The organism is Aquabacter sp. (assembly GCF_965279295.1).
GTDB lineage: Bacteria > Pseudomonadota > Alphaproteobacteria > Rhizobiales > Xanthobacteraceae > Aquabacter.
Genome location: NZ_CBDIHQ010000018.1, coordinates 339,166 through 395,008, shown reverse-complemented (window position 1 = coordinate 395,008; position 55,843 = coordinate 339,166). Strand labels below are relative to the sequence as shown.

Sequence of the window (55,843 nt, the reverse complement as noted above, 5' to 3'; positions counted from 1 at the left end):
ACCCGTGCTCGCCATCGGCCCCGGCGCTTACAATCCCGCTCGCTTGTGGCCGGCGGAGCGGTTCGCCGACATCGCGCGGGATTTCGCGGGCCGAGGCTGGGATGTCTGGGTGTTGGGCGGACCGCGCGAGCGTGATGTGGCGCGGGCGATCGCCGAGGTGACACCGATCCGCGATTTCACCATGACGCCGCTCGACGACGCGCCGTTCCAGCTTGCCAGCGCCACCCTGTTCCTGGGCAACGATTCCGGCATGCTGCATATCGCGGGTGCGTTGGGCACACAGAGCGTCGGCCTGTTCGGCCCCACCGTGCTCGAGGTTACCGGTCCGCGCAATCCCGGCGTGGTCGAGGTGCGGCCGCCGAGCGGGAGCATCGATCTCGGCGACATTCCCGTGGCTTGGGTCGAAAAGGCCCTCTCCATGCGCTTTGCTTGCTTCGAGCGGGATATGGCGCTGACGGCTCGGGCGTCCTGAGCGCACGTTAGAGGGCGCTTACATTCGGGTGCGCCGACATGCCGATTGTCGGCGGCGGGCTTCCGGGGCATGTATCCGGCCCATGCGCGCGTTTCTTCCTTTCGCTTTGCTGGCGACGCTCTGCGTCACCCCGGCCCTGGCGGACCCCGACCTCGCCAAGGGCGCGCAATCCTTCCGCAAATGCATGCCGTGCCACGCTGTCGGCCCGGATGCGAAGCCCAAGGTGGGGCCCCCGCTCAACGGCATCGTGGGGCGTGCCTGGGCTCAGTTTCCCGGCTTCACCTATTCCCAGGATCTGAAGGCCGGGGGCGTTGCGGGCCGGGTGTGGGACGCGGCAACGCTTGATGCCTATCTCGCAAACCCGAAGGCTGTCGCGCCCGGCGGCCGCATGACCTTCTTCGGCATCAAGCCCGAGGCCGAGCGTGCCAACCTGATCGCCTATCTCAAGCAGTTTTCCGCCACGGGAGAAAAGCCATGAGCGATGCGCTGTCGCGTGCCCAAAGGTTGTTCGTGGCACAGGATCTGGGGGAGGGCGCCCAGTTCGCTCTCGCGCAAGATCAGGCCCATTACGTCTCGAACGTCATCCGCCTGCCGGTTGGCGGGGCGCTGCTGCTGTTCAACGGACGTGACGGGGAATGGCTCGCCCACCGCTCCGAAGGCATGAAGCGGGAGGTTCGTGTCACCGTGGAGCGGCGCCTGCGCGATCAGACGGCTCCGGGCCGCATCGACTATGCCTTTGCACCGCTGAAGCACGCCAGGCTCGACTATATGGTGCAGAAGGCGGTGGAGATGGGGGCGGGGCGGCTTTCGCCCGTCATCACGCGTCACACCCAGGTGAACCGGGTCAATCTGGAACGCATGCAGGCGAATGCCGTCGAGGCGGCCGAGCAATGCGGCATCCTCTCGCTTCCGGAGCTTGACGAGCCGTTGGCACTGGATCGCTGGTTCGCGGCGCTTCCAGCGGGTCAATTGCTGATCTTTTGCGACGAAGAGGCGACCCTGGCCGATCCTCTGGCGGCACTGCAACAGGCGCCGGACGGCCCCGCGACCCTGCTGATCGGCCCGGAAGGCGGCTTCTCCGCGGACGAGCGCGCCATGCTGCGAGGGAGGGAGCGGACCGTGGTGCTCTCGCTCGGTCCCCGCATCCTGCGGGCGGACACCGCTGCGGTCGCGGCTTTGGCGCTGGTTCAAGCTGCACGGGGTGATTTGCGCGGCTGAATGCCGGATTCGGGAGTAGGCTTCGCGGCTGGAGGTATGAAATCCCGCATTCCATTAGAATAAGAAAAGTTCCCGTCTCATTTAGAAAATATTTGCGCATTTTATAGGTTTTGTTAGATCGTCTGGAATGCCTTGTTGCTGCTAGTTATACTGCAACGCGAAGGCAGAACCCGTGTCTGTTGCGGTTTTTTGTGCCGCATTTCCGGCCTATTTTTCTTCACTCTCCACGCAACCGGAAACCAAGCAGTAGCGTTTAGGCGTTGCGTTGGCGGTATAGGTGGAGGGACAATCCATGTCGCAGGATTACCGTTTCGGCATCGAGGAAGAATTTTTTGTCGTCGATGCCGAATCGAATGCGGTTCAGCGCCGCATGCCGTCGGGCTTTTTCGATCACTTGAAAGAGACCCTCGGCGATTCCGTGACGGTCGAAATGCTTCAGTCGCAACTGGAAATCGCCACCCACCCGGCGACCCAGACCGGCAGCGCGCTTGAGGAGTTGCGCGATCTTCGTGGCCGCGCCGGGCGCGTGGCAGCGGAGCATGGGCTCGCCTTCATCGCCGCCGGCACCCACCCCACCGCCACCTGGGACGGCGGGCGCCACACCCAGGCAAACCGTTATGACGGCCTGATGCACGATTTGCAGATGCTCGGCGAGCGCAACATGGTGTGCGGCCTGCATGTGCATGTGGAACTGCCGGATCAGGACCTGCGGGTCAATGTGATGCGGCGCATCCTGCCCTATATCCCGCACTTCATCGCGCTGGCGACATCGTCCCCGTTCTGGAGTTCAAAACAGACCGGCCTCATGGGCTACCGGCTTGCCGCCTATGATGAACTGCCGCGCACCGGCCTGCCGGAACTGTTCGAGGACAATGCCGCCTATCAAGCCTATGTGGACGCACTGGTCTCGGCGCGGGCCATCACCGATTCAAGCTATATCTGGTGGGCGATCCGCCCCTCGGCGAAGCATCCGACCCTTGAGCTTCGCGCGCCGGATAGCTGCACGCGGGTGGAAGACACGATAGCCATCGCCGCGCTCTATCGCTCGCTTGTGCGCTTCCTGGTGCGCAATCCGGGCCACAACGCCGGGGTAAATTCGGTGGACCGGGCGATCGCCAATGAAAACAAATGGCGGGCGCAACGCTATGGCATCCACGGCTCGTTCGTGGACCGCGCGGAAGGGCGCGCCGTGCCAGTGCAGGATTCGGTGGAGCAGTTGATCTCCATGGTGGCAGCGGATGCGGAGGCGCTGGGGTCGTTCGACGCCCTGATGCACCTGCGGACCATCGCGTCAGGCGGCACCAGCGCGGACATGCAGATCGAGGTCTTCCAGGAAGCCCAGCACCGCACCGGCAATCGCGGCGAAGCGTTGAATGCGGTCAAGTCCTGGCTGGCTCAGGCGACGCTTCAGTAATCCTAGATCGACAAAACAGGTGGCGCGGCTCAGTTCAGGAGGTCGGGCCGCACCTGCCATCCGCCTTGGCCGTTTTCAGCAAGAGCTTCGTTCACCTTGGGGTGGCGCACCGGCTCGTCAGATGGGTCGAGTTCGAGGTTCTGCTCCGACACATAGGCCACGTACTCATTCTCCGCATTTTCGGCGAGCAGGTGGTAGAACGGCTGGTCCTTGTGGGGGCGGATTTCCTCGGGGATGGCGAGCCACCATTCATCCGTGTTGTCGAACACCGGATCGACGTCGAACACGATGCCGCGGAACGGAAAGTGCTTGTGCCGCACCACTTCGCCAATGCGGAACTTGGCGAGGCGCATGGGCGAACCGTCGGCCAGCGCCTGCTGCGCGGGCTCGGGCCGGGTGTCGAGTGTCCAGCTACCGGCTCCGGCGCGAGGCGACGGGGTGGAGACGTCTCTGGGCTTATAATCGTGCGGCATCGGCCGTCCCCTCTGAACTTTAACGCCCACTCACCCTAAAGGGCCCGCTTGCCCTAAGGGTCCCTTGGTCACAATCCATATACCTTCGCGAGGTCCGCGTCTTTCGCGGCGACAATGCGGGCGAGATCGACGATGACCTTGGCCTGCTTCCAGGTTGCGTCATCCTGCATCTTGCCGTCGATCATGACCGCGCCGGCACCATCCGGCATGGCCTCGAGAATCTTCAGCGCGAACGCAACCTCTCCGGGATCGGGGCTGAACACCCGCTTGGCGATGGCGATCTGGGTGGGGTGTAGCGTCCAGGCGCCGACGCAGCCCTGCAGGAAGGAGTTGCGGAACTGGCTCTCGCAGGCGGCGAGATCGCCGAAATCGCCGAATGGGCCGTAGAACGGCTTGATGGCGTTGGCGGCGCAGGCGTCCACCATCTTGCCGACGGTGTAGTGCCAGAGGTCCTGCTGGTATCCGGCGCGCGGGTTGTCGCCATCCGCATCGGCGAGAACCTTATAGTCGGGATGCCCGCCGCCGACGCGGGTGGTCTTCATGGCGCGCGAGGCGGCGAGATCGGCCGGGCCGAGGCTCATGCCGTGCATACGCGGGGAGGCTGCGGCGATCTCCTCGACATTCTTCACGCCCTCTGCGGTCTCCAGAATGGCGTGGATCAGGATCGGCTTGCCGATGGAATGGCGCGCTTCGAGTTGGGCCAGAAGCTGGTCGAGATAGGCGATGTCCCAGGGGCCATCCACCTTCGGCAGCATGATGACGTCGAGCTTGCCACCGATGGCGCTGACGATCTCGATCACGTCGTCCAGCGCCCAGGGGCTGTTGAGGGCGTTGATGCGGGTCCACAGGCCGGTGGTGCCGAAGTCCACGCTCTTGCCCATCTCGATGAAGCCATCGCGCGCGGCTTCCTTGGCGTCGATGGGAATCGCATCTTCAAGATTGCCGAGCACGACATCGACCTGCTTGGCGAGGTCGGGCACCTTGGCACGCAGCTTTTCCAGATGGGGCGGCACGAAATGAATCATGCGCTCCAGGCGCACCGGAAGTTCGCGATAGGGTGCGGGCGCACCGATGGCCAGCGGTTTGAAGAAATTGCGCGGCAGTTTCATTGGTATCCCCCCTCAACAGACTCAGAATGAGACAGGAGACGGGGGGCGGCAAGCCTCAAGTTGCATTGCAGCATGTTGATCTCTGAGGCGATTGCGCGCGCCGGCAGCAGCGAAAACAATGGGATGAGGCCACGGATCGACAGCGGCGAACGCCCGCGTTTGCCGGCCGGGCGCGGGGGGCTATAAGGCGCCATGCCCACCGACTCGTTCCTTCCCGTCCAGGACGGCCGTGTCCGCGATCCGGCGGACGTCCTGCGGCACGTCTTCGGCTACGAGGCGTTCCGGGGCCGACAGGCGGAGATCGTCGCCCACGTCACCGATGGCGGCGACGCGCTGGTGCTCATGCCAACCGGCGGCGGCAAATCCCTGTGCTATCAGGTCCCGGCCTTGGCGCGTGCCGGCACGGCCATCGTCATTTCTCCGCTGATCGCCCTGATGCACGATCAGGTTCAGGCCCTGCGCCAGCTTGGCGTCAGGGCGGCGGCACTCAATTCCTCGCTCGCGCCCGGCGAGGCGCGGCAGGTCGAGCGGGCGCTCGCCATGGGCGAGCTGGACCTGCTCTATGTCGCGCCAGAGCGGCTGCTGACAGATGGCTTCATGAGCCTTCTCCAGGGCGCAAAAATTGCCTTGTTCGCCATCGACGAGGCGCATTGCGTCTCGCAATGGGGACATGATTTCCGCCCGGAGTATCGCCAGCTCACGGTGCTCCACGAACGCTTTCCCTCGGTGCCGCGCATCGCGCTGACCGCCACGGCCGATGGTCCGACGCGGCGTGAGATCGTCGAGCGGCTGGGGCTGGAGGACGGGCGGGTGTTCCTGTCCTCCTTCGACCGGCCGAACATCCGCTATCGCATTGCCCCGAAGGCCACCCCGCGCCAGCAGTTGCGGGCCTTCCTCGATGCGCACGAGGGCGAGGCGGGCATCATCTATTGCATGAGCCGCGCGAAGGTGGAGGCGACCGCCGAGGCGCTGAACACCGAGGGGCGCACCGCCCTGCCGTACCATGCCGGGCTCGACGCCCAGGTCCGCGCCCGCAACCAGGATCGCTTCCTCAAGGAGGAGGGGGTCGTGATGGTGGCGACCATCGCCTTCGGCATGGGGATCGACAAGCCGGACGTGCGCTTCGTGGTCCATCTCGACCTGCCCAAGAGCATCGAGTCGTTCTATCAGGAGACCGGCCGCGCCGGCCGCGACGGGCTGCCCTCCGAAACCCTCATGCTCTACGGCATGGAGGATGTGGCGAAGCTGATCCAGTTCGTGGAAGCATCCGACGCCCCCGATGCGCGCAAGCGCGTCGAGCGCAGCAAGCTCGATGCGCTGATCGGCCTGTGCGAGACCGCGAGCTGCCGGCGTCTGGTGATGCTGTCTTATTTCGACGAGCAGTTGGACGAGCCCTGCGGGAATTGCGACACCTGCCTGGAGCCGGTGCGCACCTATGACGGCACGCAGGCGGTGCAGAAGCTGCTTTCCTGCGTCTACCGCACCGGCGAGAAGTTCGGCGCCGGGCATTTGGTGGACGTGCTCACCGGCACCACCAACGAGAAGGTGACGAAATTCGGCCACCAGACCCTTTCCACCTTCGGCATCGGCAGCGATGTGTCGAAAGACGAATGGCGCGCCATCGTCCGACAGGTGGTTTCCATGGGCCTGCTGAGCGTCGATGTGGAGGGGCACGGAGGCCTCAGCCTCACGGCGGCGTGCCGGCCCGTGCTGCGGGGCGAGCGGAAAGTCGAACTGAAGGCCGAGACCCGTGTGCGCGCCGCCCGCGTCACCGGCGGCGGCCGCGCGCCAAAGGCGGCGTTGGCGGACCCCGGCGACGAAGGGCTCTATCAAAAACTGCGTGCCTTGCGCCTGGAATTGGCGAAGGCGCAGGGCGTCCCGCCTTATGTGATCTTCCACGACGCCACCTTGATGGAGATGGCGCGCCTGCGTCCGCGCTCGCTCACCGCCTTCGGAGATGTCTCCGGCGTCGGCCAGGCAAAACTGGACCGCTACGGCGCGCAATTCCTTGCGGTGGTGCGGGAAGGGTAGAAACAGGGCGTCGGCGGTTTCCAATGCCGTTGCCTCGCAATTCCCCGGCTTGCTATAGGCGAGGGGCGGGGCGCCGTCGGGTGCCCGGTGAAGGAGTTTTTCATGTCGGTCGATCTGGGGACGGTGCGGCGGGTGGCGCATCTAGCGCGCATCTCCGTGCGCGAGGAGGAGCTTCCCGCGCTTCAAGGCGAGCTGAACGCGATTCTCGCTTTCGTCGAGCAACTGGCCGACATCGACGTGTCCTCGATCGAGCCCATGACCAGTGTGGTCCCGCTGACCCTCCCCATGCGGGATGACGTGGTCAGCGATGGCCATTATCCCGAGAAGGTGCTTGCCAATGCACCGGAGGCCGAGGGCGGCTTCTTCACCGTGCCGAAGGTGGTGGAATGACCGCGCTCAACCAGCTCTCCCTGACCCAGGCGCGTGAGGCGCTGGCGACCGGGGAATTCACCGCCGTTGAACTCGCGACATCCTATCTCCAGGCGATGGAGAAGGCCCGGCCGCTCAATGCCTACACGGTCGAGACCGCCGACCAGGCGCTCGCCATGGCCGCCCGCGCCGATGCGCGCATCGCCTCGGGCGATGCCGGCCCGCTTGAGGGACTGCCGCTCGGCGTGAAGGATATGTTCGCCACCGAGGGCGTTGCGACCACCGCCTGCTCGAAAATTCTCGACGGCTTCATCCCGCCGTACGAATCTACCGTCACGTCCCATCTGTGGCGTGACGGGGCGGTGCTGCTGGGCAAGCTCGCGAACGACGAGTTCGCCATGGGCTCCTCCACCGAGACTTCCGCATTCGGCCCCGTGGTCTCGCCCTGGCGGCGCGATGGCGACACGACGCCGCTGGTTCCCGGCGGTTCCTCGGGCGGGTCGGCGGCGGCAGTCTCGGCGTTCCTGTGCGCCGGCGCCACGGGCACAGATACCGGCGGCTCGATCCGCCAGCCGGCGGCGTTCACCGGCACGGTCGGCATCAAGCCGACCTACGGGCGCTGCTCGCGCTGGGGCATCATCGCCTATGCTTCTTCGCTCGATCAGGCCGGCGCGTTCGCCCGCACGGTGAACGACGCGGCGATCCTGCTGCGCTCCATGGCCGGCCATGACGTCAAGGATTCCACCAGCGTCAACATGCGCGTGCCCGACTATGAGGACGCGGTGGGCATGTCGGTGCGCGGCAAGCGAATCGGCATTCCCCGCGAATACCGGGTCGAGGGCATGTCGCAGGAGATCTGCGAACTGTGGGAGCAGGGCGCCGCCATGCTCCGCGAGGCCGGCGCGGATGTCGTGGACATCACCTTGCCCCACACCAAATACGCGCTGGCGGCCTATTACATCGTCGCCCCGGCGGAAGCCTCATCCAACCTCGCGCGCTATGACGGCGTGCGCTACGGCGAGCGGGTTCCGGGCAAGGACATCATCGACATGTATGAGCGCACCCGCGCCGCCGGCTTCGGGCCGGAGGTGCGTCGGCGCATCATGATCGGCACCTATGTGCTTTCGGCCGGCTATTACGATGCCTACTACCTGAAGGCGCAGAAGGTCCGCACCCTCATCAAACGCGATTTCGACGACGTGTTCGCCCAGGGTGTGGACGCGATCCTCACCCCGACGACGCCGTCGCCCGCTTTCGGCATTGGCGAGAAGACCAGCGCCAACCCGGTGGAGATGTATCTCAACGACGTCTTCACCGTGACGGTGAACCTCGCCGGCCTTCCCGCCATCTCGGTGCCGGCCGGCTATTCCGCCGACGGATTGCCGCTCGGCCTCCAGCTCATCGGCCGCCCGTTCGAGGAAGAGACGCTGTTCTCCCTTGCGCAGGGCATCGAGGATTCGGCCGGGCGCTTCCCGGTTGAGGATTTCTGGTGGGCGAAATGAGCGAGGTCCATCCCGGCCTCGCAGCGGCCCGCGTCGAGATCGACGCCATCGACGACAAGCTCGTTGACCTGCTGGTGGAGCGGGTCGCGGTGGTCGGCAAGGTGGTGGTCATCAAGCAGGAGGCGGGCATCGCCGCCTTGCTGCCGGAGCGGGTGGAAGAAGTCGTGGCGCGGGTCTGCGCCCGCGCTGAGGCCAAGGGAATTCCCCCCGACCTCGCCGAGCGGATCTGGCGCAACCTCATCGACTGGACCGTGCAATACGAGGAACGCCACCTCGGCTGAGGCGTCCCTAGGTTTTGGTCAGTGACTTCCATCGCCGCATGAAGGAGCGGCGGTGCTTGCGCACCGCCGCCGCCAAGATGGCGTGGAACGGCGCGCGAGTGCGCTCCATTTCCTGCCGGAGCGCGTGAATCTCCCCCAGCGAACTGCGGGCGCCCTCGATCAACAGATCCACCCCGTCCAGCACGCGCCGGTAGGGGTAGGTGTTGGCGAGATCGGGATAACGCATCTCGCCGCGAGCGTTCACGAACGGGCGTGACACCAGCGGGCCGCTCGGGAATGCCAGATAGGCATCCAGGAGCGTGGTGGGGTCGTCGATGGTCAGGCGCGGTTCGCCGGCCAGCGCCTTCGCACCGTTGATGAGGTGGGAGGATGCCTGCGCGGTGTAGTCCGGCCGAGCCCGCCAGCGCATGTAGCTGATCATGCACTTCGCCACCAACTGATCGGTGCTGCGGATCGGGAAGTGAGCCAGGTCCACGCTTTTTGTGAGCACGGCGGGCACTTCCACATGCCAGTGGCTGAGCATGTGATTGCCGTCCGAAATCAGCATCTCGGGATGCCCGGCGATGGCGCCGGGGACGATCACCTTGTTCGGCCCGCGCGGCAGATTGCGAACCTGAGTGATGCGCGACAGCGGGTTAGGATCCGCGAGATCATCCTGGGGGCCGGGGATGTAATGGGTCATCGAAAACGAGCCCGCATGCGGTGCGGGCAGGGCGGCAAGCTCGCTTTCGAGCTGCGCGCGGTCGGTGGCGTCGATGAATTCGTCGGCATCGATCGGTAGGATGAAGTCCCATTTCTCCTGCGCCATCGCATGGGCCGCCAACGCGGTGGCACGCTGGCCCTGGCGGTAGCTGGCATGGCTGCCGTCATCCACGACTTCGACCGGCAGGCCCTCAGCTTGAAGCAAGGCGATGATACGCGGGGTCGCGTCCGAGCTGCCGTCGTCCACCACATACATGCGATCGAGAAAGTGCAGGTTGTGGCGGATGAAGGGTTCGATGATGTCCGCTTCATCGCGCGCGAGGGTCACTGAGGCTAATCGCATGCAAGAGTCTCGGGTACGGGCGGGCAGAAGGCAATCGTCCGCAGACGCCTAGCACGATGGCGGCGCCAGTCCATAGCCCGCCGCGGTGCGCGGAGCCGAGCTATTTGTAACGGCGCTTGCGTATGGCTTTGCGCAGCCGGAAGAAAACCGCCTTCCAGTACGCCTTCGCCAGAAGCGTGGTGGAGGATTTCATCCGCTCCAGTTCGCTCTGCAAGGCGTTGCGCTCGGCGACAACGCCGGCGACGCCATCGCCATTGCCGCCTGCGGCCTTCGTCAGGGCATCTCCCAAGGCGGCGCGGGCGATCAACTGGTCGAACAGACCGATCACCTGGGCATAGGGTGGAGACACCGCCAGTTCCGGCCACTTCAGCTCTCCGCGCCGCTCGATGAACGGTCGGTCGACGCCGAGTTCCAGAAAATACCCCGCGCAATAGGCTGGAATTATGGGGGCGGAGGCTGCGAGCGCGAAGCGCGGCTCGCCCTTCAGCGCCTGTGCGCCGGCAATGAGGGTGGGGACAAAGCTTCCCGTGTAGTCTTCCCGACTGCGCCAGCCGACATAATGCTTCAGGCACTTCACGGCGATCTGGTCCACCGACCGGATGGCGAAATGCGCCAGCGGCGTCTTCATCAGCGTGCGGGTGGGGACCTCGATGCCGTGGGTTCGCAGCGTGTGGTTGCCCTCGTCGAACACCAATGTCGGTTCGTCGAGCAGGTGCCGGGGGGCGAAGCTCTTGAACCGGTTGTTGATCGGATCATGGCCGAGGCAGCTGCGCACCCGGACCAGAGGGTCCGCTATGCCCAGGTCGTCATCTGGACCGGCGAAATAGCGCATTTCCGCGAATGCCCCCGCCATCCCAGGCGGAACGCTGGCGATGTCGGCCTCAAACGTCGCGCGATCTGTGGCGCCGATGAATTCGTCCGCATCGAGCGGTGTGATGACGTCCCAATTCTCCTCTTGGAGAATGCGCTGCATCATGGCGGTGGTGCGCTTGGCCTGGTGAAAGGCGCCGGTCCAGCCATCTTCCACCACACGCACCGCATCGCTCTCCTGCGCGAGGCGGCGCAGGATTTCCGGCGTGTTGTCCGAGGACCGATCGTCGATGATGTACATGCGGTCGACGAAATGGAGGTTGTGACGGACAAACCCCTCGAGGATGTCGGCCTCGTCCTTGACGAGCGAGATTGAAGCGATGCGCATGATCGAGGTGGCGGTTTCTACCGTGGAGCGGGACTGCCAAGCGTCAATCCGCGTCTCTGCAAAGTGTGATCGGCGATCAAAATTGAGATCGCTCCCCTAGGGGATGACGTATTGTCATGGCCTTTGCGACGCCGTCAATGTCGGCGGTTGCCTCGCCCAGCGTGCGGGAGTACGGGGGCAGGAGCCTATTCTTTCCAAGGGAACCGAGATGAACGCCCACGCTCGTCCGACTGACGCCAAGAAGCTCCTCAAGGGCGCCACCGGTGATTGGGAAGTCGTGATCGGCATGGAGATTCACGCCCAGGTCGCCTCCAACGCCAAGCTGTTCTCCGGTGCCTCGACTGCCTTTGGCGGCCCGCCCAACGACCATGTGTCGCTGGTGGATGCGGCCATGCCGGGCATGCTGCCGGTCATCAACAAGGAATGCGTCGCCCAGGCCGTGCGCACCGGCCTCGGGCTGAAGGCGGAGATCAACCTGCGCTCGGTGTTCGACCGGAAGAATTATTTCTACCCGGACCTGCCCCAGGGCTACCAGATCAGCCAGTACAAGAGCCCGATCGTCGGCGAGGGCGAGGTGGTGGTGGATCTGGCGGACGGCGAAAGCATCCTGGTGGGCATCGAGCGCCTGCACCTGGAGCAGGACGCCGGCAAGTCGATCCACGACCTGTCCCCCTCCCGCAGCTTCGTCGATCTGAACCGGTCCGGCGTTGCGCTGATGGAGATCGTCTCGCGCCCCGACCTTCGCTCCTCCGAGGAGGCGCGGGCCTATGTGACCAAGCTGCGCTCCATCCTGCGCTATCTCGGCACCTGCGACGGCGACATGGAGAAGGGCAACCTGCGCGCCGACGTGAATGTCTCCGTGCGCAAGCCCGGCGATCCGCTGGGCACCCGCTGCGAGATCAAAAACGTCAATTCCATCCGCTTCATCGGCCAGGCGGTGGAGGCCGAGGCGCGGCGCCAGATCGACATCATCGAGGACGGCGGCACCATCAGCCAGGAAACCCGCCTGTTCGATCCGACCCGGGGCGAGACGCGCTCCATGCGGTCCAAGGAAGAGGCGCACGACTATCGCTATTTCCCCGATCCGGACCTGCTGCCTTTGGTGCTTGAGCCAGGCTTCGTGTCCGACATGGAAGCCGGCCTGCCAGAACTGCCGGACGCGAAGAAGGCCCGCTTCATCGCCGATTACGGCCTGACCCCCTATGACGCCGCCATCCTGGTGGCTGAGAAGGAGACCGCCGACTATTTCGAGGAGGCGGTAAAGACCGGCGGCGTGGCGCGGAACGCGAAGCTCGTGGCCAACTGGGTCATGGGCGATGTGGCGGCCTATGCCAACACCGTCGGCGTCTCGATTTCCCGCACGCCGGTTTCGGCGGCGCAGGTGGCCGGGCTGGTGGACCTGATCTCGGACGGCACCATCTCCGGAAAGATCGCCAAGGATGTTCTGATCGTCATCCTCGAGGAAAAGTGGGCCAGCGACCCCCGCCAACTGGTGGAGGAGCGGGGCCTCAAGCAGGTGACGGACACCGGCGCCATCGAGAAGGTGGTGGATGACATCATCGCCGCCAATCCCGACAAGGTGGCCCAGGTCCAGGCCAAGCCCACCATGCTTGGCTGGTTCGTCGGTCAGGCCATGAAGGCGTCCGGCGGCAAGGCCAACCCGCAGGCCCTCAACGATATCCTGAAGCGCAAGCTGGGGATCTGAAGGCCTCTCCCTGGCGCCATAGTTCCCTCTCCCGCTTGCGGGGGAGGGTTGGGGAGGGGGCCAGCAGCTTAAGAAAAACACTGCGTCCTAGCCACTTCCTCACAAATTCCCCCTCCCTAACCCTCCCCCGCAAGCGGGAGAGGGAACGACGCCGACGGGGGAAGCGCAGCGTCCACCGTCGGGCCGAACACGGCCTCGAAGGCGATGCGCAGCACAGTGTCCACCTCAGGCATGGTCACAACCCGCCCCAATGCGGCCAGGCTGGTGACGCCGTGTTCCCGCACGCCACAGGGAACGATACCCCCGAAGTGCGAGAGATCCGGATCCACGTTCAGCGATATGCCGTGGAACGTCACCCATTGGCGCACGCGGATGCCGATGGCGGCGATCTTCTCCTCGTCGCCATCGTGCGCCACCCAGACGCCGACTCGGTCTTCGCGGCGCTCTCCGGTGATGTTGAAGGCCGAAAGCGTGCCGATCAGCCAGGCTTCCAGCGCGCTCACATAACGCCGCAGATCCTGCTGACGCCGTCGCAGGTCGAGCATCGCATAGGCCACCCGCTGGCCGGGGCCGTGATAGGTGAACTGGCCGCCGCGTCCGGTCTCGAACACCGGAAAGCGCTCATCCACCAGGTCCGCCGGATTGGCGCTGGTCCCCGAAGTGTAGAGCGGCGGGTGTTCCAGCAGCCAGACGGCTTCTGCAGCCTCTCCTATGGCTATGGCAGCGGCACGCGCCTCCATGCGGGCGATGGCCTCGGGGTAGGGGACCAAGGTGTCGCTGATCCACCATTCCACCGGCGGCGCGTCCGGCGCGGTGGGGAAGAAATGGGTGTCGAGGCTGGCACGGGTGAGAACCGGGGTCATGCGGGCACTATCGTTCCGGAAGGGCGCCCCTGCGCCCTTGTCCACAAGCGACATATAGTTGTCGCGAGGCGTCGTGTTGAGGCCTTGTGGCGCCAGAGTCGATCTGTTAGACGATGGCCCCCGGCGATAAGCCGGCTGCCGGGCTTGCCCGGGCCAGATCTGAATGCGGTCGTGGCGGAATTGGTAGACGCGCTAGCTTGAGGTGCTAGTGGGGAGACCCGTGGAGGTTCGAGTCCTCTCGTCCGCACCAGATATTGGCAGAGTTGAGTTCCGGAACGGACAACGGCGGCCCCTGGGCCGCCGTTGTCGTTTCTGGGGTCTGACAGGCTTCGCTCGTCAGCGCGGCTGTTCCGGGTTCATCGTCGAGAGCAGGCGCGGCCAGAACAGGGCGAAGGGATTCTCATCCTTCGGCGGTTCGGCGGGCGCGGCCTGAGCCTGTGCGGGTGGCGGAACGGGCAGCGGGACGGGCTTGGCGACAGCGGCGGCGCGCGGAGCCGTCGGGGCGGTGGCTGGCGCCGCAGCGGTTCCCTGCGCGGGAGCCGGCCTGACGGCGGGTTTGGCGACAGGCGCCACTGTTGGGGCTGCAGCAACCGGCGCCGTTGCCGGTGCAGTCGGGTCGGCCGGCGGATTTTCGCCGGGAACCATGTGAACGATCTTGAAGCCGCGCGCCTTCAACTCTTTGAGGAAGGTCGGCAGCATGACGGCCGTGGAAGGCTGGATGTCGTGCAGCAGCAGGATGCCGGATCCGCGCGCCTCCAGCCGGTCCAGAGCGCGCTTCATCACTTCGTCGGGCTTCAGGTGCATCCAGTCGTCGGCCACCAGATCGACGCTGAACACGGCGATGCCGTGCTCCTGGGTGTAATTCTCATAGAATTTGGTTCGGCCGAGACCCGGAAAGCGGAAGAACGGCGCCGCATGGGCGCCGATGGGCGCGAGGGCGGCATTGGTGGAGGCGATGCCCTGCTCGATCTCGCTGAGTCCCGCTGGATGCGTCAGCTTGGGGAAGATCAGCGGATGGGTTTCGCTGTGGGTGCCGATCGTGTGCCCGGCTTGCGAGATTTTCTGCACCGTGGTGGGAAACGCCTTCGCCATGCGACCGACGATGAAGAAGGTCGCCTTGACGCATTCGCGCTGGAGCGTGTCCAGCACACGCTGGGTCATGGGCAGCAGCGGGCCGTCGTCGAAGGTGAGAATCACCTCGCCCTTCTGCAGCGGCGCGGTCGTCTTGTACTGAAGATTGCCGAGAAACGGCGCCTGCTTCGGATCGATGGTGATGGTGCGCGACGTGCCGAGGGCATCCGTGTTGGGACAGGTGTCGGCGGCGTAGGCCGCGCCTGCCAGCGCAACCAGCGCCCCGGCCAGAACAATGGACCGCATCTTTCAAAGTCTCCCGGCGCCCCGTTGGGGGCGGACCTTTCGGTCAGGAACCAGCGCCGGTCTTTCCAGGCAGGCCCGTGACCATATGAGGTCAGCGCGCGGGCGGCTTTGCCGAGGCTGGAACGATTTGAACAACGTGATATCCGCGCACCGCAAGCGCCCGCAAGAACGCCGGTATCATGGCCGCTGTCTGCGCCTTGGTATCGTGGAGCAAGATGATACCGCGTCCGGCCGCGTCGAGCCGGCCGAGTACCAGGGCAAGCTCCTGTTCCGGCGTCATTTTATTCCAGTCGCTTGCCCATAGGTCAGCACCGAAGACAGAAATGCCACGGTTGGCCAAATAATCCAGAAGCTGAGGCGTGGAGGCGAACCCCGGAAACCTGAAGAACGGGACGCGCGGGGCGCCCGTGGCGCTGCCATAGGCCGCCTGATCGTCCGCAGCCATGCCGCGCTCGATTTCCGCCACCGCCGCTTCAAAGGTCAGGTGCGCGAGGGTCGCCTCGGGGTGGGTCATGGAGTGATGGGCCACCGTATGCCCCTCCGCCAGGGTGCGCCGGACCAGTTCCGGCCGCGCGCGCGCGTTCTGGCCGATCAGGAAGAAGCTGGCGCGCACGCACTCCGCCTTCAGGGCGTCGAGCACTGCGGCTGTGGTCTGCGGCCAGGGGCCATCGTCGAAGGTGAGCACCACCTCGCGATCCGCCAGCGGCAAGGTCCGCGGAAACGATTTAGTCCCCACTTGCACCCCGGCCGGGACCTCCATCACGCGCGACGTCCCCAAGGCATCAGGGCGGCCCGGGCAGCCGGCGGCTGAGACGGAAGCGGCCGTTGCCGCAAGCATTGCCGCGACAAGGGCGATTCGGGTGAGTGCGTGAGAGGTCATGGAATTACCCGAACGAGAGCACGATGGGGAAAGCGGGGCCGACAGCGCCCCCGCTCCTTACCGAGATACGGCAGCAGGGCGATTCTCAAGGGAAGGGCGGATTTGACGCCGTGCCGGCGGCCTTCATTGCTTCCCTCGACGTGGCTGGCGCTTTAGAACGCCTCAGGCTTCCGATCAATGCCGCCGAAGAGGACTGGCAGATGCAAGAGGACGACGCCGCCATCGATGATCGCGCCGCTGTCCGCTTCCGCGACGAGGAGGGGGCGTTCGCGCCCGAATTCCTCGCTCGCGTCGAGGCCGCCATTACCGGTGGTGATCGGCCGGCGCTGAAGCATGAGATCGCTGGCCTTCACGAGGCCGACCTGGGCGACCTTCTCGAATCGCTTGAAATCGACGAACGCCCTCAGCTCATCGAGCTTCTGGGCCGCGACTTCGATTTCACCGCGCTCACCGAGCTGGACGAGACGATGCGCGTCCAGATCCTCCACGCGCTCAAGCCGTGGACGGTGGCGGAAGGCATTCGCGATCTGGATTCGGACGATGCCGTCTACATCCTCGAAGACCTCGACGAGGATGAGAAGGCCGACATCCTCAAATACATCCCTGCGCCGGAGCGCGTGGCCCTGGAACGCTCGCTCGACTATCCCGAGGAGAGCGCGGGCCGGCGGATGCAGACCGAGTTCATCGCGGTCCCGCCATTCTGGACCGTCGGGCGCACCATCGACTACATCAGCCAGACCGATGACCTGCCGGAGACCTTCTACGAGATTTTCGTCGTAGACCCCGCCTACCGCCTGGTGGGCGCGGTGTCCCTCGACCGACTCCTGCGCAATCGCCGCGCCGTGCTGATGACGGCCGTGAAAAGCGAGCAGAGCAATGTGGTGAAGGCGAGCGACGATCAGGAAGACGTCGCCCGCATGTTCCAGCACTACAATCTGGTCTCCGCCCCGGTGGTGGACGATGCGGGTCGGCTGGTGGGCGTCATCACCATCGATGACGTGGTGGACGTGATTCAGGAAGAGGCCGACGAGGACCTGCGCGCCATGGCCGGTGTCGGCAGCGACGAGGAACTCTCCGACAGCGTCGCCTATACGGCGCGGGCGCGGCTTCCCTGGCTGATCATCAACCTCGGCACGGCGTTCCTGGCCGCCTTCATCATCGCCCTGTTCTCGGCGACCATCGAGAAGATGGTGGCGCTGGCGGTGCTGATGCCGATCGTCGCCTCCATGGGCGGAAACGCCGCAAACCAGACCATGACGGTGGCCGTGCGCGCGCTCGCGACCAAGGACCTCGGCAGCCACAACGCCCGCCGCGTCGTGGTGCGTGAGGTGCTGGTCGGCCTCTGCAACGGCGTCATCCTGGCTGTGCTTCTGGGGTTGATTGCGGCGGCGTGGTTCGCCAATCCTCAGCTTGGCGGCGTGATCGCGGCGGCGCTGGTGGTGAACATGCTGGCGGCAGGAATGTTCGGCATTCTCATTCCCCTGGCGATATACAAACTCAAGCTTGATCCGGCAGTCGCTTCGGGCGTTTTTGTCACCACGGTGACAGACAGCGTGGGATTTTTCTCCTTCCTCGGCTTCGCATCTCTCTGGTTCGCGAAGGCTTAGCTGAAGATCGGTATCGTGATGCCGAGAGCGCGCTGATGCGCCGCTTTCCTTTTGGTGTTTAACGGCTTCGGTCCTATTGTATCTGCCTGTGCCCATTGCCTAAAAGGTAGGCGACCACGAGATGTGGTGCGGTCGCCAGCGGCCGGCAGGAGGCGAAAATTCCAAGACGTTTGGGTGCTGACGAGCGCGCCTTCTTCATCGCCTCGGTCGCGGCTGTCGCCGTCGTGCTGGGAGCGCTTGTCGGCCTGCTGGTCATCACCTTAGCCGGCGGGGATAAGCGCGTTGCGGCGCGAGAGCGCGATGTCGTCGCCGCGATCCTCTCCGAGCGGGCCAACACCATGATGCGCAGCGTTAACGCGCTGCTGGAAGATGACGAGGTTACGCAGCGCGCGGAACGCGGCGACGTTGCCTTTGTTCACGAGCGGCTGGGCGCGCCGCTGAATGCCCGCTTCGGTTATGAGCGCACGTTCCTTGTGGAAGCCGCCACCGGCAAGCCGGTTTATGCATCGATCGACGGCGGAATGCTGGACGATACCGAACTTGCGGCAGCGGCGCCGGCCTTGCGCCGGGTGATGCGGGGCATGAACGAAAACCGCATCGGCTTCATCGTGGACGGGCAGGGTGTGGGCTTTGCGGTGGTTATCCCATCGCTTTCAAACAGCCCCAACCTGACCTGCATCGCGGTGGATGCAGTCGACCAGGATTTCCTGCGGGAATTGGAGGGCCGGCTTCAGGTCACGGGCTTGCACATCGTTCCGGCCGTGAATTCTGAGGGCGTGGAGACCAGCTTTGCTCTGACAAATCTGGCCGGCGACGTGCCGCTTTCCATATCCTGGAAGTCCGACAAGGGGGGTGCGATTTCCTTGCGCCAGGTCGCGCCGGTGATCGCCGCGCTCTCCACGGTCCTGCTCGCCATCTGCATCTCGCTGCTGATCCGCTCGCGGCGCTCCGCCGCTGCGCTCGGCCGGAGCGAGGCTCGCGCCACGGCCCTGGCGTTTGAGGATTACCTGACCGGCCTCGCCAACCGGGGCTATTTCATCGAACAGCTTCAGCGCCAGCTTGGCGCGCTGGGGCCGAACGGCTCCCTGGCCCTGTTGTTCATCGATCTCGACGGCTTCAAGGACATCAACGATACCCTCGGCCATGCTGTGGGCGATGAATTGCTGCGGCTGGTGGCATACCGACTGCGCGACAGCCTTGGGAATTCCGGCCTTGCGGCGCGCTTCGGCGGAGATGAGTTCGTCCTGTACATCGCGCCCGGCGGCGAGGAGGCGATCGCGGACTTCGTGCCGCGCCTGCTGGCGGTGATTCAGGAGCCGATTCAGGTGGAAGGACGCGAGCTTCTGGTGGGTGCCTCCGTCGGCGCCGCTCTGGCGCCGGCCCACGGCACTGATGCCCGCGAACTGATGCGACGCGCCGACATTGCGCTCTATCGTGCAAAGGCGGAGGGTCGCGGCAGTCTGCGCGTGTTCGAGCGCAGCCTTGAGGTGGAGGTTCTGCATCGCCGCGAGGTGGAGCTGGAATTGTCCGAGGCGATTGCGAAGGGGCAATTGGCGCTTCTGTTTCAGCCGCAGGTGGACGTGGAAAGCGAGCGCATCATCGGCTTCGAGACGCTGGTGCGCTGGGATCATCCCAAGCACGGCCGTATCCTGCCCGAAGCGTTCATCCCCATAGCTGAACGCTCGCGGCTGATTACCCGTGTTGATGCCTGGGTGCTCAGGAAGGCCTGCGAGCTTGGCGCGCAACTCGCGGATGTGACCGTCTCTGTGAATATGTCCGCGGTGAATCTGCGGCAGTCGGACATTGCCGACCGTATCCTCCTGGTGCTGGAGGAGACGGGGTTCGATCCAAATCGGCTCGAGGTTGAGATCACCGAGAGCGCGATCTTCCAGGCGGAGGGTCAGGCGCGCGATACGTTGCTGCGGCTACGCGATGCCGGCATCCGCATCGCCCTGGACGATTTCGGCACCGGCCACGCCTCGCTGGTGCATATCCGCAGCGTCCCCGTGACAAAGATCAAGATCGACCGCTCCTTCATCATGAACCTGGGCGTCGAGCGGGATGCCGCATCCATCGTGGAATATGTGGTGCGGCTGGGGCGCTCGCTCGGCATCGTCCTGACCGCCGAAGGCGTCGAGACCCGCGAGCAGCTTCGCTTCCTGCGGGCCTTCGGTGCGCAGCAGGCACAGGGCTTCCTGTTTTCGCCGCCGGTTCCCATCGAGCAGGCCGTCGCCATGCTCGAGGTCCAACGCACCGCCCTGGCGCGCGGCCCGAACCGCCGGCTGGCTGACGATCCCTCAGGGCGCTGATCCCCCAATTCGCCGATCCTGCGCGTCGAAGGGGTGTTGAACAAACGGCCATTCGTTTTATTCTCTGCCGAAGCTTGCCCGCACCCGCCGCTGCGCCGAAGGGCGCAGGGTGGGATAAAAAGGGGCCGGAGGAAAAACGCCATGCTGCCCAATAGCCATTCGGGATTCGATTTCGACCTCGGCGAAACCGCCGACATGCTGCGCGCATCCGTGCGCGCCTTCGCCGACGACAAGATCGCGCCGCGCGCCGAGGAGATCGACCGCACCAACCAATTCCCGAGGGATTTGTGGCCCCAGCTCGGCGCGCTCGGCCTGCACGGCGTGACGGTTGAGGAGGAATACGGCGGATCGGGCCTTGGTTATCTCGAGCACGTTATCGCCATGGAGGAGATCAGCCGCGCCTCTGCCTCCGTTGGCCTGTCCTATGGCGCCCATTCCAATCTCTGCATCAACCAGATCCGCCGCAACGGCAGCGAAGCGCAAAAGCGCAAATACCTTCCCAAGCTGATTTCCGGCGAGCATGTCGGTGCGCTTGCCATGTCCGAACCGGGCGCCGGCTCGGACGTGGTGTCCATGCGCACCCGCGCCGACAAGAAGGGCGACCGCTACGTCCTGAACGGCAACAAGATGTGGATCACCAACGGCCCCATCGCCGAGACGCTGGTGGTCTATGCCAAGACCGACCCGTCCGCCGGGCCGAAGGGGATGACGGCTTTCCTGGTGGAAAAGGGGTTCGCCGGTTTCAGCACCGCCCAGAAGCTCGACAAGCTGGGCATGCGCGGCTCCGACACCTGCGAACTGGTGTTTCAGGATTGCGAGGTGCCGGAAGAAAACGTGCTGGGTCAGGTGGGGCGCGGGGTGAACGTGCTCATGTCCGGCCTCGATTATGAGCGCGCCGTGCTGGCGGCCGGGCCGGTGGGCATCATGCAGGCCTGCATGGATGTTGTGCTGCCTTATGTCCACGAGCGCAAGCAGTTCGGCCAGCCGATCGGCACCTTCCAGCTCATGCAGGGCAAGATCGCCGATATGTACGTCACCATGAATGCGGTGAAGGCCTATGTGTATGCCGTCGCCAAGGCCTGCGACCGGGGCGCCACCACCCGCGAGGATGCGGCGGGCGCTATCCTGTTTGCCGCCGAGAAGGCCACCTGGATGGCTCTGGAGGCGATCCAGACCCTGGGCGGCAACGGCTATATCAATGACTACCCCACCGGACGCCTGCTGCGGGATGCCAAGCTCTATGAGATCGGCGCCGGCACCAGCGAGATCCGCCGCATGTTGATCGGGAGGCAATTGTTTGAGAAGACGATGTGAGCGCGTCCGCGCATCCATCTCCTGAGAAGAAAGCCGCCCGTCATGAGCTATGTCACCGGCAACGGCACCGATGTGCCGCCGATCGGCCTCGGCACCTGGCAGGTGAATGGTGACGCGCTCCTCGCCGTCATGGAGGCGGCTTTTAAGGTCGGCTATCGCCACATCGACACCGCAGCCAATTACGGCAACGAGGTTTCGGTGGGCGAGGGGCTCCGCGCCTCGGGCATGGATCGCGACGATATCTTCCTTACCACGAAAGTCTGGTGGAACCGCCTCGGCGAGGTGGAAAAGGCCGCCGAGGAAAGCCTCGCGCGGCTCGACACGCCCTATGTGGATCTGCTGCTGATCCACTGGCCCAACCCCGCCGTCTCATTGCGCGAGACGCTGGAGGCGATGGCCCGCGTCAAGCGGGCGGGGCTTGCGCGCCACATTGGCATTTCCAACTTCACCAGGACGCTGATGAAAGAGGCGGTCGCGCTCAGCCCCGAGCCGCTGCTCTGCGCTCAGTTCGAGGTGCATCCCTTCCTCGACCAGCAGCGGATGATTGAGACCGCCAGGGGCCTCGGCCTCGAAGTCACCGCCTACAGCCCGATCGCGCGCGGCGAGGCGGTAAACGATCCGGTGATCCGGGCGATCGCCGAGACCCATGGCCGTTCCACCGTTCAGGTGGCGCTGCGCTATTTGGTCCAGCAGGGGCTCAACGTGATCCCTCGCAGCGCCAAGCCCCAGCGGGTCGCGGAGAATTTCCAGGTGTTCGACTTCAGCCTGAGCGACCAGGACATGGCCACGCTCCATGGGCTGGCCCGGACCGACGGCCGCAAGGCCAATCCGGCTTGGGCCCCGGCCTGGGATTGAATTGCGACATGGCTGTATTCTTCTGAAACCTGGCTGTGCACGGCTTCCCGATTTCGGCGTTTCACGCACGAAACTGTGGCTCTCGCGTATGAAAATGCTTTAAGCAAAAACTGCGCTTGGGGGGCGTGCCATGGACGATTTCTTCACGCTGTCGAAGCTGTTCTGGGGCCTTGCGGTCCCGTCGAACTTCCTCGTCTTCGTCGCAGTGCTGGGCCTCGGCTTTGTATTCACCGGCGCGCGCCGGCTCGGGATGATCTGCATCACGCTTGCGGTGGCCGGACAGATCATCGCGGGCCTATCACCGTTTCCGAACTATCTGATCTCGCCGCTGGAGGAGCGGTTTCCGCAATATGTCGCGGACGGCAAGCCGGTGGATGGCATCATCCTGCTCGGCGGCGCCGAGGTTCCCGACATCGCCCTGGCGCGCAACGTGCCGTCTGTGAACGATGCCGGCGAACGGGTGATCGTGTTCGCGGCCCTCTCCCGCCAGTATCCCGAGGCGCAGCTCGTGTTCACCGGCGCCTCCGGCGTCCTGGGTGAGACCGGCGCGCTGGAAGCGGATGCAGTGCGTGAGGCTCTGTTCGATGTGGGCGTCGACATGAAGCGCATGCGTTTCGAATCCCGCTCGCGCAACACCGCCGAAAATGCCGCCTTCACCAAGGCGATGATCAATCCCGCCCCCGGCTCGCGCTGGCTGCTGGTGACATCGGCGTTTCACATCCCGCGCGCGATGGGGTCGTTCCGGGAGGTGGGCTTTCCCGTGATCGCGGTGCCGGTGGACTATCGCACGGTCGGGTCCGACGCCCTGGGCGGCGTCAATGCGCGCGCCTCGCAGGGCCAGGACATGACCGACATCGCCTCCAAGGAATGGGTGGGGCTTGTGGTCTATTACCTCACCGGCAAGACCAACGCGCTGTTTCCCGCGCCATAGGCGCTGGGCCCCCTCCGGGCATCACTCGTCGCGCGGAAGCCCCAGGCGGTAGACACCGCGAAACTCCAGCGGGTCCACCGGCTTACCCTTCCTATAGATCACCAGGCGCCCCTCCAGGGCGAGGCGGATCGCGGCGCGGCGCACCTCCGGCAGCGCGCGCTGCCAGTCGTCGGCCGCCCCCACCGCCAGCGCGGCGTCCATTGGGCTGATGGTCTTGGCCGGGCCGACATCCCGTGCAAGCGCGAGAATGGTACGGGCCGCTTCGCTGTCTTCTTCCGGCTGCGCTGCCGGTTCGTGTGAGGTCGTCATGCCTCCTCCTCGCATTCCGGCGCGGGCGGGGCAAGGGCGTGTCGTTCGCGTGACAGGGGGGTGCGCAAGAGGCCAGTGTGCGGTGCGGCAAGATTTCTGTTGCGTGTTGCTTAAGGATTTCTTAATCACCGCTGCCCGGTCGCAGTCGAAACAGCGCGGCCTGGGGGCGCAACATCTTTTCCAAGGTCCATTGTCATCATGGCAGTTCAGACCGAGCGGTCCTGTTGGGGCATCGCGCGTGTTAGCTTGAGCGTCTTTCTCGGCGCCATTGTCCTGGTCTATCTCTTCGGTGGGTTTGAAGCTGCGGCGGTGGTCGCGGCGCGTTGATCGCGTCAGCGCAGCCGTTCCGCCATTCCAAAAGGAGGGGGGCGATGGGGCTGACGCTGTTCATCGGCAACAAGAACTATTCCTCGTGGTCGCTGCGGGCATGGCTGGCGCTTAAGGCTGCCGACGTGGCGTTCGACGAGCGGCTCATTCCGCTGGGAACCGAGGAATTCCATCAGGCCATCGCCGTGTTCGGCTCAGCCGGGCGCGTGCCGCTTCTGGTGCATGACGGTGAGCCGGTGTGGGATTCCCTCGCCATCATCGAGCATGTGGCGGAACGCTATCCCGACCGGGCCGTCTGGCCGGGGGACCGGGCTGCGCGCATGATGGCGCGTGCCATCTCCGCGGAGATGCATTCCGGGTTTCATTATCTGCGCCGCCACCTGCCCATGAACTTGTGGCGCCCGGTGGAGCCGCGCGCGTATGACGATGCGGTGGCCAAGGATATCGCCCGCATCACCACCATCTGGCAGGACGCGCGCAAGCGGTTCGGTGCCGGGGGCGACTTCCTGTTCGGCCGATTCTCGGCGGCAGATGCCATGTATGCGCCGGTTGCGACACGCTTTCGCACCTATGCCGTTCCCCTGGACCCGGTGTGCGCCGCTTATGTGGAGGCGATCCACGCCCAACCGGATTTTGTCGCCTGGAAGACGGCGGGGTTGAAGGAAACCTGGGTAGAGGCCTCGGATGAGGTGGACTGGCCCGTGGTGAAGCGCGAACCTGTGGCATGACCGCCGCCAGCAAGCCTTCCGCACTCAAGCCTGCCACCGCCAGCCGTGCGAGGCCGGCCGCCCCCGGTGGGCTCCATCTCCTCAAGCTGTGCGTCGGCGCGGAATCCATCGAGGATCTGACGTCGTGGGTCGCGGAGCGTCTTGCCGAAAAGACCGCACGGGGTCTTCCGGCCCAGCACGCCCATGTGACGCGCATGGCGCCGACCCGCGCGGAAGAACTTCTGGCGGGCGGGGCGCTCTATTGGGTCATCAAGGGCGAAATTCTGTGCCGGCAGAGCCTGCTCGCAATCGAGCCATTCGTCGACGGCGCGGGCATCGGCCGATGCCGGCTGGTGCTGGACCCGGAGGTGATCCGCGTTGTCGCCCGGCCGTCACGGCCGTTCCAGGGCTGGCGCTATCTCACGGCGGCGGATGCCCCGGCCGATGCATCGGCGCAGGGCGCAAACGATGAGTTGCCCGAAGCCCTTCAGCGCGAACTGCGCGGCCTCGGGCTGCTCTGAGCTGAGGAGCCGGTTTATTCCGGCCCGATGGCAACCGGCATATCGCGCGAGCCCCATTCACTCCACGAGCCGTCATAGAGCGCCTGCGGCCGCTTGCCGACGCTTTCCAGTGCGATCCAGAGGATGGCCGCCGAAACGCCCGATCCGCAGGTGGTGATCACCGGCTTTGAGAGATCGAGCCCAGCCGCGTCCAATTCCTGCTGCACCACGTCCGGGCCGACAAGAACGCCGTCCTTCACAAGCTTGGAAGAGGGCAGATTGAGGCTGCCGGGGATGTGGCCCGACTTGAGGTTCGGCCGAGGCTCGGGAACTTCACCCTTGAAACGGGCGGCCGCGCGCGCGTCGAGAATCTGCGTGCTGGAGCCGATGGCCTTCTCGATATGCGCCATGTCGGCAACGATGGAGCGGTCGGCGCGGCCGGTGAACACCGCAGGCGGGCGCCGGGACGGGCCGGATTCCACCGGCCGGTCCTCGGCTAGCCACTTGGGCAGGCCGCCTTCGAGGATCTTCACGTCATGCGCGCCGAAAGCGCGGAACGTCCACCACACGCGCGGCGCCGAGAACAGGCCGTGCGCGTCATAGACCACGATGCGCAAGCCATCGCCGATGCCCAACGCGCCGACCGCCACCGCGAATTCGCGGGGCTGGGGCAGCATGTGGGGCAGGTCGCTGGTCTTGTCCGAAATGCCTTCGAGGTCGAAGAACACCGCGCCGGGGATATGGCGCTCAAGATATTCCGCCTTGCCCTCGCGGTCGGTGGGCGGAAGGAACCAGGTGGCATCCACGATGACGAGATCGGGCGCCTGGAGGTTCTCGGCGAGCCATTCGGTGGTGACGAACACGGACATTGGGAAAGCCTCAGGGGAGCAAATCAGACGAGCACGTTCGGGACTTCGACCTTGCGCTCCAGCCATTCCGGCACCGGCAGGCTCTTGGAGCGCAGGAATGCCGGGTTGAACAGCTTGGACTGATAGCGCGTGCCGAAATCGCACAGGATGGTCGCGATGGTGTGGCCCGGCCCCATCTGCCGTGCGAGGCGGATGGCACCGGCGACATTGATGCCGGACGAGCCGCCAAGGCACAGGCCCTCGTGCTCCAGCAGGTCAAACACGATGGGGATGGCTTCCGCGTCGGGGATCTGGAATGCAGCGTCCACCGGCGCCCCCTCCAGGTTCGCGGTGATCCGCCCCTGGCCGATGCCTTCGGTGATCGAGGACCCCTCCGACTTCAGTTCGCCGGTGGTGTAGTAGGAATAGAGCGCCGCACCCATGGGATCGGCGAGGCCGATCTGCACGTCCTTGCTGCGCTCCTTCAGCGCCATGCCGACGCCGGCGAACGTGCCGCCGGTGCCCACCGAGCAGACAAAGCCGTCCAGCTTGCCGCCGGTCTGTTCCCAGATTTCCGGGCCGGTGGTGTCGATATGCGCCTGCCGGTTCGCCACATTGTCAAATTGGTTGGCCCAGATGGCGCCGTGCGGCTCGGTCTTCGCCAGGGCCTCGGCGAGGCGGCCGGAGACCTTCACGTAATTGTTGGGGTTGGAATAGGGGACCGCCGGCACTTCCACCAGCGTCGCGCCGGCCAGCCGCAGCATGTCCTTCTTTTCCTGCGACTGGGTGTCGGGAATGACGATCACCGTCTTGAAGCCGAAAGGCGCGGCCACCAGCGCAAGGCCGATGCCGGTATTTCCCGCCGTGCCCTCGACGATCACGCCGCCCGGCTCCAGCGTGCCCCTCGCCATGGCGTCGCGGATAATGCCGAGAGCCGCGCGGTCCTTCACAGACTGGCCGGGATTGAGAAATTCCGCCTTGCCGAGAATCGTACAGCCGGTTTCCGCCGATGCACGCTTGAGGCGGATCAGCGGCGTGTGGCCGATGGATTCAACGAGGCCGTTACGAATGGTCATTGGGCAACCCTGAACGAAGTGGCGCGAAACTAGCCGAGAGGCTTCCTTCCCGGCAACCGATACCGGCTATTTTCCTCGGATGTGTGCGAACGCCTGGAGCGCCCGTGCCCGCGCCGCATCATGAGCGATTACCGGCTGGGGGTAGGTGGCGCCCAGCTTAACCCTGGCGTTGGCGAGCGTTTCGCGGTCGGCGCGCCAGGGCTGATGAATGTAAGCTGCGGGGAGATTGGCGAGTTCCGGCACGAAGGTTCGGATGTATTCGCCGGCGGGATCGAACTTCTCGCCCTGGAGGATGGGGTTGAAGATGCGGAAATAGGGCGCCGCATCCACGCCGGTTCCCGCCACCCACTGCCAGTTGCCGGGATTGCTCGCGGGGTCCGCATCCACCAGCGTGTCCCAAAACCAGGCCTCGCCCTCGCGCCAGTCGATCAGCAGGTGCTTGGCGAGGAAGGAGCCGACGACGAGGCGCACCCGGTTATGCATCCAGCCGGTCTGCCACAATTGCCGCATGCCGGCATCGACAAGGGGATAGCCGGTGCAGCCCTTCTGCCAGGCCTTGAGTTCGCCGGGACATTCGCGCCACGGAAACGCATCGAACGCGGATTGAAGATTGCGGCGCGCCAGATCCGGCTCTGCCATCAGAACGTGTTGGTTGAACTCGCGCCAGTAAAGCTCCGCCTCGAACTTTTCCGCATCGCCGTGCAGTACCTCGCCGGCCTCGGCCGCATGCCGGATGGCGTAGAGCGCCTGATTGGGCGACAGTTCGCCCCAGCGCAGATGCGGTGACAAGCGAGAGACATGATCCCGCGCCGGCAAATCCCGCTTGTCGGCGTACCCGGCAAGCCCGCCGTCGATAAAGTCCGTCAGCCGTGCGTGGGCGGCATCCTCACCGCAGGTCCAGGCGTCTCGCATGCCGCCGGCCCAATCAGGCTTGGAGGGTTCGAGGCCCCAGTCACCTGGCGCATCGCTCGCCAGCGTGGTCTTCGCGCCGACGAGCTTTGCCGGCTTGGCCTGTGGCCGGCGCGGCGCGTCGGCTTTCAGCGCGGCGCGGTGAAACGCCGTGAAGGTGCGCGGCAGTCCGCCGCCGGCCGTGCGCACCGTCCCCGGCTTGTGCAGGAGATGGCCGTTGAAGCGGCGTGGCGTGCAGCCCTGGCGCGCGAGGGCGGCGGCCACGGCCTCGTCCGCCCGCTGCTCGCCGCCGCCGCTGCGGCTGTTGAACGCCACGAGGTCGCTTTCCAGCGCCTTGGCGACCTCGGGAACGATGCGCTCGGCCGGGCCTCTGCGCAGAATCAGCGGGATGCCGTGGTGTTCAAGCTCCCTCGCCAGCGCCTTGAGGGATTGCGCAAGCCACCAGCGGGCCGCGCCCCCCAGCACCCGTGTGCCGGGGGACTCCTCGTCCAGCACGTAGAGCGCCACCACAGGGCGCCCGCCTTCCGCAGCGGCGCGCAACGCCGGATTGTCCAGCAAGCGGAGGTCGTCTCGGAACCAGACGAGGGCGGGGGAGGCGGGGGATATCGGCATGGCTTCATGTTCCCTGCGGAATGCGGCGCCACGACAGCAAGCGTGTTGGTGCGGTGCCACGAAGTCGGTGTACTCTGAAGCGGATAGGGACGTGGATGTGGGGAAGCGGGCGTGCCCAATATTGAGACTGTGGTTCAGGACATTGCGGAACGGATGATGTCCCGCACCGAGCGTGGCAAGGTCGCAAGCTACATACCCGAACTGGCAAAAGTGCCTATCGACCAATTCGGGATCGCCGTGTTCACCGCCGACGGCCAGATGGTGCTGGCGGGCGATGCCGAAGTTCCATTTTCCATACAGAGCATCTCAAAGGTGTTCACGCTCACGCTCGCACTGGGCAAGGTGGGCGACCATCTCTGGAACCGCGTCGGCCGGGAGCCCTCAGGGCATCCGTTCAACTCGATCGTCCAACTCGAATACGAGAAGGGTAAGCCGCGCAACCCCTTCATCAATGCCGGCGCCATAGCCGTAACCGACGTGCTCTTGGCCGGACACCAGCCGCGCGAGGTCCTGGGCGAGATTTTGCGCTTCTGTCGCTTCCTGGCGGAGGACGAGAGCGTCGCCATCGACGAGCATGTGGCGCGGTCCGAAAAGCAGACCGGCTTCCTCAACACGGCGCTGGCCAATTACATGCGCGCGTTCAACATGATGGAAAACCCGGTGGACCACGCCCTCGGGGTTTATTTTCACCATTGCTCGATCACCATGACCTGCCGCCAACTCGCCATGGCGGGGCGCTATCTCGCCTTCTCAGGCAAGCTTCCCGGACGTGGTGTATCGGTGATCTCCTCGGAGCGGGCACGCCGCATCAGCGCGCTGATGCTGACCTGCGGCCATTACGACGGCTCCGGCGACTTCGCGTTCCGTGTCGGCCTGCCGGGCAAAAGCGGCGTGGGTGGCGGCATCATGGCGGTGGCGCCGGGGAAGGCGTCGATCGCGGTGTGGTCCCCCGGCCTTGATCCCCACGGCAATTCGGTGCTCGGCTCCCTGGCGCTTGAACATCTCGCGAAGGGCATGCACTGGTCCGTGTTCGGATAGGGCAGCCGTCCCATGCGCAGGGCGGGAAAAGGGCCGCTGCTACTGTCCCATCATGCGAATGCACGCCATTCCGGCGCAGAAAAGCAGCCCGCCAAAAATCACAGCTGTAAAGGCGTCGGAAAGAAAGGGCATCGCGCGGTGCATCAATTGGACTTCGTTCAATGAATGAGACGCGCTTATGACAGCCGCGGCGGAAATGTCGATGGCAAAGGTCAGCCCAACTGCTCGATAACGATCCGGCGGATCTCCTCGCGGGTGAGGCTGGAGGGCTGCGGCTTCCAATCGGGGTTAGAATAAATAGGCGTGGTGCTCGGCAAAGTCTGTCGAGTGGTGGTCAAAACGGTTTTCATGAGTCTCCGAGGCGCAGCACACGGCTGTCGCCACCCTGCCGGTCTTGCCGGCGATTAAGTCTGTGGGAAGTTTTGGCGCGAATCTCGCGCCGGGCCGATCTTAGTCGACGGGCATTTTCTAAGAGGCTTTTTCGGCGAAATGATGGCTGTGGTTTGAACTCAACCACCCATCGCTTTAAATGCAATCCAAGCGACGCCGAAGAGACATGTCCCGGTGGCGACAGCGATGAATGCGTCGACCAGAAAAACGACGCCCTTGTGCCGGTATCGTCCCACCGGATGTCATAAGTCGGACGGACCGACGAAGGCTTCCCAAACCATCGCCGCATAGCCCAGTGCAAACGCCGAGAACACGCCGCCGATCACTGCAATCTCCAAATTCACGTTTTCACCCCATCAGTACCGGTTGAGGGAACCTGACCAGCTACGGTTCGGTTCCGCGCCGACCGTGGAAAAGGGAGTGAGCGGCTTAAATGGGGGCACTGCTGGCTACCCTCGGCACGTCAGATCAATCAACATCGGCATGATCGACGGAGACTTCATTGAGAATGCCTCACATTATAATATTTTCCATGCGATTTCGGCCCCAACGTCAAGTCGATAAGCGACAAGAGCCAATGCGCTGAAACGACGTTATTTGGACCCATCGCATCTGTACATTGGTAAACCTGGGTTGCCTGGTCGGCGGTCGCGCGATTGAGTTGGCGCGGAAGGCACACATTCAGATTTTGAATGGAAGTGGTACCCGGTCACAGGAACCAATCCGCATCTGGCGGCATTTATCCCTCGGCTAGAGCTTCATGCTGGGAGATAAAGTTATGAGCATTCTATTGGTCCTGATCGTCCTTATCCTGCTTTTCGGCGGCGGCGGCATGTTCTTCGGTGGCGGTCGTTATCGCAACCATGGCTTCGGCATCGGCGGAATTCTCGTGATTATCCTGATTGTGCTGCTCCTCACCGGCGGCCTCGGGCACGGCCCCATTCTCTGAGGCCAACTAACACTGTAAGTTGCGTTCAAAGTCGCTGGTGGCGATCGCATCGCCACCAGCGACTGTCCGTTTCGCTGACGACAGCATCGGGCCACGCAAGCACCTTCCGGTTCCGCCGATGAAACGGGGCTTTTCGCCAAATCCTATCTGCGCCATCCTGGGCATCTGCCGGTGGTGCGGCCGCTTAGGAGGCGACACATGGCCTTATCGTTTGACACGGCCCCATCCCATTCACACGCCCGGAAAATCCTGTCCGCTGTCATGCTGGTCGCAGGGCTCTTGGTCGGCCCTGCCAGCGCGTCAGCGGGAGATCCCAAGCCGGCGCCGGTCAATGCTTGCGCGCAGCAGGGGGAGGGCTTCTTCCAGGTGCCAGGGACAACGACCTGCGTCCGCACCACCTCCCGCATCCGGGTCGATGCCGGCCGGAGCGAGTCCCTGACCAACGCACCCAATCAGGGCGCGACAGGCGATGTCTCCAGCAGTTCGGCGGCACCGTCCGATCCATGGAAACAGGCGCGCTGACGGTCGTCCACAGCCACTCTTGTTCTTCTTTTGTTCTCATGCATTATAGCTCGCCTCACAGGTGGAGGCGGTCATGGCAGAGGCACAGGACGATCAGTTGGATCGCGACGTAGACGAAGCGATCGGTGTCTGCGATGGCGACGCGCGCGCCACGGTGGCGGCCCTGCTGGTCGCCTACAGACTGTTAGATGACGAAGTCCATCGCCTCCGGCGGCAGGTCTCGCGCGGCTACGGCCGCTCCACGCTGATTGCCAAGGTGCCGGAGGAGAAGGTCTCTAAGAAAGTGGCAGACGTGCCGTCGTGACGCTCACCGGCGGAACTCAAGCCGTGCGGAAAACGAACTCACGAAGCTAACGGGCGGGGATCAGCGCCTCAGCCTAAACTACCAGTCGGCGTGGTCTTCAGCGCCGCTGAAATGCGGAGCGCTCAGCGCGCCCCGCATGGCTTTCTCCAAATTGGGTTTTGGCGCGAACGGGTATCGTTCGCGCCAAACGCTCTAGAGGCGAGACAGGAGCTCGGCCTTTTTGGCGTCGAACTCTTCGGCCGAGATGATGCCCTTCTGGCGCAGATCGGCGAGCCGCTCGATCCGCGAGAAAATCTCGTCGTCGGAACCGCCCGAAGCGGCGCCCGAGGACTGGTTTGCGAACGGGGCATTCTGCGAAGGGGGCGGAGGGGGCGGCGGCGGTGTCCATGCCGGCGTTGGCTCGACATAAGGCGCTGCCGCAAACGAGGGGCCGCGATCCTGTCCGCCAAGCTGCACCTGAGGCAGGTCGGCCACGCGCACCAGGCCATACTGACTGGTGAATGTGATGGACTGGTCGCCGCCCTGCTGTTGCGAGAAACCGCTGATCCAGTGATCCCCGATATCATAGACCGTGATGTGCCCGCCCTGGTCGATCGCCAAACGGCGCGTGCTGGGGAACACGGCATAGTGCAGATTGTTCTGAGAGCCCGTCGAGGACGGCGCGCCCAGTTCCGCCGGCCAGCGGTTTCCGAATGAGCCGGAGACGAAGAAGCTTGAGCCACTTGAGCCGCCAGACTGGCTCTGGCTTTGCGAGGACATCGGCGGTGGCATGAACGGAGACGAGTTCTGCAACGCCGCAGAGAGGTCGTTGCACAGCCCATCGACGCGATATTTCAACCCATTGTTGAACATATCGCCGATCATGATCATTCCGCCCTGGGACCATTGTCCCATGCCGCCGAATTCCCAATGGTTGAATTGCGCCTGCCGGCCACCGCCAGCGGCGATAGACATCAGCAGGGAAGTCACGGCGTCGGTGCTGAAGCCGTGTCGGCTGGCGGCGGCTTCGACCATCCGCCGCCCATCATCGGTCAGTGCTTGCATAGAGGTATCCAACACTTTCAAACGAGGTCGGGACGCACCGCGTGTGGTGAGACGATCCTGAACCTCACGATCCGCATCCTGGCATTCAGGGGAGCAGAGCTGTCATCGAGTTTTCATTTCCCTGATGTCAGCCGTGAGGATGATACCTCTGTTTCGGATCATCCGCTCTTTATTTGCCAGCAGGGCAGCTATGCGCGCCCACGACCGAATGAGGAAAAGCGCGCAACGTGGCGCCGCGTGTTCAAGTCCACCGATCGCGGAAACTGAACCCGGACAAGCCAAGGCATGACGATCTGAAGTCTCGCGGGCTAACACACCTTAGCCACAAGCAGTGGCTCCCCGGGCCGGATTCGAACCAGCGACCAACCGGTTAACAGCCGGTTGCTCTACCACTGAGCTACCGGGGAACAGGTGCTCGAAGCGAGGGGCGCCATATAGCAACCGGGTGCCGGCTTGTGAAGCCGAAACGGCGATAAATCTGACGCCATCCCCATTAAGCGCGCAGAAGGCTCGGAGAAACCACGGTTTCCGGTGCCGTGCGATCGTCAGAACCCGGCACGGGCGCTCCCGTCTCGGGCTGCGCCGAATCGATGGCTTCTGCCAATCCATCCATCTCCGGCTTCGCCAACTCACCCGTCTCCGGCTTCGCCGACCCTTCAACTCCCGGCTCTGCCTCGTGAGCAAACTGCATCTGGTAGAAGGCGTGGTAGCGGCCGCGGCGGGCCATCAGCTCCTCGTGCCGGCCCACTTCGACCACCTTGCCGCCGTCGACGACGCAGATCTTGTCCGCGCGCACCACCGTCTGGAGGCGATGGGCGATGACGATGGTGGTGCGGCGGCTTTGCAGATCGAGCAGGGCCTTCTGCACTTCGGCTTCCGACTCGCTGTCCAGTGCGGCTGTGGCCTCATCCAGCAGCAGGATCGGCGCGTTCTTCAGGAATGCCCGGCTGATGGCGAGACGCTGTCTCTGGCCGCCGGAAAGCTGCACGCCGTGCTCGCCCACCTGCGCGTCGTAGCCGTGCTCGAACGACATGATGAAGGCATGAGCGTGGGCGGCCTTGGCTGCGGCGATGATCTCGTCTTCGCTGGCGCCGGGGCGGCCGAAGGCGATGTTCTCGCGCACGGTGCCGGAGAACAGGAACACATCCTGGCTCACCAGGGCCATGGCGCCGCGCACCGAGGGTAGCGAATAGTTTGCCACATCGTTGCCGTCGATGCGGATGGCGCCGCCCTGAGGGGTATAGAAACGTTCGATCAGGTTGATGATCGTGGTCTTGCCGCCGCCGGACGCGCCGACCAGCGCGGTGGTCTGGCCCGGCTCCGCAATGAAATTGAGGCCACGCAACACCGCCTCGCCGGCACGATAGCCGAATACGACATCGTCGAAATGGATTCGCGCGCGGTCCACCGGCAGGGCAGGGAGCTTTTCCTGCTCAAGCTCGGGTGCGTCGCCGTCCAGCAGGTCGAACAGCATGTTCGCGCCCACCATCATGCCGGCCAGCTCCACATGAAAGCGGGCGAGCCGCTTGGCGGGCTCGTAGGCCAGCAGGAGCGCCGTCAGCACCGAGAAGAATTCGCCGGGCGTGCGGTGGAGGACCACCACATTGTATCCCGCGTACAGGATGACGCCTGCGATCGCAAAGCCGCCGAGGGTCTCCATAAGCGGGCTCGATTTCGCCTGGGTCCTGGCGAGATTGTTGGCCGCGCGCTCCACATCGTCGACATAGCCATTCACCCGATCCCGGATGTAGGGCTCAAGCGTGTAGGCCTTCACGGTGCGCACGCCCTGGATGAATTCCATGGCGATGGAATTCAGCTGCACGACGCTGCCGAATTCGCGCTTGAAGATGGCCTTGGCCTTCTTAATGAGCTTGCGCGTGCCGATCACGGCGGCTGGCATCACCACCACCGAGATCAGGGCTAGGAAAGGGTCCTGCACGATCGCCACTGTGCCGAGGGCAATGAGCGAGAGCACGTCGCGGCCCATGGATGTGATGACGAGGTTCAGCGCGTCGCGGGCGGAGCCCGCGCCCATGGAAAAGCGCATGGTGATTTCGGCGGTGTGGTTCGCCGCGTAATAGCGCACGTCCTTGCCGAGCAGCTTGTCGAAGATTCGCTTCTGGTTATCTGCGACGATGCGATTGCCGACCCGCGCCATGGTCACCGTCTGCGCAAAGGCCGAGAAGCCCTTGGTCATGGACAGCACCATCATGGCGATGGCCACGGTCCAGATCGCTTGAGTGGTGGGACTGACGAAGATCGAATCGACCGCGTCCTTCATCAGGTACGCCATGCCGCCGGTGGCACCGGCCATCAGGCCCATGAAGAAGAATGCGGTGGCATACCCCTTCCAGTGCTTCGACCCGTCCTGCACGAACAGGCGGTAAACAACCCGCAAATTCTCGTCTTTGAGAAAGGCTGCGCGCACGCGCTCAAGCGGGGCAAAGCTCATCTGGATCTCCGGTTCGAGCCTTTGAACACCCGCCCGGTGCCGCGTCTATCGGCGGCTGCACGAAACGGTGTTCGGAAGCGGGGCGGTGCTGAAAAAATCGGCTCGTGTGCCCGCCGCGCTGGAGGCCACGCCCGGAATCGAACCGGGGTGCACGGATTTGCAGTCCGCTGCGTAACCACTCCGCCACGTGGCCTCATGCGGGCGGTTGTTAAAGCAGGACAAGGGTTTGCGCAAGAGAGGGCGCTATGTTGTTCAACTGCTTTCGGAATCCGGCGCGTGGGCGGCCTGGAAGCGGCTTGCCTGCAGGCGCAACGCGGCTGCGCCGGGCGTCCTTCGGGGCGGCATATAGGCCAAACATTGGCAGATGGAACGACTTGAGCACGTAACAGGCGGCGGCTACGCCAACACGTCGCCGATTCGAAGCGACCTCCGAGGAGACACCAGATGAACATGCGCAGACTGATTGCCGCCGGTATCGTGGCGTGCCTGCCGACCCTTGCGGTCGCGGCGGAGCCCATCCTCGCGGTTGGCTTCGTGGTGAAGGAAGAGATCAGCGCGAAGGTTTCCGCCGTCGACGCCAAGGCCCGCACCATCACGCTGGTGGGCCCTAAGGGGAACTGGCTGGTGATCACCGCCGGGCCTGAGATGCAGAACTTCGACCAGGTTAAGGTGGGCGACACCTTCAAGGCCGCCATGGAGCAGGCAACCCAGATCACGGTCGTGCATGCCAATGACGGCACCCCGCTTCCGGTCGACGTGAAGACCCTCGACACGGTGCCCGCCGGCGCTAAGCCGGGCATGATCGTCACCGACCGCCGCGAAATCGCCGCCACCATCACCGCCATCGCCGCTGATACCCGAACCGTGACGCTTCAGGGTCCCGCCGGAAACACGTTGGACATCAAGGTTCCCGGCGACCAGGATGGGTTCAAGAAGCTCGGCACCGGCGATCATGTGATCTTCCGCCAGATCACCGTGGTCGGCATCGGCGACGCCGGCAGCAAGTGACGCATCGGCCCGGGGCCTGGGCTGCGCCTGCATCCCAAGGCTCCCGGCCTTGCCGGGGACAAATCACCGGCTTGCAAATGAATTGCGGCTGTGGCTCATCACGAAAAGGTACGGTTTGCAGGAACGTCCGGAGGGTCTGCGATGATCGATTTCACCGAGTTGCGTCGCGGAATGGTGGATAGCCAGGTACGTGCCAATGACGTGACCGACCTTCGGATCGTCGAAGCGATGCTGGACATCCCGCGCGAGCGGTTCGTGCCGCAGCACCTGCGATCTCTGGCCTATATCGACGACGATCTGGTCATCCGCCCCGCGTCGGGCGGCGCGCCTGCGCGGTATCTCCTGGAGCCGATGTTCCTGGCCAAGCTGGTCCAACTCGCGGATGTTCAGCCTGACGAACTGGTGCTCGATGTGGGCACCGGTACCGGCTATTCCGCGGCGATCCTGGGGCGGCTCAGCGGCCAAGTGGTATCGGTCGACGACGATGCAGATCTGGTCGCGTCGGCCACCGCCACGCTGGTCGATCTTGGCATATCGAACGCGGCGATCTTTCAGGGCTCGCTCACGGCCGGTTGGGCACCCGAGGCGCCCTACGATGTCATTTTCGTCAATGGCTCCGTTGAGCTGGTGCCGCCCGCGCTGCTCGCCCAACTGAGGGATGGCGGCCGCCTGGTCGCGGTGGTCGGCCAGGGTGGGGCAGGGCGTGCGGCCCTGTTCACCAAGACCGGAACGGTGGTCAGCGAGCGGGTGGTGTTCAACGCCGCCGTTCCCGCGCTGCCGGGTTTTGAGGCCCCTCAGCGGTTTACCTTCTAAGCCGTCTGGCCGTCCGTCTTGGCGCGGGATCGGAAAGCCGTTCTGGAGCTTGAGGTTAACCGTATTTTCTCATGGCGGATCGATGCGATCCGGCCTGATTCGCGCGTAAGTGCTTGAGTCTTCTTGCTGCGTTCACCTGTGGCGCATCTGCCGCGGTCAGGCAGAAAAGCGTTAAGGGGACGTGTCTGTTGGTTCCCTAGAGTGGTCCATGTGGCTATGTTCAGTTTACGCATGCTGAGCTGGGCGGATCAGCGTGTTATTTTGGGTTGCGTGGGTCGGGGAGAGGTACATGTCCCTTTCGGCGCGGGTTCGCCGACGCTTTTGCGTTTTGGCTTCGATTGCCTTCGCATCGGCTGCCGCGGTGACGCCTTCGGGCGTTTCAGCGCAGACGATCGATGCTGCACTTGCGGCTGCTTATATCAATAATCCCACCTTGAACTCCCAGCGTGCAGGAACGCGGGCGGTGGACGAGAACGTCTCTCAGGCTCTGTCTGGCTACCGTCCGAACATCTCAGCGGGCGCCAGCGTGGGTGGTCAGTATCAGCGCGCCTCGTCCGGCGGTGTTAGCACCGACGGCACGATCCTTCCGCGCGCATTCAACCTCACGGCCACGCAGACGATCTTCAATAGCTTTCTCACGGCCAACACCACCCGCAATGCGGAATCTCAGGTGAAGGGCTCCCGGGAAACGCTGCGCAACACCGAGCAGACCGTTCTGCTGAATGGCGTCACAGCCTATATGGACGTGATCCAGGGCATCGCATTGCTCGAACTGCAACAGCAGAATCTCGCAGCCCTCCAGCAGGAACTGCGTGCCACCCGCGACCGCTTCAACGTGGGAGAGGTGACGCGTACCGACGTGGCGCAGGCCGAGGCGCGGGTCGCTTCGGCGCAGTATCAGGTGGCCCAGGCCATCGCCAATCTGTCGTCTTACCGCGCGGTTTATCGGCAGGTCATCGGCATGGAGCCGGGCAAGCTGACGCCGCCGGGAACCACCGCCGAGCGCCGGATTCCCGGTACGCTCGATCTGGTCATCAAGTCGGGTCTGGGAAGCCATCCCGCCATTCTCGCGTCGCAATACGCGGTGGATGCCGCGAACTTCCAGGTGCGGATGGCGGAGAGCAATCTGGGTCCGAACCTCGCGGTTCAGGGCCAGTTGTCCAAGTCCTACGACCAGAGCGACTCCATCGATAACGCCGCCGCCGCAAGCGTGATGCTGAACCTCACGGTGCCGATCTATCAGGGCGGTGCGGAATATTCCGCGATCCGTCAGGCCAAGGAATACCTGTCCCAGGCGCGCATCGAAGTGGATGTGAACCGCGATCAGGTCCGTACCCAGGCCGTGCAGTATTGGGGCGCTCTCGAAGCTGCCAAGGCGCAGATCGAAGCGGCCCAGTCGCAGGTGGCGGCCAACACCCTCGCCCTTGAAGGTGTCCGTGAAGAGTGGCGCGTCGGCCAGCGCACCACCACAGACGTGCTGAACGCACAGACCGACCTCACCAACTCGAAGTCGGCTCTTGTGATTGCCCAGCGAGACCGTGTTGTGGCTGCGTATTCGGTCGTCTCCACCGTCGGCCGGCTCGATGCCGTGTCGCTCGGCCTCAAAGTACCGGTCTATGACCCCAAGGTGCATTACCTGCAGGTCCGTGACAGCTGGGCCGGGGTTCGCACGCCCGACGGAAAATAGTGGGTTCCGTCACGGCGGGCTTCGCGGCCCGCCGGTGCAATGCCATACTTTGAGTCACAGGTGCGATTCTGGCGTCCCTTATCAATCGTAGCTTGCCGCGCGGATTGAAGGACGTCTTCGGCCGAGGTCGAGAGATGTCCGCGAACGCCAAGTCAAACGAGCCATCCATGGACGAGATTCTCGCCTCGATCCGTCGCATCATCGCTGACGATGATCCGATGCCGCGTCGCCCCGAGCGGGCGCCGGAACCGGTATCGCGTCGTCCGCCGATGCCGCAGGCACGGATGGCGGCGCCTCCTGTCGGGCAGAGTCCTGGCGGCCCATCCCTGTCTGATCCTTTGTTTTCCGACGCGTCTCTTTCCGGCGATTCCACTGTGCGCGAGCATTCCTTTGCGGCCGAGCCCGCGACGGAACTGATGAAGGGCGAGGACATGGCGGATTATCCCTACCAGGGCGCTGCTTCCAGCCAGCCGGCAACGGCCCGCCGACCGGAACCTGTGCGCGAGCCGACCGCGCCGCGTCCGGTGTCCGTGCGGCCGCCGGAGCCCACGAGCCGCGCGCCAGCCGAACCGGCGCGACGCAAGGACCTTCTTTCGCCTGACGTGGACGCTGCGGTGATCGCCGCGTTCGAATCCCTTGGAGATGCGGTGCTGCCCGCGCGTGAGCGGACCATCGAGGATCTCGTGAAGGAGATTTTGCGGCCCATGCTCAAGACGTGGCTCGACGACAATCTTCCCCGGATCGTCGAGCGTCAGGTGCGCCAGGAAATCGAGCGTATTTCGCGCACCTCGCGCTGACCTGCATTCCACCTTTGAAACCAGGAACACGGCGGCCCGTTGACGACGGGGCCGCCGTGCGGCTTTAACGCGCTCAGGTTTTCTCATCTCTGAGAGGGCAGGGCCCTCGGCGGAGCTTTTGCACATGCTGGACAAGATTTTTGAACCCGCGGCCGTCGAGGCGCACATCTCGGCCGCCTGGGAACAGGCGGGAGCGTTCCGCTGCGGGCGGCCCGAGCGCAAGGATGCGCCCGGATTCTCCATCGTTATCCCGCCGCCGAACGTCACCGGCTCGCTGCACATGGGCCATGCGCTCAACAACACGTTGCAGGATGTACTGGCGCGTTTCGAACGCATGCGCGGTAAGGACGTGCTCTGGCAGCCGGGCATGGACCACGCGGGCATCGCCACCCAGATGGTGGTGGAACGCCAACTCATGGAGCGCAAGGAGCCGGGACGACGCGACATGGGCCGCGACGCGTTCATCGAGCGCGTTTGGGCGTGGAAGGAAGAATCGGGCGGCATCATCGTCGAGCAGTTGAAGCGCCTGGGCGCATCCTGCGACTGGTCGCGCGAACGCTTCACCATGGACGAGGGCCTGTCCCGCGCTGTGCTGAAGGTGTTCGTCCAGCTTCATCGCGACGGGCTGATCTACAAGGACAAGCGGCTGGTCAACTGGGACCCCAAGCTGCTCACCGCCATCTCAGACCTCGAAGTGCAGCCGACAGAGGTGAAGGGCAATCTCTGGCACCTGCGCTATCCCGTGGAGGGCGAGCCGGGCCGCTTCATCGTGGTGGCCACAACCCGCCCCGAAACCATGCTGGGCGACACCGCCGTTGCGGTGCATCCCGAGGACGAGCGGTACACCGACCTCGTTGGCAAGCATGTGATCTTGCCGCTGCTCGGCCGGCGCATTCCCATCGTCGCGGATGAATATTCCGACCCTGAGAAGGGCTCCGGAGCGGTGAAGATCACGCCCGCGCACGATTTCAACGATTTCGAGGTTGGTCGGCGCCACCATCTGCCGATGATCAACGTGCTCGACGCCGAGGCGCGGATCGATCCCACCGGCATCCGCGACGACTACGCCGACCGGCGCGACGCCTATGTGGACGACCCTGATTTTGGCGGCGTTCTCAGCCACCTCAAGGGCATGGACCGGTTCGCCGCGCGCAAGCACATCGTCGAACTGCTGACCAATCTCGAGCTGTTGGAGACGATCGAACCGCACACCCACATGGTGCCGCACGGCGACCGCTCGGGCGTGGTGATCGAGCCCTGGCTGACCGACCAATGGTACGTGGACGCCAAGACCCTGGCGCAGCCTGCGCTCGCTGCCGTGCGCGAGGGGCGGACGAGTTTCGTGCCGAAGAATTGGGAAAAGACCTATTTCGAGTGGCTGGAGAATATTCAGCCCTGGTGCGTCTCGCGTCAGCTTTGGTGGGGGCATCAGATTCCGGCCTGGTACGACCCATTCGGCAACGTGTTCGTGGCACTGGACGAGGACGAGGCTTTCGAGAACGCCATCGCCCACAATGTCGCGAACGAGACGCTCTCGGGTGAAGAGGCGCAGGCCCTGATCGATGACGCGGACAAGCGCGCCACGTTCCTGATCCGAGACGAGGACGTGCTGGACACATGGTTCTCGTCCGCCCTTTGGCCGTTTTCCACCATGGGCTGGCCGGACGAGACGCCGGAACTGGCGAAATTCTACCCCACATCGGTTCTGGTGACGGGGTTCGACATCATCTTCTTCTGGGTGGCCCGGATGATGATGTTCGGCATGCATTTCATGCCCGACGTGCCGTTTAGGGATGTCTACATCCACGCCCTCGTCCGTGACGAGAAGGGCGCCAAGATGTCGAAGTCGAAGGGCAACGTCATCAACCCGCTCGACCTGGTCGACCAGTATGGCGCTGACGCGCTGCGGTTCACCCTGGCGGCCATGGCGGCGCAGGGCCGCGACATCAAGCTTGCGACCTCACGGGTCGAAGGCTACCGGAACTTCGCCACCAAGCTCTGGAACGCGGTTCGCTTCGCCCAAATGAACGGCTGCGTGCGGGTCGAGGGTTTCGATCCCGCCAGGGCCGATGGCACGCTCGCGCGCTGGATCATCGGCGAAGCCGCCCGTGCCTCGTTTGAGGTGACGGCGGCCATTGAGGCTTACCGCTTCAACGACGCGGCGGGCGCGGTGTACCGCTTCCTCTGGAACGTGTTCTGCGACTGGCATCTCGAATTGGCAAAGCCGGTACTGTCCGGTGCCGATGGGCCGGCGAAGGACGAAGTGCGCGCCGCCACCGCCTTCGTGCTCGATGTGTCTCTGAAACTGCTGCACCCCTTTATGCCGTTCCTGACCGAGGAATTGTGGGCACGTACCGGCGAAGTCGGCCCCGCTCGCGATGGGCTTCTGGTGCTTTCCAGCTGGCCGGACCTGGCCGGCCTGGAAGCGCCCGATGCCGAGGCGGAAGTGGGCTGGGTGGTGGATCTCATCACCGAGATCCGCTCGGTGCGCGCCGAGATGAATGTGCCGGCCGGCGCCCAGGTGCCACTGGTTCTGGTGGAGACGGCGCCCGAAACCCACGCCCGTGCCCTCGCGTGGGACGACGCACTACGCCGCCTCGCTCGCCTTTCCGCGGTTTCGTTCTCTCAGACCGCGCCGGCGGAATCGGTGCAGATGGTGGTGCGCGGCGAGACTGCGGCCCTGCCGCTCTCCGGCGTCGTCGATCTCGCGGCGGAACTGGTGCGGTTGCGCAAGGAAGAGGGCAAGCTCGACCAGGAAGTCTCCCGCATCGACGGCAAGCTCTCCAACGAGAGCTTCATCGCCCGCGCACCGGAAGACGTGGTCGAGGCCGAACGGGAAAAGCGCACCGAATATCTTGCCCGCAAGGACAAGGTGCGCACCGCGATCCAGCAGCTTTCCGGAAGCTAATCAGGCGAAATACGCGCCCGTAACCCCCAACAGGGCAACGATGCTCCAGGGCGGCATTCTCCACACCGTAAGGAGGAGGAAGCCGCCCACGGCGAGCACGAGGTCGACGGGACGGATGATCGCGCTGGTCCAGACGGGCGTGTAGAGCGCCGCCGCGAGTATGCCGACCACCGCGGCGTTGGCTCCGCCCATTGCCGCCTGCGCCGGGGGGAATGCGCGCACCGTGCCCCAGAAAGGCAAAACACCAAACACCATCAGCAGGCCCGGAAGGAATATCGCGACAAGCGCGAGCATCGCTCCAACCGGTCCGGCCGCGACCGCGCCGAGATAGGCGGCGAACGTGAAAAGCGGGCCGGGTACGGCCTGGGCCAGTCCATAGCCGGCCAGGAAATCCCCACCGTTGACCCAACCTGGCGCCACCACCGACGATTCGAGGAGTGGCAGCACCACATGGCCGCCTCCGAACACCAGCGCGCCCGAACGGTAGAAGGCTGAAAACAGTGCCAGAGCCTGATTGCTGTTCGCGAACAGCGGCAGCAGAACCAGCAGAGCAATAGCACTGCCGAGCGCGATAAGCCCGGCGCGGCGTCCAATCGGAACGGAAGCCGAGGCGGCGGGAGGATGTATCTCAGGGCGCTTTATGAGAAGGCCCGCTACCGCGCCCAGAGTGATGGCGAGAACCTGTCCGGCCGGTCCCATCCAGAGCAGACACAAGGCGAAGGCCAGGAAGGAAATGGCGATCCGCTGCGGAAACGGCGCCACCGTCCGCGCCATCCCCCACACGGCCTGCGCGACCACCGCCACCGCCACCAGATTCAGCCCATGAAGCAGCTTGTCCCAGGAAAAGCCGGCTTGGTACGAGACGCCGAGCCCACACGCCGCGAGGAATAGCGCCGAGGGCAAGGTAAAGCCGACCCAGGCCGCGATCCCACCCGCCAATCCGCGTCCCCGCATGATGCCGATGGCGAAGCCAAGTTGGCTCGAGGCGGGGCCGGGAAGGAACTGGCACAGGGCGACAAGGTCGGCATATTCCGACTCGCCGATCCAGCGCCGACGCACCACGAAGGCCTCACGGAAATATCCGATATGCGCCGCAGGGCCGCCGAATGAAATAAGTCCGAGCTTCAGGAAGGTGCGGAAGACTTCGGCAATCTCGGTGCTGCGCCCACCATGATCCTGCCTTGGCAATGAGGCCCCCCGTCTCCGCTCGGTCCATGTTGCCCGCATAAGGCGCCCGGTCAAGCAGTCAACCAGACCGTGCGTTGGACGCTGGCCGCATGTTGCTGTGTCAGCCGGGCAACACTGGTTTTCTTTCAATGAAAGCGAGGCCCGGCGGGCTGCTTGCGCCGCGATCCCGCCACAAAACGGCACGAGACGGAAAGGGTAGATGCGGCGGTCGCGTATCCGGGGATGTTTTCCCCGCCGCCGCAGGGGTGATTGTCGATGGGTGGGGGCAGGACCAAAGGTGGGTTTAGGACACTGGAAAGGCGTCAAGGAGAAACCTTGGCTCGGCCTTGCGGTGGCCGCGATCTCGCCCGCAGGGGATGGCATCGTCAGTCGATCATGCAGGTTACGTCGCGCTCTTATCTGTCTGGCCTTGAAGCCGGCTCGGCCCTTCCCGCCGCGGGACGGTCGAGACGGGGATTCGGACCATCCCTGCGTGGTCTGTTCCTGGCCGCAGCGGTGTCGCCGGTTCTGATCTTTTCGGTCTGTCTTCCCGCCGTAGCCTTCGACGGCACGGCCGAGCAGCAGGACGAGAACCTGGGTTCACCGCTGACCCCGCCGGCGAACGTGCCCCTGGCGCCGCCTATGCGTCCGGTCGACGAAGCCTTCCGTTCGGGGACGCAGGCGCTCCGCTCCGGCCAGACCGCGAAGGGCGTCGATGCCCTACGCTACGCCGCAGACCAGGGCCATCCCGCCGCGCAGTGGAAGCTTGGCCGCATGTATGCGGATGGTGACGGCGTCAAACGCGACGATATGAAGGCGTTTGAATATTTCACCCGCGTCGCCAACACCCATGCCGAGGACTATCCCGGCACCGCGCAGGCCCGCTTCGTGGCGAGCGCGTTCGTGGCGCTCGGCGGCTATTATCTCGCCGGCATTCCCAATTCCAACGTCCGGCGTGATCCGACCCGCGCACGGGATATGTATTCCTACGCCGCGTCCTATTTCGGCGATCCGGACGCGCAGTTTCGTCTCGGCAAGCTCTATCTCGACGGCAATGGCCTGCAGCGTGATCCCCGCCAGGCCGCGCGGTGGCTGTTCCTGTCGTCCCAGAAGGGACAGTACGAGGCGCAGGCGCTGCTCGGGCATATGCTGTTTCGTGGCGATGACGGGATCAGCCGCCAGCCGGCGCGCGGCCTTATGTGGCTGACCCTCGCGCGCGATTCCGCCGCCGGCCCCGGCGATAAATGGGTGGTGGACCTCTACGAGGACGCCTTCACCGCCGCGACCCCGGACGAACGCGCCGCCGCGCTCCAGAACCTGGAGCAGTGGCTGAAGACCTCGCAGCGGTAATCTCGGTTAGCGCCTGCGGCGTTTTCAATGCTTTAAGTTATTGTGCATCGCAATATGTCGTCCATAATGATGCTGTGGAAGCTGCTCGCGCGCGCCTTCCCGCCTCGTTCTGGAAGACATACCAATGGCCGACCCGACCCGCCGCCAGATTACCCTTTGGGGGGCATCCTTTGCCGGGGCGATGCTTTTGCCGGGCTTTCTTCCATCCGCTTATCCCGCAGAAGCCAAGGTCGGGCTGCTCCTTCCAGGGCGCCGGGATGACGGCGGCTTCATGCAGGCGGGATATTCCGGGTTCGAGGCCGCCACGAGCGCCTTGCGTGTCGAAAGCACCGTGGTTGATGGCGTGCGTCCCCAAAAGGATGATCTCGTCGCGGGTTTGCGAAAGCTTGTCGAAGGCGGCGCCACCATCGTCGCGGCCCATGGAGGGCAGTGCAACGAAGCCGCCAAGATCGTGGCGGCGGACAATCCCGCCATCCAGTTTCTCGTCATCCAGGGCGGTGTCGAAGGCGCCAATCTCACCAGCTACGAGGTGCTTCAGGAAGAATCAGCCTGGCTCGCGGGTGCTGCTGCGGCTCTCATGACCAAGACGGGCACAGTGGGCCACATCTCCGGCATTCGCGTGCCGCCGGGCCTGAAGGGCCGTGCCGGCTACGCCGCTGGGGTGAAATACGCCAAGCCCGACGTGAAGCTTCTAACCACCTTCTGCGGCGAGCAGGACGATGCCGCGCTCGCCTTCAAGGTGACCGCCGCCCAGGCCGATGCGGGCGCAGACATCATCTTCACCATGCTCAACGCCGGACGTCCGGGCGCGATCGCGGCCTGCCGCGAGAAGCACATCTACCAGATCGGCAATGTGCGGGACTGGTATCCGGTCGCGCCCGATGTCTTCATCGCCAGCGCGATTGCCGATGTCTCGGTTGCCATGAAGGATGCGGTGACCGATGCCGTCACAGGGCGCCTGGTGCCGGGGCGGCATGTGAAGCTCGGCGTGTCCTCAGGCGATGCGGTGCGCCTCGCCATGGCACCGGAGGTGCCGGCGGACGTGCGGGCGGCAATCGTACGCTATTCCGCGGATATCGCTTCTGGCGCCATCAAGGTTCCGACGGATTATTCGGGCCCGGAATTCACTTTCTGAGGCTCACGCCGCAATGGCGAGGTCCACCCACACCGGCACATGGTCGGAGGGCTTTTCCCAGCCGCGCACATGCTTGTCGATGCCGGCCGCCACGAGCTTGTCCGCCGCTTGCGGGGACAGCAGGAGATGGTCGATGCGGATGCCCATGTCGCGCTGCCAGGCGCCCGCCTGATAGTCCCAGAAGCTATAGAGCCCGTCGGCGTCCGAGGTGGCGCGCACCGCGTCCGTCAGGCCAAGGTTGATGAGATCGCGGAAGGCTTCTCGGGTCGGCGGCAGAAACAGCGCGTCATGCACCCAGGCCGAAGGGTCGGCGGCATCGGCCACTGTCGGGATGACATTGAAATCCCCGGCGAGGACAAAGGCTTCCTCTAGCTCGAGGCGGGCGGCCGCCAGCGCGCGAAGCCGGGCCATGAAGCCGAGCTTGTAGGGATATTTCTCGGTATTGACCGGATTTCCGTTGGGCAGATAGAGGCAGCAGATGCGCACCGCCATCCCCTTGGCGGAGACGACTGCCTCGATGAAGCGCGACTGCACATCGGTGTCATCGCCGGGCAGGCCGGTCGTCACGTCCTCAAGTGGGAGCTTGGACAGCAGGGCGACGCCGTTGAACCCCTTCTGGCCGTGGACCGCCACATTGTAGCCGAGGCTCTCGAAGGCCTCGCGAGGGAACGCTTCGTCCTGGCACTTCAGCTCCTGCAGGCACACCACATCCGGCTGCGCCTCCTTGAGCCATGCAACGGCATGGTCGAGCCGCTGGCGGATTGAATTCACGTTCCAGGTGGCGATGCGCATGTTCAAAGGGTCCAAGCCGGGCGGAGGTATCAATACATGGGCACGCGAGCGTCCCTTACGGGAAGCTTGCCCACGGCGACAAAGGATGGCATTGCGAAACCGTCGCATCAAGCGGAAGCCGGCGTAGCATGACCTTCGCGTCTATCCAGTTCCTGTTTTACTTTCTGCCGCTGTTTCTGGCTTTGTATTTTGTTTCAAAGACCATAGCGGCCAGGAACATCATATTTGTCATATTCTCTCTGATATTTTATTCGGTCGGCTACACCCCGCATCTATTTCTTCTGCTGTTCTCCATTGGCGTCAACTTCCAGATCGCGAAGGCGATAGACCTGCGCCAGGGCGCGGCGCGCAAGCGTATCCTTGTCTACGGAATTATATTCAACGTCGCTCTGCTCGCAGTCTTTAAATATACCGGGTTCATCCTTTGGAATATGGACGAAATGCTCGCGCCGTTTGGCGTTCAGATACCGGTTCCGAAAATCTCACTTCCGCTCGGTATTTCATTTTATACCTTTCACGCGATTTCCTATATCGCCGATATCTACAAAGGTAAGGTGCGCGCGAATAAGAGCGTGGTCGAGTTCACGCTCTACATGACCATGTTCCCCCAGCTCGTGGCTGGCCCCATCGTGCGGTATTCCTCGGTGGCGCGGCAATTGGGGGATCGGCGCACCACCTGGGGGCGGTTTTCGGCGGGTGCGCGCATCTTCGCCATCGGCCTCGCCTGGAAGGTCCTGATCGCCGACGAGGTGGCCCGGCTGGTGGACATCATATTCGATGGAACCTCAGCGCCGACGCTCATCGAATCCTGGCTCGGCGTTTATGGCTACGCCATCCAGATCTATTATGATTTCGGCGGCTATTCGGCCATGGCGGTCGGGCTCGGCGTGATGGTGGGCTTCACCCTGCCGCGCAACTTCCGCATTCCCTACGCCTCGCTCAGCATCACGGAATTCTGGCGCCGGTGGCACATGAGCCTGTCCTCCTGGCTGCGGGACTATGTCTACATTCCTCTGGGTGGAAACCGCCTCGGCGAGGCGCGCACCTATGCGAACCTGTGGTCGGTGTTCCTGCTATGCGGCCTATGGCACGGGGCGAGCTGGAATTTCATCATCTGGGGCGCGCACCACGGCCTGTTCCTGGTGATCGAGAGGGCCGGCCTGGGGCGCGTTCTGAAGCGTCTGCCCTCCGGGTTCGCCCACGTCTATACCGTGCTGGTGGTTCTGCTGGGCTGGGTTTGGTTTAGGGCGGAAACCTTCGATGGCGCGCTGGCGATGTTCCAGGGCATGGTGGGGCTCAACGGTGTCGGCGGCTTCTCCGTCGCGCTGGGCTTCGGCCTCCAGCCGCTGTCCATCGTCGCCCTGGTCGTGGGTGGATTGATCGGGTTCTGGAAGTGGCCGCGTATCCGCTTCTCGCCTGCGCTGCGCCCGCTGGTGGTTTCCGGCGACTATCTGATGATCGCGGCGCTGATGGTCCTATCGGTCATTTCCGTCGGGGGCGGAACGGGGTCTCCGTTCCTCTATTACAGGTTCTGACAATGCCAATGCTTGTCGGATCTCGTCGCTATATGGGCGTGCTGGTCGCGGGCCTGCTTGCCGTCATGCTGCTCAGCAATCTCATTCCTGACCCCGCCGGCTCGGGCGAATGGCGCATTGTCGCCCGTCCGCAAGACAATCTGTTTCAGCGCCTTCACGGCAATCTCAGAAGCATCAGCTTCTACTTCAAGGACAATTTCGGCTTCCGCGCCTCGCTGCCCCAGTTTCGGCGCGAACTGCGGGAGTTCGCCCGCTCGCCCGACACCAAACTGATCTATTTCGGGCCGAAGGGGCAGGTTTTCTGGTCGTTGCAGCGGGCGCCCGAGCAGACATCCGGCCAGATCTACCGCATGGCCGCCGTCCAGCGTTTCGTCTCGGTCATCGAGGCCATGCAGGCGCGCCTCCCGAATACGAAAATCGTCGTGGCGCTGCCCCCTAACGCACAGACCGTGGATGTGGAGAATCTGCCCGACTGGTTCAACTGGGTAAAGCCGCGTCCCACGGAATACGCGCTGATGCTGGCTGAACTGGCGCACGCCGGGATCACGGCCGTGGATCTGCGCGCGGTGCTGCGCGCTTCGCCTCAGGCGCGCAAATATCTCGCGAACGATACCCATTGGAACAACCTCAGCGCCACGCTGGCGCTGAACGCGGCAATGGTCGCTGCGGGCCATCCCGACTGGCAGGTCGATGTGGCGGCCGCTGTTGGTCCTATGAAGCCCGCGCCGCTGGGGGACATCGCGACGGCGCTCAATCTGAGGATCAAGCTGCCGAACGAAAACCAAGAACTGCGCCTAAACCCCGCCTGGCAACGCCAGACCAATCCGGACTTCAAGTCGCGCAACGAGATGGGTGGCTTCAATCCCTATTTCGTTCGGTTCCGCGATAGCGGCCCCCGCGTCATGGTGCTCGGCGATTCCTATACTGTCGATAGCTGGCCCTATCTGCTGGGCTATACGCCGGTGGCGGAGGTGGCATGGGTCCACTTCAGCAAGGCGGTGTACGGCTCTTGCGATTTCGACTTCGCAGATGTTGAGCGGTTTGCGCCGCAAGTGCTCATCATTGCCCGAACCGAGCGGATGTTTCCCTGCTTGAAGGGGGAGTGGCCGGCAAACCTGCCGCAGCCTGCGCCCGAGGCGCGCAAATGAGCCAAGGCATGTTGATTCCCCATCGGCGGCACATGGCTGTCCTGGTGGTGGGAATCCTCGCGCTTCTGCTGCTCAGCAATCTGGTGCCGGACCCCGCAGGGCGCGGCATCTGGCGCGGCGGGCAGAAGCCAGCCGACGCCTCATGGGTCCAGCGCATGCACGGGCGCCTTCAGCAGTTCGGCTTCTATTTTCAGGATAATTTCGGGTTCCGCGCCAGCCTTCCCGTGCTGCGCGAAGATATCCGGCATTGGGCGGCGTCGCAGGACAGCGACCTCGTGTACACCGGCCGCGACGGCCAGTTGTTCTGGGCCGGACAGTCGGCCCCGGCGCAATCGGCCGGCGCGCTCTACCGAAAGGCGGCGGTGGAGCGGTTCGCCATGGTGGCGATGGCACTACAGCGCGAACTGACGCCGGATGGCACCAAGGTGGTGGTCGCGGTGCCCCCGAACGCCCAGTCGGTGGACATCGCGGATCTGCCAGTGTGGAACGACAAGCTACCGCCGCGCCCGACCGAATATTCCCTCATGCTTGAGGAGTTGAAGATCCGAGGCATCGCGGCGGTCGATCTGCGCGAAGTGCTGCGCCAGTCGCCGGACAACAGGCGTTTTCTCCCCAACGACACCCATTGGACCAGCCTCAGCAGCGTCCTGGCCTTCAATGCCACGATGCGCGCGGCGGGATTACCGGATTGGCAGTTGGACGTCACGAAAGTGGTCGGGCCGGTGGCGCCATATCCGCTGGGTGATCTTGCCCGCAGTTTGCGGCGCACACCCCAGCATCCCGATGAAAACCAGATATTGAACCTGAAGGACACCGGCGCGCCGTCGCCCTTCGTTTTCAGGGCCCCGCACGAAATCAAGCAGTTCAACGGCTACGCGCTTCGCTACGCGGACAGCGGGCCACGCGTTCTGATCCTGGGGGATTCGTATTCGATCCGCATCTGGCCGCTGCTGTTCGCCTATACGCCAGCGGCAGAGGTGGGGTGGATGCATTTCAGCCGGACGATCTATGGCAGCTGCGATTTCGACTTCAACGAGGTGAAGCGATTCAAGCCGGATCTCTTGATCATCGCGCGGGCCGAGCGGCTGTTCCCCTGCCTGAACGGCGCCTGGCCGTCTCATCTTCCCCTGCCTTATTAAGGCGGGGCGGCGGCCTCAGAGGGCGAAACTGGTTCCGCAGCCGCAGGAGGCGGTGGCCTGAGGATTGTCGATCTTGAAGGCCGCGCCGATCAGATCGTCCACGAAATCCAGGCGCGAGCCGGAGAGATAGTCCAGCGACACCTTGTCCACGACGATGGTTGCGCCGGCTTTCTCGATCACCAGATCCTCCTGGTCCCGCTCGCGCGTGACGTCGAAGCGATACTGGAAACCGGAGCATCCGCCGCCTTCCACACTCACGCGGAGCACGCTTTCCGGCGCCTCGCCCGACAGGATCTCGCTGATCCGGCGCGCGGCGCTTTCGGTCACGGTGAGGGTGGGTTCGAGTGCGACATCCACAGCGGGCATCCCGGAATTCGGCGGTTGATCCTTCAATTGCATGATAGTTAAGTGCGCGCGCAAGGAAGTTAAAGAGGGACGGGGGTTGAGGATGGCGGTTGCGGGTGGCCGGCCGCGCGTTTCTTGGGCGAGCGATCCTTTCAAGACACGCGGGCGCCTGTATCCCGAGCCTGATGATTCCCGGAACCCCTTCCGGCGCGATTGCGACCGCATCATCCATTCCACGGCGTTCCGCCGCCTGAAATACAAGACCCAGGTCTTCGTGTTCCACGAGGGCGATCATTTCCGCACCCGCCTCTCCCATACGCTTGAGGTGGCGCAGGTGGCACGCTCGATCGCCCGCGCGCTGGGGCTGGACGAGGATCTGGCCGAGGCGCTGGCGCTGGCGCACGATCTCGGCCACCCGCCTTTCGCCCATGCCGGAGAGCGCGCGCTGAACGCCTGTCTGGTCGGCTACGGCGGATTCGATCACAACGCCCAGTCCCTGCGGGTGGTAACGCGCCTGGAACGACGCTACGCCGCCTTCGACGGTCTGAACCTCACCTGGGAGACGCTGGAAGGCATAGCCAAGCACAATGGCCCGCTGACCGATATGTCCGGCAAAGGGACCGGGCGTTACGCCGAGGGGCTGCCGCACGCGGTCGTGGTTCATTCCGCAGCCCAGGACCTGGAACTCCACCAGCACGCTGGGCCGGAGGCACAGGTGGCTTCGATCTCCGACGACATCGCCTATGACATTCACGACCTCGACGACGGTTTGCGCGCCGGCTTCTTTTCGTTAGAGGACATCGCCGCCCTGCCGCTGGTGGGTGAGGCTCTGGAAGAGGTGAGGGGCCTTTATCCGGAGCTTGAACGCAACCGGATCGGCACCGAGGTGATGCGCCGCGTCATTACCCGCTTGATCGAGGATGTGGTGCGCGAGAGCGATGCACGCGCCGTCGCCAGCGGGGTTGGATCGGCAGCGCAGGTGCGCGCCTTTGGGCGCCCGCTCATCGCCTTCTCCGATTCCATGCGGGAGGCGGAAGCGGCCATCAAGACCTTCCTGTTCGCCCGCATGTATCGGCACGCACGCGTCCAGCGCGTCATGGACGAGGCGATGCAGGTGTTGCGTGACCTGTTCGGGCATTTCATCGCCCATCCCACCGATCTGCCGGAAGGGTGGAGCGAAGGCGTGGACGCTGCCGATACCCTTCGTCTCACGCGTCGGGTGGCGGACTATATTGCCGGCATGACGGACCGCTACGCCCTCGACCAGCATGCCCGCTTTTTTGACTTAACCCCGGATTTGCGTTAGGCGCCGGCTGGTTTCATCACATTGGGCAGGTCCATGAACGTCTACGCGATCTTCGCCGATCATGTGCGAGCCGCCGTCGCCGCTCTGGCGGGCGAAGGGCTTGTGCCGGAAGGGCTCGACCTCGCGCGCATCGTCGTGGAGCCGCCGCGCGACCTCGCAAACGGCGATCTCGCCACCAATGCGGCTATGGTTTTGGCCAAGGACGCCAAGGCGAAGCCGCGTGATCTCGCCGTCCTCATTGCCGCCCGGCTTGAGGGACTGGCCGATGTGACAAAGGTGGACGTCGCTGGCCCCGGCTTCATCAACATCTCGCTGAACCAAGCGTTCTGGCCCGGCGTACTTGGTGCACTGCTGCGCGACAGCGCGGGCTTCGGCCGATCAACTCTCGGCGCTGCGCGGCCCGTGAACGTCGAATATGTCTCCGCCAATCCCACCGGCCCGATGCATGTGGGCCATTGCCGGGGCGCGGTGTTCGGCGACGCCATGGCGAGCCTTCTGGCCTATGCCGGCTTCAAGGTGACACGGGAATATTACATTAACGACGCTGGCGCCCAGGTGGACGTGCTGGCCCGCTCCGCCTTCCTGCGCTATCGCGAAGCGCTCGGCGAGACCATCGGCACTATCCCCGAGGGGCTCTATCCCGGCGATTATCTGGTTCCAGTTGGCGAGGCGCTGGCCAAGGAGTATGGCGCCGCACTCGTTGCCCTGCCCGAGGCGGAATGGCTGCCGGTGATCCGCGACGTGGCCATCAGCGCCATGATGGGCATGATCCGCGAGGATCTGGCTGCGCTCGGCATCGACTTCGACGTGTTCTTCTCGGAGCGGTCGCTGACCCAGGGGGGCGACAAGGTTGGCTCGACCATTCAGCAGTTGCGGAGCACCGGCGAGGTCTACCAGGGCAGCCTCCCGCCGCCCAAGGGCGCGCCGATCGAGGATTGGGAAGACCGCGAGCAGACCCTGTTCCGATCCACCGCCTTTGGCGACGATGTGGACCGCCCGCTGGTGAAGTCGGACGGCAGCTACACCTATTTCGCCAGCGACATCGCCTACCACAAGGACAAGTTCGACCGCGGCTTCAGCCGTATGATCGACGTGTGGGGCGCGGACCACGGCGGCTATGTGAAGCGCATGCAGGCGGCGGTGAAGGCTGTGACCTCAGGCCAGGCCAGCCTGGACATCGAACTGTGCCAGTTGGTGCGCCTGACCCGCAACGGCGAGCCCGTGCGTATGTCGAAGCGCTCAGGCTCGTTCGTAACCCTGCGCGAAGTGGTGGACGAGGTGGGGCGCGATGCCGTCCGCTTCATGATGCTGTTCCGGAAGAACGACGCCCCGCTCGACTTCGATCTTGCCAAGGTCATCGAGCAGTCACGCGAAAACCCGGTTTTCTACGTTCAATATGCGAACGCCCGAGCGCATTCGATTCTCCGCAATGCGCGCGAGCGGTATCCTGACCTTCCCACCGAGGTCGGCGTCTACGCCCATGCCCCGCTCACCCGCCTGGATGACGCGGGCGAGACCGGCCTGATGATGCGTCTTGCCGGCTGGCCGCGGCTGATTGAGCAGGCCGCAGCGGCGCGCGAGCCTCATCGCGTCGCATTCTTCCTGTATGAATTGGCAAGTGAGTTCCACGGGCAGTGGAATCGCGGAAAAGACTTGCCTCATTTACGCTTCATTATGGAGAATGATCGAGAGTTGACCATGGCGCGTCTGGCCTTGGTGCATGGCGTCGCCACGGTCCTAGCCTCGGGGCTGAAGTTGCTGGGGGTCGAGGCCGTCGAAGAAATGAAATGACCGTTGTTCGGGCCGGTGCCCGAACACGCTCGCCGGCTGGGCCGGGCAGCGGTCGCATAGCCAGTCTCTGACATGGTTGAGGCAAAATGGTCGACGAAAGCAGCTTCCGCTATCGGCGTGACGACGGCTACGCGGGCCAATCTTCCGGCTCTCGCACCGCGTCTGCTGGACAGAATTCCGATGACGCGCTCGCGGAACTCGCCCGACTGATCGGCGAGGAAGATCCGTTTGCCGATTTTGGTGAGGTCGCCGCCGATCCGGTGCCGCAGGCGCGCCCGGCCCGTGCCGAGGCGCCGCCACGTCCGCAGTTCGCGGCTCCCCCGGTCGAACGGCGTTTCGAGGATTGGCAGCCCGGTCGTCGCACCACCCGCGACCCCGCCGAGCCCACCAGCTTCCGCGAGCCGACAACCCTGCGCGAGCCAACGACGCTCCGCGAGCCAACGACCCTTCGTGAGCCGACCGCATTGCGTGAACCCGCGCCGCCGCGCGAACAGACTGTTCCGCGCGAGACTACAGTGCGGGGCCGTTTGCCTGACACTTCGGGTTGGGAAGGCACCGAAAGCGAGACCCGCAGGCCCACTCTTGATGCCCAGCAGAGCACCGTGCGCTCCGGATACGGCTCGCTCGCGGCGCGCAAGCCCGATACGCCCACCCAGGACACGCCCACCGTAACACGACCGGCTGCGGCGACACAGCGCGAGAATGAAGACCACCCCGACGACGCTTATGCCTACGGCGCCGAAAGCGACCGGGACGGCTATGAGGAATATGACGACACTTACGATCCTGCCTTTGGCGAGGAGGGCTACATGCCCCCGCACGGCGAGGACGTTTACGAAATGGAACCGCGCCGCCGTCGCGGCCGGGTGGCGCTGATCGCCGTTGCGGCGATCGTCGGCCTGAGCGTCGCCGCCACGGCGGGCGTGTTCGCCTTCCGCATGGTTGGTGGCGGCTCGGGAAGCAGCGCCAGTTCGGAGACCGCGCCGGTCATCAAGGCTGACACCAGCCCCAGTAAGGTTGCGGGGCCCACTCCCACAAGCCAGGGCAGCGACGGCCAGAAGCTGATTTACGACCGCGTGGGCGGCACACCCGGCCAGGAGCGTGTCGTGCCACGCGAAGAGCAGCCGGTGGACGTGAACGCCGCTGCCGCTGCTGCTGCGAACGCGCAGCCCTTGCCGACCGATCCAAAGAAGGTTCGCACCGTCGCGGTGCGCGCCGATGGTTCAATCGTGCCTTCGGCGACGCCGACGGCCGGTATGGCACCGCAGCGCGTGGTCGCGGGCGCCGCCCCCACCGCATATGCACCCACGCAGAACCCCGTTCCCGGCGGAATTCCCGCACCCAGGACCGTGACAACCACCAGCACCACCGGCCAGGGTGTGCCCGTGGCCGCCGCCCCGCCACCCGTCCAGCAGGCCGCAGTCACGCCTCCGGCAGCGACGGCTGCGGGTAGCTATGTGGTCCAGGTGTCCTCTCAGAAGTCAGAGGCCGACGCCATGGGCTCCTGGAAGGTGCTCCAGGGCCGCTATCCCCAGCTTCTGGGAAGCTACAAGGCGACGGTGCGCAAGGCCGACCTTGGCGACAAGGGCATTTTCTACCGGGCGCAGGTCGGGCCGTTCAACACCCGCGACGACGCCACGAACCTGTGCAACTCGCTCACGGCCCAGGGCGGCACCTGTATCGTCACCAAGAACTGATCTTCGTGAATGGGCTTCAGCCTATTCCCTACGCGCTGCGGCGCCCCCTCTCCCGCTCGCGGGAGAGGGGATAACGCACACAACTCAGGTCGACTTGAGCTGCACACCGAGGCGGCCGGCGACATCCTGAACATATTGCCAGGCGGTGCGGCCGGAACGGGAGCCGCGGGTGGTGGCCCATTCCAGCGCTTCGGGGCGCCATTTCTCCTCCGGGAGCGGCAAGGCGTGATGCGTCACATATGCGGACACCATGTCGAGATATTCGTCCTGGCTGCATTTGTGGAA

Annotated in this window: 52 protein-coding genes and 3 tRNA genes (2 of these 55 running past the window's edge); 35 read left to right on the top strand and 20 right to left on the bottom strand. The window is 64.5% G+C overall.

The window, feature by feature from the left end:
* The 4 genes from waaF to ADADO0_RS19730 all read left to right on the top strand — a co-directional run.
* A protein-coding gene (gene waaF / locus ADADO0_RS19745) for a lipopolysaccharide heptosyltransferase II (RefSeq protein WP_511306910.1) crosses the window boundary here: on the top strand, positions 1-472 show its end. The gene continues 551 nt to the left of window position 1, outside the view; only the last 472 of its 1,023 coding nucleotides appear in the window; the start codon falls outside the window, past its left edge; its stop codon occupies positions 470-472.
* Between the two features lie 82 nt (positions 473-554).
* Entirely contained in the window at positions 555-950 is a 396-nt protein-coding gene (locus ADADO0_RS19740; RefSeq protein WP_511306909.1) for a c-type cytochrome, read from the top strand.
* Positions 947-1,690, top strand: coding sequence for a 16S rRNA (uracil(1498)-N(3))-methyltransferase (locus ADADO0_RS19735; protein WP_511306908.1), 744 nt, complete (start codon positions 947-949; stop codon positions 1,688-1,690). Before ADADO0_RS19740 ends, ADADO0_RS19735 begins: the two co-directional genes overlap by 4 nt.
* Positions 1,691-1,982: 292 nt before the next feature.
* Positions 1,983-3,104 (top strand): carboxylate-amine ligase, encoded by a 1,122-nt coding sequence (locus ADADO0_RS19730; RefSeq protein ID WP_511306907.1) that lies wholly within the window; start codon positions 1,983-1,985, stop codon positions 3,102-3,104.
* Positions 3,105-3,133: 29 nt separating this feature from the next.
* Here the strand turns inward: ADADO0_RS19730 and hspQ are convergent, their stop codons facing one another.
* Both hspQ and ADADO0_RS19720 read right to left on the bottom strand, forming a co-directional pair.
* The gene (gene hspQ, locus ADADO0_RS19725; protein ID WP_511307231.1) at positions 3,134-3,457 is read right to left on the bottom strand and encodes a heat shock protein HspQ; all 324 of its coding nucleotides are present in this window, start codon (positions 3,455-3,457) and stop codon (positions 3,134-3,136) included.
* Between the two features lie 188 nt (positions 3,458-3,645).
* Positions 3,646-4,686: an HpcH/HpaI aldolase/citrate lyase family protein gene (locus tag ADADO0_RS19720; RefSeq protein WP_511306906.1), complete on the bottom strand. Its 1,041-nt coding sequence runs from the start codon at positions 4,684-4,686 to the stop codon at positions 3,646-3,648.
* A 192-nt stretch (positions 4,687-4,878) separates the two neighbouring features.
* Here ADADO0_RS19720 and recQ point away from each other — a divergent pair, with 192 nt between their 5' ends.
* The 4 genes from recQ (at position 4,879) to ADADO0_RS19700 (ending at position 8,869) form a co-directional block, all read left to right on the top strand.
* Positions 4,879-6,717, top strand: coding sequence for a DNA helicase RecQ (gene recQ, locus ADADO0_RS19715; protein ID WP_511306905.1), 1,839 nt, complete (start codon positions 4,879-4,881; stop codon positions 6,715-6,717).
* Positions 6,718-6,819: 102 nt separating this feature from the next.
* Complete coding sequence (gene gatC, locus ADADO0_RS19710; protein ID WP_511306904.1) at positions 6,820-7,107, top strand: Asp-tRNA(Asn)/Glu-tRNA(Gln) amidotransferase subunit GatC; 288 nt, start codon at positions 6,820-6,822, stop codon at positions 7,105-7,107.
* On the top strand, positions 7,104-8,588 hold the full coding sequence (gatA, locus tag ADADO0_RS19705) for an Asp-tRNA(Asn)/Glu-tRNA(Gln) amidotransferase subunit GatA (RefSeq protein WP_511306903.1): 1,485 nt from the start codon (positions 7,104-7,106) through the stop codon (positions 8,586-8,588). The genes gatC and gatA overlap by 4 nt, the downstream gene beginning before the upstream one ends.
* The gene (locus ADADO0_RS19700) at positions 8,585-8,869 is read left to right on the top strand and encodes a chorismate mutase (RefSeq protein ID WP_511306902.1); all 285 of its coding nucleotides are present in this window, start codon (positions 8,585-8,587) and stop codon (positions 8,867-8,869) included. The genes gatA and ADADO0_RS19700 overlap by 4 nt, the downstream gene beginning before the upstream one ends.
* Before the next feature lie 7 nt (positions 8,870-8,876).
* Here ADADO0_RS19700 and ADADO0_RS19695 read toward each other — a convergent pair whose 3' ends face one another.
* Both ADADO0_RS19695 and ADADO0_RS19690 read right to left on the bottom strand, forming a co-directional pair.
* Positions 8,877-9,914 carry a glycosyltransferase family 2 protein gene (locus ADADO0_RS19695; protein ID WP_511306901.1) on the bottom strand — a complete coding sequence of 346 codons (1,038 nt, stop codon included), beginning with the start codon at positions 9,912-9,914 and terminating at the stop codon, positions 8,877-8,879.
* Positions 9,915-10,014: 100 nt separating this feature from the next.
* Positions 10,015-11,112, bottom strand: a complete 1,098-nt coding sequence (locus tag ADADO0_RS19690) for a glycosyltransferase family 2 protein (RefSeq protein WP_511306900.1) — start codon at positions 11,110-11,112, stop codon at positions 10,015-10,017.
* Positions 11,113-11,320: 208 nt separating this feature from the next.
* On the opposite strand from ADADO0_RS19690, the gene gatB reads away from it, so the two are divergent.
* Positions 11,321-12,817 (top strand): Asp-tRNA(Asn)/Glu-tRNA(Gln) amidotransferase subunit GatB, encoded by a 1,497-nt coding sequence (gatB, locus tag ADADO0_RS19685; RefSeq protein ID WP_511306899.1) that lies wholly within the window; start codon positions 11,321-11,323, stop codon positions 12,815-12,817.
* Positions 12,818-12,933: 116 nt separating this feature from the next.
* Here the strand turns inward: gatB and lipB are convergent, their stop codons facing one another.
* Complete coding sequence (gene lipB, locus ADADO0_RS19680) at positions 12,934-13,680, bottom strand: lipoyl(octanoyl) transferase LipB (protein ID WP_511306898.1); 747 nt, start codon at positions 13,678-13,680, stop codon at positions 12,934-12,936.
* Positions 13,681-13,845: 165 nt separating this feature from the next.
* Between lipB and ADADO0_RS19675 the strand changes: the two genes are divergently transcribed.
* Positions 13,846-13,930 (top strand) — tRNA-Leu (locus ADADO0_RS19675).
* A gap of 86 nt (positions 13,931-14,016) precedes the next feature.
* Here ADADO0_RS19675 and ADADO0_RS19670 read toward each other — a convergent pair.
* Positions 14,017-15,057 (bottom strand): polysaccharide deacetylase family protein, encoded by a 1,041-nt coding sequence (locus ADADO0_RS19670; RefSeq protein ID WP_511306897.1) that lies wholly within the window; start codon positions 15,055-15,057, stop codon positions 14,017-14,019.
* Between the two features lie 91 nt (positions 15,058-15,148).
* Positions 15,149-15,817, bottom strand: coding sequence for a polysaccharide deacetylase family protein (locus ADADO0_RS19665; protein WP_511307230.1), 669 nt, complete (start codon positions 15,815-15,817; stop codon positions 15,149-15,151).
* A 320-nt stretch (positions 15,818-16,137) separates the two neighbouring features.
* Here ADADO0_RS19665 and mgtE point away from each other — a divergent pair, with 320 nt between their 5' ends.
* From mgtE to ADADO0_RS19640, 5 genes are all read left to right on the top strand, one after another.
* On the top strand, positions 16,138-17,544 hold the full coding sequence (mgtE, locus tag ADADO0_RS19660; RefSeq protein ID WP_511307229.1) for a magnesium transporter: 1,407 nt from the start codon (positions 16,138-16,140) through the stop codon (positions 17,542-17,544).
* Positions 17,545-17,714: 170 nt separating this feature from the next.
* A complete protein-coding gene (locus tag ADADO0_RS19655) occupies positions 17,715-19,853 on the top strand; it encodes a putative bifunctional diguanylate cyclase/phosphodiesterase (RefSeq protein ID WP_511306896.1) in 2,139 nt (712 codons plus the stop codon).
* 141 nt (positions 19,854-19,994) lie between these two features.
* Entirely contained in the window at positions 19,995-21,167 is a 1,173-nt protein-coding gene (locus ADADO0_RS19650; RefSeq protein ID WP_511306895.1) for an isovaleryl-CoA dehydrogenase, read from the top strand.
* 42 nt (positions 21,168-21,209) lie between these two features.
* Positions 21,210-22,022, top strand: coding sequence for an aldo/keto reductase (locus ADADO0_RS19645; protein WP_511306894.1), 813 nt, complete (start codon positions 21,210-21,212; stop codon positions 22,020-22,022).
* A 130-nt stretch (positions 22,023-22,152) separates the two neighbouring features.
* Positions 22,153-22,953 carry a YdcF family protein gene (locus tag ADADO0_RS19640; RefSeq protein ID WP_511306893.1) on the top strand — a complete coding sequence of 267 codons (801 nt, stop codon included), beginning with the start codon at positions 22,153-22,155 and terminating at the stop codon, positions 22,951-22,953.
* A 21-nt stretch (positions 22,954-22,974) separates the two neighbouring features.
* Here ADADO0_RS19640 and ADADO0_RS19635 read toward each other — a convergent pair whose 3' ends face one another.
* Positions 22,975-23,262 carry a DUF3253 domain-containing protein gene (locus tag ADADO0_RS19635; RefSeq protein WP_511306892.1) on the bottom strand — a complete coding sequence of 96 codons (288 nt, stop codon included), beginning with the start codon at positions 23,260-23,262 and terminating at the stop codon, positions 22,975-22,977.
* Positions 23,263-23,460: 198 nt separating this feature from the next.
* Here ADADO0_RS19635 and ADADO0_RS19630 point away from each other — a divergent pair, with 198 nt between their 5' ends.
* From ADADO0_RS19630 to ADADO0_RS19620, 3 genes are read left to right on the top strand one after another with little or no spacing between them, the layout of a single operon-like run.
* Entirely contained in the window at positions 23,461-23,589 is a 129-nt protein-coding gene (locus ADADO0_RS19630) for a hypothetical protein (RefSeq protein WP_511306891.1), read from the top strand.
* A gap of 44 nt (positions 23,590-23,633) precedes the next feature.
* Positions 23,634-24,317, top strand: a complete 684-nt coding sequence (locus ADADO0_RS19625) for a glutathione S-transferase family protein (protein WP_511306890.1) — start codon at positions 23,634-23,636, stop codon at positions 24,315-24,317.
* Positions 24,314-24,817, top strand: a complete 504-nt coding sequence (locus ADADO0_RS19620; RefSeq protein WP_511306889.1) for a DUF1489 family protein — start codon at positions 24,314-24,316, stop codon at positions 24,815-24,817. The genes ADADO0_RS19625 and ADADO0_RS19620 overlap by 4 nt, the downstream gene beginning before the upstream one ends.
* 14 nt (positions 24,818-24,831) lie before the next feature.
* Here ADADO0_RS19620 and sseA read toward each other — a convergent pair whose 3' ends face one another.
* From sseA to ADADO0_RS19605, 3 genes are all read right to left on the bottom strand, one after another.
* Complete coding sequence (gene sseA / locus ADADO0_RS19615) at positions 24,832-25,665, bottom strand: 3-mercaptopyruvate sulfurtransferase (RefSeq protein ID WP_511306888.1); 834 nt, start codon at positions 25,663-25,665, stop codon at positions 24,832-24,834.
* A 23-nt stretch (positions 25,666-25,688) separates the two neighbouring features.
* Complete coding sequence (locus ADADO0_RS19610; RefSeq protein WP_511306887.1) at positions 25,689-26,720, bottom strand: cysteine synthase A; 1,032 nt, start codon at positions 26,718-26,720, stop codon at positions 25,689-25,691.
* Between the two features lie 66 nt (positions 26,721-26,786).
* Complete coding sequence (locus tag ADADO0_RS19605; RefSeq protein ID WP_511306886.1) at positions 26,787-28,241, bottom strand: cryptochrome/photolyase family protein; 1,455 nt, start codon at positions 28,239-28,241, stop codon at positions 26,787-26,789.
* Between the two features lie 111 nt (positions 28,242-28,352).
* Here ADADO0_RS19605 and ADADO0_RS19600 point away from each other — a divergent pair, with 111 nt between their 5' ends.
* Positions 28,353-29,279 (top strand): glutaminase, encoded by a 927-nt coding sequence (locus ADADO0_RS19600; RefSeq protein ID WP_511306885.1) that lies wholly within the window; start codon positions 28,353-28,355, stop codon positions 29,277-29,279.
* A gap of 212 nt (positions 29,280-29,491) precedes the next feature.
* Here the strand turns inward: ADADO0_RS19600 and ADADO0_RS19595 are convergent, their stop codons facing one another.
* Complete coding sequence (locus ADADO0_RS19595) at positions 29,492-29,629, bottom strand: hypothetical protein (RefSeq protein WP_511306884.1); 138 nt, start codon at positions 29,627-29,629, stop codon at positions 29,492-29,494.
* A gap of 818 nt (positions 29,630-30,447) precedes the next feature.
* Here ADADO0_RS19595 and ADADO0_RS19590 point away from each other — a divergent pair.
* The 3 genes from ADADO0_RS19590 to ADADO0_RS19580 all read left to right on the top strand — a co-directional run bounded on the left by ADADO0_RS19590 (position 30,448) and on the right by ADADO0_RS19580 (position 31,444).
* Positions 30,448-30,618, top strand: coding sequence for a DUF3309 domain-containing protein (locus ADADO0_RS19590; protein WP_511306883.1), 171 nt, complete (start codon positions 30,448-30,450; stop codon positions 30,616-30,618).
* A 198-nt stretch (positions 30,619-30,816) separates the two neighbouring features.
* Positions 30,817-31,140 carry a porin gene (locus tag ADADO0_RS19585; protein WP_511306882.1) on the top strand — a complete coding sequence of 108 codons (324 nt, stop codon included), beginning with the start codon at positions 30,817-30,819 and terminating at the stop codon, positions 31,138-31,140.
* A gap of 73 nt (positions 31,141-31,213) precedes the next feature.
* On the top strand, positions 31,214-31,444 hold the full coding sequence (locus tag ADADO0_RS19580; RefSeq protein WP_511306881.1) for a hypothetical protein: 231 nt from the start codon (positions 31,214-31,216) through the stop codon (positions 31,442-31,444).
* A gap of 192 nt (positions 31,445-31,636) precedes the next feature.
* Here the strand turns inward: ADADO0_RS19580 and ADADO0_RS19575 are convergent, their stop codons facing one another.
* From ADADO0_RS19575 to ADADO0_RS19560, 4 genes are all read right to left on the bottom strand, one after another.
* Positions 31,637-32,488: an SHOCT domain-containing protein gene (locus ADADO0_RS19575; protein ID WP_511306880.1), complete on the bottom strand. Its 852-nt coding sequence runs from the start codon at positions 32,486-32,488 to the stop codon at positions 31,637-31,639.
* A gap of 332 nt (positions 32,489-32,820) precedes the next feature.
* A tRNA-Asn gene (locus tag ADADO0_RS19570) sits at positions 32,821-32,895 on the bottom strand.
* 86 nt (positions 32,896-32,981) lie between these two features.
* Entirely contained in the window at positions 32,982-34,940 is a 1,959-nt protein-coding gene (locus tag ADADO0_RS19565) for an ABC transporter ATP-binding protein (RefSeq protein ID WP_511306879.1), read from the bottom strand.
* Between the two features lie 119 nt (positions 34,941-35,059).
* Positions 35,060-35,133: transfer RNA gene (locus ADADO0_RS19560), tRNA-Cys, on the bottom strand.
* 251 nt (positions 35,134-35,384) lie between these two features.
* On the opposite strand from ADADO0_RS19560, the gene ADADO0_RS19555 reads away from it, so the two are divergent.
* The 5 genes from ADADO0_RS19555 (at position 35,385) to ADADO0_RS19535 (ending at position 42,153) form a co-directional block, all read left to right on the top strand.
* Positions 35,385-35,948, top strand: coding sequence for a hypothetical protein (locus ADADO0_RS19555; RefSeq protein ID WP_511306878.1), 564 nt, complete (start codon positions 35,385-35,387; stop codon positions 35,946-35,948).
* Between the two features lie 141 nt (positions 35,949-36,089).
* Positions 36,090-36,761 (top strand): protein-L-isoaspartate O-methyltransferase family protein, encoded by a 672-nt coding sequence (locus ADADO0_RS19550; RefSeq protein ID WP_511306877.1) that lies wholly within the window; start codon positions 36,090-36,092, stop codon positions 36,759-36,761.
* A 289-nt stretch (positions 36,762-37,050) separates the two neighbouring features.
* Entirely contained in the window at positions 37,051-38,448 is a 1,398-nt protein-coding gene (locus tag ADADO0_RS19545) for a TolC family outer membrane protein (RefSeq protein ID WP_511306876.1), read from the top strand.
* 167 nt (positions 38,449-38,615) lie between these two features.
* Complete coding sequence (locus ADADO0_RS19540) at positions 38,616-39,245, top strand: DUF2497 domain-containing protein (protein WP_511306875.1); 630 nt, start codon at positions 38,616-38,618, stop codon at positions 39,243-39,245.
* Positions 39,246-39,369: 124 nt separating this feature from the next.
* Entirely contained in the window at positions 39,370-42,153 is a 2,784-nt protein-coding gene (locus tag ADADO0_RS19535) for a valine--tRNA ligase (RefSeq protein WP_511306874.1), read from the top strand.
* Here the strand turns inward: ADADO0_RS19535 and chrA are convergent, their stop codons facing one another.
* The gene (gene chrA / locus ADADO0_RS19530; RefSeq protein ID WP_511307228.1) at positions 42,154-43,380 is read right to left on the bottom strand and encodes a chromate efflux transporter; all 1,227 of its coding nucleotides are present in this window, start codon (positions 43,378-43,380) and stop codon (positions 42,154-42,156) included.
* A 456-nt stretch (positions 43,381-43,836) separates the two neighbouring features.
* Between chrA and ADADO0_RS19525 the strand changes: the two genes are divergently transcribed.
* Both ADADO0_RS19525 and ADADO0_RS19520 read left to right on the top strand, forming a co-directional pair.
* Positions 43,837-44,670: a tetratricopeptide repeat protein gene (locus ADADO0_RS19525; RefSeq protein ID WP_511306873.1), complete on the top strand. Its 834-nt coding sequence runs from the start codon at positions 43,837-43,839 to the stop codon at positions 44,668-44,670.
* Between the two features lie 124 nt (positions 44,671-44,794).
* Entirely contained in the window at positions 44,795-45,805 is a 1,011-nt protein-coding gene (locus ADADO0_RS19520) for a BMP family protein (protein WP_511306872.1), read from the top strand.
* A 3-nt stretch (positions 45,806-45,808) separates the two neighbouring features.
* Here the strand turns inward: ADADO0_RS19520 and xth are convergent, their stop codons facing one another.
* Positions 45,809-46,597, bottom strand: coding sequence for an exodeoxyribonuclease III (gene xth, locus ADADO0_RS19515; protein ID WP_511306871.1), 789 nt, complete (start codon positions 46,595-46,597; stop codon positions 45,809-45,811).
* Between the two features lie 128 nt (positions 46,598-46,725).
* Here xth and ADADO0_RS19510 point away from each other — a divergent pair, with 128 nt between their 5' ends.
* The 3 genes from ADADO0_RS19510 to ADADO0_RS19500 are packed head-to-tail and all read left to right on the top strand — an operon-like array spanning position 46,726 to position 50,419.
* Positions 46,726-48,132, top strand: a complete 1,407-nt coding sequence (locus ADADO0_RS19510; RefSeq protein ID WP_511306870.1) for an MBOAT family O-acyltransferase — start codon at positions 46,726-46,728, stop codon at positions 48,130-48,132.
* Positions 48,133-48,140: 8 nt separating this feature from the next.
* Positions 48,141-49,280, top strand: a complete 1,140-nt coding sequence (locus ADADO0_RS19505; protein ID WP_511306869.1) for an alginate O-acetyltransferase AlgX-related protein — start codon at positions 48,141-48,143, stop codon at positions 49,278-49,280.
* An 8-nt stretch (positions 49,281-49,288) separates the two neighbouring features.
* Positions 49,289-50,419 carry an alginate O-acetyltransferase AlgX-related protein gene (locus ADADO0_RS19500; protein WP_511306868.1) on the top strand — a complete coding sequence of 377 codons (1,131 nt, stop codon included), beginning with the start codon at positions 49,289-49,291 and terminating at the stop codon, positions 50,417-50,419.
* A gap of 15 nt (positions 50,420-50,434) precedes the next feature.
* Here ADADO0_RS19500 and erpA read toward each other — a convergent pair whose 3' ends face one another.
* A complete protein-coding gene (gene erpA / locus ADADO0_RS19495) occupies positions 50,435-50,776 on the bottom strand; it encodes an iron-sulfur cluster insertion protein ErpA (RefSeq protein ID WP_511306867.1) in 342 nt (113 codons plus the stop codon).
* A 91-nt stretch (positions 50,777-50,867) separates the two neighbouring features.
* On the opposite strand from erpA, the gene ADADO0_RS19490 reads away from it, so the two are divergent.
* The 3 genes from ADADO0_RS19490 to ADADO0_RS19480 all read left to right on the top strand — a co-directional run bounded on the left by ADADO0_RS19490 (position 50,868) and on the right by ADADO0_RS19480 (position 55,558).
* The gene (locus ADADO0_RS19490; protein WP_511306866.1) at positions 50,868-52,070 is read left to right on the top strand and encodes a deoxyguanosinetriphosphate triphosphohydrolase; all 1,203 of its coding nucleotides are present in this window, start codon (positions 50,868-50,870) and stop codon (positions 52,068-52,070) included.
* Between the two features lie 33 nt (positions 52,071-52,103).
* Positions 52,104-53,861: an arginine--tRNA ligase gene (gene argS / locus ADADO0_RS19485; RefSeq protein WP_511306865.1), complete on the top strand. Its 1,758-nt coding sequence runs from the start codon at positions 52,104-52,106 to the stop codon at positions 53,859-53,861.
* A gap of 86 nt (positions 53,862-53,947) precedes the next feature.
* The gene (locus ADADO0_RS19480; protein WP_511306864.1) at positions 53,948-55,558 is read left to right on the top strand and encodes an SPOR domain-containing protein; all 1,611 of its coding nucleotides are present in this window, start codon (positions 53,948-53,950) and stop codon (positions 55,556-55,558) included.
* Positions 55,559-55,642: 84 nt separating this feature from the next.
* Here ADADO0_RS19480 and ADADO0_RS19475 read toward each other — a convergent pair whose 3' ends face one another.
* Positions 55,643-55,843, bottom strand: partial view of an ATP-binding protein gene (locus ADADO0_RS19475; RefSeq protein WP_511306863.1) — the end only. 696 nt of this gene lie beyond the right edge of the window; the window shows 201 of its 897 coding nt (coding positions 697-897); its start codon lies off the right edge, out of view; it ends in the stop codon at positions 55,643-55,645.

Bases quoted from the DNA above. Each gene is read 5' to 3' on its own strand.
- ADADO0_RS19740 (WP_511306909.1), top strand. From the start codon at position 555: ATGCGCGCGTTTCTTCCTTTCGCTTTGCTGGCGACGCTCTGCGTCACC.
- ADADO0_RS19735 (WP_511306908.1), top strand. From the start codon at position 947: ATGAGCGATGCGCTGTCGCGTGCCCAAAGGTTGTTCGTGGCACAGGAT.
- ADADO0_RS19730 (WP_511306907.1), top strand. From the start codon at position 1,983: ATGTCGCAGGATTACCGTTTCGGCATCGAGGAAGAATTTTTTGTCGTC.
- hspQ (WP_511307231.1), bottom strand. From the start codon at position 3,457: ATGCGCCTCGCCAAGTTCCGCATTGGCGAAGTGGTGCGGCACAAGCAC.
- ADADO0_RS19720 (WP_511306906.1), bottom strand. From the start codon at position 4,686: ATGAAACTGCCGCGCAATTTCTTCAAACCGCTGGCCATCGGTGCGCCC.
- recQ (WP_511306905.1), top strand. From the start codon at position 4,879: ATGCCCACCGACTCGTTCCTTCCCGTCCAGGACGGCCGTGTCCGCGAT.
- gatC (WP_511306904.1), top strand. From the start codon at position 6,820: ATGTCGGTCGATCTGGGGACGGTGCGGCGGGTGGCGCATCTAGCGCGC.
- gatA (WP_511306903.1), top strand. From the start codon at position 7,104: ATGACCGCGCTCAACCAGCTCTCCCTGACCCAGGCGCGTGAGGCGCTG.
- ADADO0_RS19700 (WP_511306902.1), top strand. From the start codon at position 8,585: ATGAGCGAGGTCCATCCCGGCCTCGCAGCGGCCCGCGTCGAGATCGAC.
- ADADO0_RS19695 (WP_511306901.1), bottom strand. From the start codon at position 9,914: ATGCGATTAGCCTCAGTGACCCTCGCGCGCGATGAAGCGGACATCATC.
- ADADO0_RS19690 (WP_511306900.1), bottom strand. From the start codon at position 11,112: ATGCGCATCGCTTCAATCTCGCTCGTCAAGGACGAGGCCGACATCCTC.
- gatB (WP_511306899.1), top strand. From the start codon at position 11,321: ATGAACGCCCACGCTCGTCCGACTGACGCCAAGAAGCTCCTCAAGGGC.
- lipB (WP_511306898.1), bottom strand. From the start codon at position 13,680: ATGACCCCGGTTCTCACCCGTGCCAGCCTCGACACCCATTTCTTCCCC.
- ADADO0_RS19670 (WP_511306897.1), bottom strand. From the start codon at position 15,057: ATGCGGTCCATTGTTCTGGCCGGGGCGCTGGTTGCGCTGGCAGGCGCG.
- ADADO0_RS19665 (WP_511307230.1), bottom strand. From the start codon at position 15,817: ATGGAGGTCCCGGCCGGGGTGCAAGTGGGGACTAAATCGTTTCCGCGG.
- mgtE (WP_511307229.1), top strand. From the start codon at position 16,138: ATGCAAGAGGACGACGCCGCCATCGATGATCGCGCCGCTGTCCGCTTC.
- ADADO0_RS19650 (WP_511306895.1), top strand. From the start codon at position 19,995: ATGCTGCCCAATAGCCATTCGGGATTCGATTTCGACCTCGGCGAAACC.
- ADADO0_RS19645 (WP_511306894.1), top strand. From the start codon at position 21,210: ATGAGCTATGTCACCGGCAACGGCACCGATGTGCCGCCGATCGGCCTC.
- ADADO0_RS19640 (WP_511306893.1), top strand. From the start codon at position 22,153: ATGGACGATTTCTTCACGCTGTCGAAGCTGTTCTGGGGCCTTGCGGTC.
- ADADO0_RS19635 (WP_511306892.1), bottom strand. From the start codon at position 23,262: ATGACGACCTCACACGAACCGGCAGCGCAGCCGGAAGAAGACAGCGAA.
- ADADO0_RS19630 (WP_511306891.1), top strand. From the start codon at position 23,461: ATGGCAGTTCAGACCGAGCGGTCCTGTTGGGGCATCGCGCGTGTTAGC.
- ADADO0_RS19625 (WP_511306890.1), top strand. From the start codon at position 23,634: ATGGGGCTGACGCTGTTCATCGGCAACAAGAACTATTCCTCGTGGTCG.
- ADADO0_RS19620 (WP_511306889.1), top strand. From the start codon at position 24,314: ATGACCGCCGCCAGCAAGCCTTCCGCACTCAAGCCTGCCACCGCCAGC.
- sseA (WP_511306888.1), bottom strand. From the start codon at position 25,665: ATGTCCGTGTTCGTCACCACCGAATGGCTCGCCGAGAACCTCCAGGCG.
- ADADO0_RS19610 (WP_511306887.1), bottom strand. From the start codon at position 26,720: ATGACCATTCGTAACGGCCTCGTTGAATCCATCGGCCACACGCCGCTG.
- ADADO0_RS19605 (WP_511306886.1), bottom strand. From the start codon at position 28,241: ATGCCGATATCCCCCGCCTCCCCCGCCCTCGTCTGGTTCCGAGACGAC.
- ADADO0_RS19595 (WP_511306884.1), bottom strand. From the start codon at position 29,629: ATGAAAACCGTTTTGACCACCACTCGACAGACTTTGCCGAGCACCACG.
- ADADO0_RS19590 (WP_511306883.1), top strand. From the start codon at position 30,448: ATGAGCATTCTATTGGTCCTGATCGTCCTTATCCTGCTTTTCGGCGGC.
- ADADO0_RS19585 (WP_511306882.1), top strand. From the start codon at position 30,817: ATGGCCTTATCGTTTGACACGGCCCCATCCCATTCACACGCCCGGAAA.
- ADADO0_RS19580 (WP_511306881.1), top strand. From the start codon at position 31,214: ATGGCAGAGGCACAGGACGATCAGTTGGATCGCGACGTAGACGAAGCG.
- ADADO0_RS19575 (WP_511306880.1), bottom strand. From the start codon at position 32,488: ATGCAAGCACTGACCGATGATGGGCGGCGGATGGTCGAAGCCGCCGCC.
- ADADO0_RS19565 (WP_511306879.1), bottom strand. From the start codon at position 34,940: ATGAGCTTTGCCCCGCTTGAGCGCGTGCGCGCAGCCTTTCTCAAAGAC.
- ADADO0_RS19555 (WP_511306878.1), top strand. From the start codon at position 35,385: ATGAACATGCGCAGACTGATTGCCGCCGGTATCGTGGCGTGCCTGCCG.
- ADADO0_RS19550 (WP_511306877.1), top strand. From the start codon at position 36,090: ATGATCGATTTCACCGAGTTGCGTCGCGGAATGGTGGATAGCCAGGTA.
- ADADO0_RS19545 (WP_511306876.1), top strand. From the start codon at position 37,051: ATGTCCCTTTCGGCGCGGGTTCGCCGACGCTTTTGCGTTTTGGCTTCG.
- ADADO0_RS19540 (WP_511306875.1), top strand. From the start codon at position 38,616: ATGGACGAGATTCTCGCCTCGATCCGTCGCATCATCGCTGACGATGAT.
- ADADO0_RS19535 (WP_511306874.1), top strand. From the start codon at position 39,370: ATGCTGGACAAGATTTTTGAACCCGCGGCCGTCGAGGCGCACATCTCG.
- chrA (WP_511307228.1), bottom strand. From the start codon at position 43,380: ATGCGGGCAACATGGACCGAGCGGAGACGGGGGGCCTCATTGCCAAGG.
- ADADO0_RS19520 (WP_511306872.1), top strand. From the start codon at position 44,795: ATGGCCGACCCGACCCGCCGCCAGATTACCCTTTGGGGGGCATCCTTT.
- xth (WP_511306871.1), bottom strand. From the start codon at position 46,597: ATGCGCATCGCCACCTGGAACGTGAATTCAATCCGCCAGCGGCTCGAC.
- ADADO0_RS19510 (WP_511306870.1), top strand. From the start codon at position 46,726: ATGACCTTCGCGTCTATCCAGTTCCTGTTTTACTTTCTGCCGCTGTTT.
- ADADO0_RS19505 (WP_511306869.1), top strand. From the start codon at position 48,141: ATGCTTGTCGGATCTCGTCGCTATATGGGCGTGCTGGTCGCGGGCCTG.
- ADADO0_RS19500 (WP_511306868.1), top strand. From the start codon at position 49,289: ATGTTGATTCCCCATCGGCGGCACATGGCTGTCCTGGTGGTGGGAATC.
- ADADO0_RS19490 (WP_511306866.1), top strand. From the start codon at position 50,868: ATGGCGGTTGCGGGTGGCCGGCCGCGCGTTTCTTGGGCGAGCGATCCT.
- argS (WP_511306865.1), top strand. From the start codon at position 52,104: ATGAACGTCTACGCGATCTTCGCCGATCATGTGCGAGCCGCCGTCGCC.
- ADADO0_RS19480 (WP_511306864.1), top strand. From the start codon at position 53,948: ATGGTCGACGAAAGCAGCTTCCGCTATCGGCGTGACGACGGCTACGCG.